Annotated in this window: 29 protein-coding genes; 11 read left to right on the forward strand and 18 right to left on the reverse strand. The window is 46.4% G+C overall.

Annotation, left to right across the window (positions count from 1 at the left end; genetic code table 11):
* Positions 1 to 217: 217 nt before the first annotated feature.
* Positions 218 to 1882: a hypothetical protein gene (locus MHN31_RS22990; protein ID WP_239445414.1), complete on the reverse strand. Its 1665-nt coding sequence runs from the start codon at positions 1880 to 1882 to the stop codon at positions 218 to 220.
* A 65-nt stretch (positions 1883 to 1947) separates the two neighbouring features.
* Entirely contained in the window at positions 1948 to 3825 is a 1878-nt protein-coding gene (locus tag MHN31_RS22995; protein WP_194868901.1) for an alkaline phosphatase PhoX, read from the reverse strand.
* A 243-nt stretch (positions 3826 to 4068) separates the two neighbouring features.
* Between MHN31_RS22995 and MHN31_RS23000 the strand changes: the two genes are divergently transcribed.
* Positions 4069 to 4611, forward strand: coding sequence for a hypothetical protein (locus MHN31_RS23000; protein ID WP_194868902.1), 543 nt, complete (start codon positions 4069 to 4071; stop codon positions 4609 to 4611).
* A 1-nt stretch (position 4612) separates the two neighbouring features.
* Here MHN31_RS23000 and MHN31_RS23005 read toward each other — a convergent pair whose 3' ends face one another.
* From MHN31_RS23005 to MHN31_RS23020, 4 genes are read right to left on the reverse strand one after another with little or no spacing between them, the layout of a single operon-like run.
* Complete coding sequence (locus MHN31_RS23005) at positions 4613 to 5278, reverse strand: class I SAM-dependent methyltransferase (protein WP_194868903.1); 666 nt, start codon at positions 5276 to 5278, stop codon at positions 4613 to 4615.
* A 9-nt stretch (positions 5279 to 5287) separates the two neighbouring features.
* The gene (locus MHN31_RS23010) at positions 5288 to 8944 is read right to left on the reverse strand and encodes an AAA family ATPase (RefSeq protein ID WP_239445415.1); all 3657 of its coding nucleotides are present in this window, start codon (positions 8942 to 8944) and stop codon (positions 5288 to 5290) included.
* The gene (locus MHN31_RS23015; protein WP_239445416.1) at positions 8941 to 10161 is read right to left on the reverse strand and encodes an exonuclease SbcCD subunit D C-terminal domain-containing protein; all 1221 of its coding nucleotides are present in this window, start codon (positions 10159 to 10161) and stop codon (positions 8941 to 8943) included. The genes MHN31_RS23010 and MHN31_RS23015 overlap by 4 nt, the downstream gene beginning before the upstream one ends.
* Before the next feature lie 53 nt (positions 10162 to 10214).
* A complete protein-coding gene (locus tag MHN31_RS23020) occupies positions 10215 to 10445 on the reverse strand; it encodes a hypothetical protein (RefSeq protein ID WP_010381399.1) in 231 nt (76 codons plus the stop codon).
* Positions 10446 to 10880: 435 nt separating this feature from the next.
* Between MHN31_RS23020 and MHN31_RS23025 the strand changes: the two genes are divergently transcribed.
* Positions 10881 to 11375 (forward strand): DUF6702 family protein, encoded by a 495-nt coding sequence (locus tag MHN31_RS23025; RefSeq protein ID WP_125560261.1) that lies wholly within the window; start codon positions 10881 to 10883, stop codon positions 11373 to 11375.
* Positions 11376 to 11524: 149 nt separating this feature from the next.
* On the opposite strand, the gene MHN31_RS23030 is transcribed toward MHN31_RS23025, so the two are convergent.
* Together MHN31_RS23030 and MHN31_RS23035 are read right to left on the reverse strand one after the other, a co-directional pair.
* Complete coding sequence (locus MHN31_RS23030) at positions 11525 to 12976, reverse strand: metallophosphoesterase (protein WP_138536926.1); 1452 nt, start codon at positions 12974 to 12976, stop codon at positions 11525 to 11527.
* Positions 12977 to 13062: 86 nt separating this feature from the next.
* Entirely contained in the window at positions 13063 to 13899 is an 837-nt protein-coding gene (locus tag MHN31_RS23035) for a transporter substrate-binding domain-containing protein (RefSeq protein ID WP_239445417.1), read from the reverse strand.
* A gap of 130 nt (positions 13900 to 14029) precedes the next feature.
* Here MHN31_RS23035 and MHN31_RS23040 point away from each other — a divergent pair, with 130 nt between their 5' ends.
* The 5 genes from MHN31_RS23040 to MHN31_RS23060 all read left to right on the forward strand — a co-directional run bounded on the left by MHN31_RS23040 (position 14030) and on the right by MHN31_RS23060 (position 21747).
* A complete protein-coding gene (locus tag MHN31_RS23040) occupies positions 14030 to 15607 on the forward strand; it encodes an alkaline phosphatase D family protein (protein WP_239445418.1) in 1578 nt (525 codons plus the stop codon).
* Between the two features lie 566 nt (positions 15608 to 16173).
* A complete protein-coding gene (locus tag MHN31_RS23045; protein WP_010381388.1) occupies positions 16174 to 16620 on the forward strand; it encodes an Hsp20 family protein in 447 nt (148 codons plus the stop codon).
* A 546-nt stretch (positions 16621 to 17166) separates the two neighbouring features.
* Complete coding sequence (locus tag MHN31_RS23050) at positions 17167 to 18891, forward strand: cation:proton antiporter (RefSeq protein ID WP_239445419.1); 1725 nt, start codon at positions 17167 to 17169, stop codon at positions 18889 to 18891.
* Positions 18878 to 19855: a universal stress protein gene (locus MHN31_RS23055; protein WP_239445420.1), complete on the forward strand. Its 978-nt coding sequence runs from the start codon at positions 18878 to 18880 to the stop codon at positions 19853 to 19855. The genes MHN31_RS23050 and MHN31_RS23055 overlap by 14 nt, the downstream gene beginning before the upstream one ends.
* 227 nt (positions 19856 to 20082) lie before the next feature.
* Positions 20083 to 21747 carry a tetratricopeptide repeat protein gene (locus MHN31_RS23060; protein WP_239445421.1) on the forward strand — a complete coding sequence of 555 codons (1665 nt, stop codon included), beginning with the start codon at positions 20083 to 20085 and terminating at the stop codon, positions 21745 to 21747.
* Positions 21748 to 21758: 11 nt separating this feature from the next.
* On the opposite strand, the gene MHN31_RS23065 is transcribed toward MHN31_RS23060, so the two are convergent.
* The 3 genes from MHN31_RS23065 to MHN31_RS23075 form a co-directional block, all read right to left on the reverse strand.
* On the reverse strand, positions 21759 to 22649 hold the full coding sequence (locus MHN31_RS23065) for a putative DNA-binding domain-containing protein (RefSeq protein ID WP_239445422.1): 891 nt from the start codon (positions 22647 to 22649) through the stop codon (positions 21759 to 21761).
* A gap of 330 nt (positions 22650 to 22979) precedes the next feature.
* A complete protein-coding gene (locus MHN31_RS23070) occupies positions 22980 to 23366 on the reverse strand; it encodes a hypothetical protein (protein ID WP_239445423.1) in 387 nt (128 codons plus the stop codon).
* Between the two features lie 162 nt (positions 23367 to 23528).
* On the reverse strand, positions 23529 to 25700 hold the full coding sequence (locus MHN31_RS23075) for a malate synthase G (protein ID WP_239445424.1): 2172 nt from the start codon (positions 25698 to 25700) through the stop codon (positions 23529 to 23531).
* A gap of 232 nt (positions 25701 to 25932) precedes the next feature.
* On the opposite strand from MHN31_RS23075, the gene MHN31_RS23080 reads away from it, so the two are divergent.
* The 3 genes from MHN31_RS23080 (at position 25933) to MHN31_RS23090 (ending at position 31325) form a co-directional block, all read left to right on the forward strand.
* The gene (locus tag MHN31_RS23080) at positions 25933 to 27537 is read left to right on the forward strand and encodes an isocitrate lyase (RefSeq protein WP_239445425.1); all 1605 of its coding nucleotides are present in this window, start codon (positions 25933 to 25935) and stop codon (positions 27535 to 27537) included.
* Between the two features lie 548 nt (positions 27538 to 28085).
* On the forward strand, positions 28086 to 30182 hold the full coding sequence (locus MHN31_RS23085; protein ID WP_125564655.1) for a tetratricopeptide repeat protein: 2097 nt from the start codon (positions 28086 to 28088) through the stop codon (positions 30180 to 30182).
* Between the two features lie 663 nt (positions 30183 to 30845).
* Positions 30846 to 31325 carry a hypothetical protein gene (locus MHN31_RS23090; protein WP_239445426.1) on the forward strand — a complete coding sequence of 160 codons (480 nt, stop codon included), beginning with the start codon at positions 30846 to 30848 and terminating at the stop codon, positions 31323 to 31325.
* A 251-nt stretch (positions 31326 to 31576) separates the two neighbouring features.
* Here MHN31_RS23090 and MHN31_RS23095 read toward each other — a convergent pair whose 3' ends face one another.
* The 7 genes from MHN31_RS23095 to MHN31_RS23125 form a co-directional block, all read right to left on the reverse strand.
* Positions 31577 to 31915 (reverse strand): hypothetical protein, encoded by a 339-nt coding sequence (locus MHN31_RS23095; RefSeq protein ID WP_125564651.1) that lies wholly within the window; start codon positions 31913 to 31915, stop codon positions 31577 to 31579.
* 103 nt (positions 31916 to 32018) lie between these two features.
* The gene (gene rmuC / locus MHN31_RS23100) at positions 32019 to 33476 is read right to left on the reverse strand and encodes a DNA recombination protein RmuC (RefSeq protein WP_125564650.1); all 1458 of its coding nucleotides are present in this window, start codon (positions 33474 to 33476) and stop codon (positions 32019 to 32021) included.
* Positions 33477 to 33594: 118 nt separating this feature from the next.
* Positions 33595 to 34287, reverse strand: coding sequence for a response regulator (locus tag MHN31_RS23105; protein WP_125564648.1), 693 nt, complete (start codon positions 34285 to 34287; stop codon positions 33595 to 33597).
* On the reverse strand, positions 34288 to 34494 hold the full coding sequence (locus MHN31_RS23110; RefSeq protein WP_010381356.1) for a hypothetical protein: 207 nt from the start codon (positions 34492 to 34494) through the stop codon (positions 34288 to 34290).
* 238 nt (positions 34495 to 34732) lie between these two features.
* On the reverse strand, positions 34733 to 37828 hold the full coding sequence (locus MHN31_RS23115; RefSeq protein WP_125564647.1) for a DEAD/DEAH box helicase: 3096 nt from the start codon (positions 37826 to 37828) through the stop codon (positions 34733 to 34735).
* 155 nt (positions 37829 to 37983) lie between these two features.
* Positions 37984 to 38946, reverse strand: a complete 963-nt coding sequence (locus MHN31_RS23120) for a transcriptional regulator (RefSeq protein WP_125564645.1) — start codon at positions 38944 to 38946, stop codon at positions 37984 to 37986.
* Between the two features lie 16 nt (positions 38947 to 38962).
* A complete protein-coding gene (locus MHN31_RS23125; protein WP_125564643.1) occupies positions 38963 to 40195 on the reverse strand; it encodes an AAA family ATPase in 1233 nt (410 codons plus the stop codon).
* A gap of 701 nt (positions 40196 to 40896) precedes the next feature.
* On the opposite strand from MHN31_RS23125, the gene MHN31_RS23130 reads away from it, so the two are divergent.
* Positions 40897 to 42111, forward strand: coding sequence for a hypothetical protein (locus MHN31_RS23130; protein ID WP_010381348.1), 1215 nt, complete (start codon positions 40897 to 40899; stop codon positions 42109 to 42111).
* The last annotated feature ends 1410 nt before the right edge of the window (positions 42112 to 43521 follow it).

The following is a 43521-nucleotide window of genomic DNA, read 5'->3' on the forward strand; positions in this document are numbered from 1 at the left end:
GATTAGCGCACAGTGTAAGTCCAGCTAAAACTGCTCATTTCACCTTGCGCAAAGGCCACGCTAAAGCACGACTTTGCACGACACATCCATGAAAAGCGCCAAGTGAGCGGGGACGCCGAGTCTGCGACGATTAACGTACGAGTGGCAATACGTCCCTGTAGGGGGCTCCCGGCTTTTCATCCATGAAAAGCGTTCGCAGCGCTGCGATGATTCTTAATCATCGGTCGCTGCTCACCCAATCAAGTTGCATGTCCCATTGGTGTTGGTTTTCTGCTTTTAGCGGAGCCTGGGAGTCGTCTACTTGTTGCAGTACGTTACTTGCTTCTACCAGCGTTGCGTCGCGGCCGAACAGGTAGCTTTGCTCTTCCACTATGGTTCTGTATGCTTTATTCAGTGCCAGTGCGCGCTCTTTTGACGGGGTGATCAACTCGTACAGGTTATCTGCCGACTCCACTTTTTCTTTGTCGACCGTGCCATCTGCTTTGAACCACTTTTGCAGCATTTCGCGGTTCTGGCGGAATTCGTCGCCACCACCGACCCGGTTCATGTATGTCAGGAACTCGCCGAGTGTTTCGCCTTTGTTGGGGACATCTTTCATTTCTTTAAGGTTGATATAGCCCCAGCCGCGTGCGCCTTCTACTTTGCGGGCAAACGAGAAGGTCTGATCATAGGTTGAGCCGATGGTTTTGTGACAACCGTTACAAAATGCCAGCTCCTGCTTATGCTGTGGTCTCAGGTTACCTTGTTTGTCCTCAATATAACCATTGATGGTCCAGCCAAAGGTGTTGTTGATACCCTGATCGCCCAGATACAGAGTTTGCGGCAGATTTTCGAATTCTTTCTCTTTTTCTTCACGGTGATATGAAGAATTCAGTGACTGGCGAGTCTTAAACCTGTGCTTTTTCATGTAGCGTACTTCTTTCATACGCGGCGCGTTGTAAATACCACCATTTTCGTCTACACCAATGTAACGTACGGTATGCAGGAACTCAGTTTCCTGGGGGTACAGCATATGCGCCAGTGCATCTGTGGCATCACCCACATAATGTGACTGCCTAGTTATCTCGCTGATTTTGGTAAGCTGATTATCGCCATTTAAATCCTGGCCAATGCGTTGTTCTGAGATTGTGGGTGTTGAGATCTTATCTAAGCCTTTTAATGCCAGTTCAACCAGACTCAGGTTTGCCAGGTACACGTCCTGATTGTACACGCCGCCTTTTGAGCGAAACGCTTCGGGCAAACGGATCATCACATCACCCGTGGAGCCGTTGGTGGGCCAAAACGTCGACGGGAAGGGCTTGTAGTTAAACGCCACCCAGCCGCTGCCATCTCTGGCAAAGCCCATCTCATCAAAGGCTTTTTCCGGATAGGCCAGATTTTCCAGCGGAGTTATTTCACCGCGCCATTGCTTGTCTTGTTTCAGCTTTTCGATAAACGGGGTGTAATTATCCTGATTGATCCACGCCATGATCTCTTTATCTGGCACACCTGCGATCAAATCTGTCCGGTCAACAAAGAGGTTTTTCCAGTGGTTTTTCAGGCCCAAGTCAGAGAATTCATACACGCCCTGCAAATGCCCATCGCGCATCGCGTTGGGTCTTTCTGGCTCTTGCTGATAAGACTGATGGCAGGCATAACACGGATTATTTACACCATCGGTTTTAGTGTAACACTGAGGTGGGATCACCGACTCGGGGTTATAGACCTCATCGTGTTCCATGTAAGCGGTTGCCGGAATATCATCACCCGGTTTGTACGGTGCAGCTTTATGCGCTGACTGCGAGGCTATCAGTTCGGCAGCTTGAGTATGATGTTGTGATTCTTCGCAGCCGGTCAATGCCAGGCCAGTGAGTACCGCCAGGCCGATTACTTGGTATTTCATTTTTATGACGCCCATTTTTGGATAAAAAAATGCGGTGCCACGAACGGGCACCGCGAGTCTTACAATTACTTAGAGTTAGGATCGTACAACCACAGGGTGTTGTTTTCCTGGATACCGTCTTCACCAATGATGATGCGGCCGTCCTGCATAACAATCACGTTATCAGGCTGAGATAGCTGATTGACATCACACTCTTGTGCACCAGTCAGGCTAGAGCGGTGCGTACCACCCATAACAACAGGCTCAATACGAGTCAGGTTGTAGTTGTTATCGATGTGGGCACGGTAAACACCACCACAATCTTTAACACGCGCAGACAGTTGAATATCACCTTCCGGATCAGTCATCGTGTTATCAATGTCTGCAACGCCGATATACATGTATGCCTGTTCAACCACTTCGCCAGGAACCATGTCCTGACCAGTTACGGCTTCTACTACGCGATCGTAGTTGATGCTGATCCCTTCCAGCTTACGCCATTCTGCCGTTGCGCCTAATTGTCTTGCCGCCTGACGAGACTCCAGGAATGCTGAACGGTTATCCATTGGCTTGCCCGCCGTAACCAGACCACCACCTTGCGCCAGTGTTGGGTAAGTTTCTGCACCATCTGCCCATGCTTTTACGTCAGCCACAGAAAGATAGCTTGTCTGGCCTTCAACGAAGTCTTCAGTGTCGATCTCATCGTACTCAGCAATCCAGGCTTCAATTTCGGCATTGGTGCCAGATGCAATTTCAACCCACTCAACATCAAAACCAGTCACAGCCGGATCGTTCAGGCCCTTGTCCTGAGTCAACTTCGCACCATAAAGCGTACCTGAGCTCAGGTCTTTAGGTTGATCTGCAACGAACTTAAACAGTACACCGCCGGTATCATCCTGAGAAGAGTACACTGTGCGTTCATCAGGCATAACTAAGGAGTTTTCATGCTCGTAACGACCAATGGTGAAATGCTTCACAACATCTGGTGTATCAGAAAGCGGATTTTGCACTTCAGCAATATAACCGTAGCGGTAAGGGTTAGGGAATTCAGGCGTAACCAACTCTTTCATTCTGTCTATACGCGTGAAGGCCGGGTCATTCCACTCAGCATGTTGAGTAGTGTCGACGTCAGATCTTACAATCCACTCTTCAGACGTTAGCGGTGTGCCCCATGGAGATACTGAGCCAAAACAGTTTGCCGCGGTGCCTTTGACTCCATCAAAGTCGAGCATCATGGCTTCTTCAATGTTCCATGTACCTGCGTCGCTCTTGCTCATTTTAAGACGGCTCATGCCACCTGGGTATGATTCCCAGTTAGTAAACAGGTAACCTGTATTTTCTTCGTCAGCACTTGGAATAAAACCATTGAAGTCCGGGTTATCATTTTCAATGATCTTGTCACCAGAAGTGATACCGTAGTGCACACCTAAGCCACCGGCCAAGCCTTTTTCGCCCAGGTCGGCATACACATCACCGGTCTGACCCAGGATCTGATATTGACCAATCGCAGTCACAACCGTTTGCATCTCAAACTCTGTCGCTGGAACAGGTGAGCTCACAATATTACGTGGTAACTCGTTGAAATTAACACCCGTTAATACACCCACAGTACCACCGTTGTAAGGGCGTTCGTTTCCATCTTCCAATGTATTCGCATCGCTTGGGTGCTGAACATTGAAGAACAAATCACCTTGCTCAGTCAGGAACAAACCTGTGACTTCAGCACCTGCTGGCACAGTGGCGATACGGATTAGGCCTGAACCACCGTTTTGACCATCTTTGCCTGCAACACCATCAGTGCCGTTCGTGCCATTAGTACCGTTAGTGCCTTGCTCTCCCTGAACACCTTGCTCACCCTGAACACCTTGCTCGCCCTGAGGGCCTTGTTTACCATCATCACCATCACAGGCGGTCAATGCCACTGTGACGGCAGCGGCGATCAACGAATATGCTATGCGCTTCATTAGTTACTCCGAGTTAGTTGCTACGATTGCTACAGTTATTGTTATAAAGCGCACAATAGGTTGGAGTGAACCGGTTACAGATACATTGCTTAAATATTAAGGTTTTCAGTCATTTATAAGTCAATCAAAAGACACAAGGAATAAATTATTGCTATCCCTTGATGTAAAGGGGGTTTACACAGGATTGAATAACAAAAACAGGTATAATGCGTTTAGCATTTGCATACACCTTTTTTAGAGATCATGAATTTACCAACTTACGGATTTGGCGCAGAGCAAGGTTTGCTGGCCATTTATGTCGAGCACCCACCAAAACTTTCAGAATTTCAAAAGTTAAATAAAGTCATAGCCTTACAGACTGGAGAAATTGATTACATCAACCAGCAATGTGGTAATGGTTGGCGCAAGGTGTTTAATGTGTATGCCAAATTTATAGCAGAACTCAGTCACCCAGATCACGATTTTACTAACCAGCCAGAACATTACTCAAGCTGGCAAAAATACCGGGATAAGCGACTGTTACAGCAGGGATGTCAGGAGGCTTTGCTGTTTTCTGCGCCAGATCTGGCAGCAAATCGCTATGACTGGCACATCATAGCGGGCCGCACCTATGCAAAGACATTGCTCCGGGATCATATTTTTACTAACTCTTTGCACTGGCTGGATGAGGAGTTTGCCATTGATCCCGTCAATAAGTTGCTGATCTGCCCGTATTTGGATTATCGCCAGCTTAGTAATATTAAGATCTCAAAATTAGTTGAGTTGCTCAATACAGGCCATGCCTGACTTATTGCCTGACGCAAGTTAAGCCACTGAATCCAAGGGCTTTAAAGAACATGTGCGCGGACGAAAAGCCACTTTCATCCAACAGCTCTGCCAGCCGGATCCGGTCGAGTGGGTAAAATTCGTGCTCCAGATTGTAGCGCATACGTTCTTCACCAACCGCAGTCAGCCCCATAGCGCGGCAATGCTTAAGCTGAGACTCGCGCTCAAACTGGGTTTCGGGCTTCATCAAGTCTGCCAGTAGCAGCTGTTCACCAGGTTTGAGATTGCTATGAATTGACGCCAATAGTGCCAGCTTAGCGCCATTATCCGGCACAAAATGCATCACCAGCAGACACAGTGCAACATCAGCCTGATACTGTCCGGGCTCCAATGGTCCCGAATGTATGGTCACGCGCTCCGAGAGCCCGGAGTTAGTAAAATTTTGATCTGCGATGGCCAACATGTCGTCAGAGACATCTTGTACGATGAAAGTCCAGTGTGGATTGCTATGGGCCAGCTGTAATACTTCTTTGCCCGTACCAGCTCCCACGATCAAAATTTGCGCTTCCTGAGGGAGCACAGTCTGTAATTGTGCCTGCACCAATTCATGAAGCAGCTGATAACCGGGCACCAGGCGCTCAATACGGCTGTCGTAATGGGTTGCTTCATCCTGTGTAAAACTGGGCATGGTATGTCCTTATCGTTCACTGATGGTGACCGACGAATACCCGCCAGCCTGTTTCTGTACTTTAATTTGTGTAGCGACTCGCTCCGTCATTTCGGCCACATGAGAAATCACGCCTACTTTGCGCCCTTGTGACTGCAATGCATCGAGCGCGTCCAGTGCCACGCTGAGCGTTTGTGGATCCAAAGTGCCGAATCCTTCGTCGATAAACAACGAATTGATTTGCACCTGATTTGAAGACAGAGACGCCAAACCCAATGCCAGCGCCAGGGAAACCAGGAAGGACTCACCACCGGACAAAGTGTTTACACTGCGCTGTTCATCGGCCATATCACGGTCAATAATGGCGATCTCCAGCGACTGGCCGATGACGGTTAATCGGTAACGGTGACTCAGACTAGCGAGGTGATGATTGGCATATTGCAACAATATCCTGAGCGTTTGTGTTTGAGCCAGGTTACGCATGGTTTTACCCGTGGCATCACCCAACAAGCGATTTAACAGATGCCAGTGTTCGTATTCGGCCTGCTGTGCCTGAAGTGCCTCGTATTGCTCGGCCAGATAAGCCTGGTTGTCTTCATGCTGTTTCAGTACTGCATTTACACTGATCAACTGCGCCTGATTGGCATCACGCGCTTGTTGCAACTGAACCAGTCGCTCACTAAGCTGTGCCTTGGCTCGCTCGGTCACAGGCTTAGCGCGCAAAGATGCCAGCTCTTCTTGCAAGTGAGCGTGCTTGTTCTGCGCACTGTGTAATGCTTTGCTCACAGCCTCATATTCGGCCAACAAGGCTTGCCACTGCAACTTATCCCATTGTAACAGCGCCTCAACATCCGCTTCTGTGAGCGTGTCGAACTGAGTTTGCAGTTCCGCCAGCCAACTCTGGTAACGGCTCTGAACTTTTGCCAGCGACTCTTCTAGTTGCTGTTGTGATTGCTGCTTATGTGCCAGCGTCAGTGCCTGTGATTCCTGCGCCTGACGCAGATCTGAGACTCGTTGTGTTGCCTGAGCCAGCAAACTCTCAGCTTGCTGTTGTTCATCCAGTAAAGACTGATGCCAGTTGTCTGCACTGATCTCAAGTGGCTGGATCGCTGTTCGTTCACGGGTCAGTACTTCCCCTTTTTCAGCCAGAGCGTGGCGGGCTTGCGCCGTTTTATTAAGCTGTGCCTGTTTATCCTGACTTTGCTGACGTAGCAGTTTAGCCTGCTGTTCACCTTCATCAATCTTTTGCTGTAATTCACTGAGCTGTCGCAGTTGCAGCTGCCTGACATGCACTTGCTCGCCCAATTTAGTGATAGCTTGATCCGGTGATTGCTCAAACACCTGCCACCATGCAGAGGTTGAATATAACTGCCGGACCTGCGACAGGGTTTCTTGCTGCTCTGTCGCAAGCTCTGTTTGCCGGGTTTGGGCATAAGCCATTGCCTGTGCGGCACGTTCGAGCTGACTTTGTAACTGTTGGTTTTGTTGTTCCAGTTGCTGTATGTCGCGCTGAGCTGTCTGCTGTTGCTGCCAAAGCTGTTGCTGTGTTTTACTCAGCTGGCTGTAAGTGTGTAGCTTGTGATCCAACTGAGCCAGCAACGCCTGAGGGTCCGCGGTATCGCGCAACTCAACAGGCAACTGCGCCAGTAATTCGGCAATTTGCGCAAGCTTGCTGTTGAGCTGTGCTTCATGTTGCAGTGCTGCCTGTAGCTGACCATTGCACTGTTCAGCCTGGCCAACCAGGTCATGATAACGTTGCTGCGTCTGCGCGCGGGCTTGTTCAGCAGCCTGATATTGCGATTCAAAATCAGCAATCAGAGTTTGCCAGTGACTGTCGATGTGATCCACACCATAAGGGTGCTCCGTCGAGCCACACACCATGCATTCCTGGCCCGCAACCAGTTGAGTTCTCAGTTTGCTAACACTGTCACTGGCCCGAAAACGGACTTGCTGCAAATTTTCCTGAGTCAGCAACACCCGCTGTCTGGTCAGTTCATCTTGCTGCTCAGTGTCTTTAAGTTGCTGTTGCAGGCTGTGATGTTGATGCCGCAGACGATCAATGTGCAGCCGGTGCTCGCCCTGCTCCTGTTTCAGCTGGGCATGCTGTGACTGGTTTTGCTGCGCCTGAATTAACTGGGTACGCTGAAATTGTAATGTCTCATAATCCAGCTCACTCAGCTGCGACTGAGTCGTGCTCAGGTTTTGCTGAATTTCGGCTAATTGTTGATGTAATTCTGTCAGTCTGGGTTGCAGCGCCTGTTGCGTTTGTGTGTCTTTGTCTGCACAGGCTTGTGTGTGTTGTTGCTCATCCGCCAGTTTACCAAGCTGTGCCTGACATGCCTGCCAGTGTTTTAATGCACCGCTGATCTGTGACCACTGCTCACTCACACGCGTCAGATCCGGATCTGTCTGGCAGTCTTGCTGTAATCGGGCAACCTGCTGACCATCCTTTTGTAGCTGAGCCCCCAGCGTTTCACTGCGCTGTTGCAATGCTTCATGCTGCCCACGTTGCTCGTTATATTCTGCACTATTTTGTGCCAGCAGCTGCTTGTTGGCTTCACGCTGCTGGTCCAGATCACGCAATGACTGCAGGGCAGGGGTACTGAGCTGCAACTGCTTTTTTGCCTCACTGAGTCGTGTCTGAGCGGCTTGTAGTTGATCTTGTGCAATCCGGATCTGCGGCGCGTAATCCTGCTGTTGCAACTGGCTGATATCAAGCTCTAATTGCTTAAGCTGGGCAGTCATATCCCGAGCCTGAGCCCGGTTATCTGCGATCACCTCGACAGCTTTGGCGCGCCTCGCTTTGTCAAAGTCATGGGCTTGCATAGTCAGTCGCTGCTGGCAATCAGCCTGTTCCTGCTCAGCCTGATGACATTGCTCGGCCAGCTTGTCACAAGCCTGATGCCATTGAATGCCTTGCTCCAGATGCTTTTCTTCATCACGAGCCGTGGCAATGGCAGCCGTCAAATCCGCTGCGGTTTGCTGATTTTCGGCCAGCGCTTCATCGCTAAGTAAAGTCACATGCTTAAGTGATTGCTTACGTTGTTCCAGCGCATCTTGCTTTGCTTTGTGATGTTCAAATATGGCCTTACCTATCACGCTGAACTTAGCCGTACCGGTAAGCGTTTCAAGTAATTGCGCCCGCTCATCACTGTTGGCCTTCAAAAACGCAGCAAATTCGTGCTGGGCCAGTAACACTGCACGAGAAAACTGTTCAAAGTTCAGACCCAACAACTGCTCCAGGAGCTGCTTGGCCTCGGTGGTTTTGGTTGCCAGTACCGTATCATCAGCAAGGCGCACCACCTGATGCTCAGCTTCTTTAATACGACCATCCAGCTTATTCCGGGCACGACCGACACGCCAGCTGGCACGGTAATAATCGCCATCCTGGCCACAAAAAGTCACTTCGGCGCGGGCGCTGACACAACCACGGCGCAGCAGGTTACGGGGATCATTGAGTTTCAGCTCGTCGCCGTTGAGCATCACTTTGTTTTTTGCATCGGCCTTGAGTCGGGCGGTTTTACCGTACAATGCCAGACATATTGCATCCAGCAGGGTGCTTTTACCCGCGCCAGTATCGCCGGTGATGGCAAACAGGCCGGTGTCTTTTAACGGTGGCTGGGTAAAATCAATGTCGGCATCCGCCAGTGACGCCAGGTTTTGCACCTGGATCCCTAGTAGTTTCATGCTTCCTGCTCCTGTACACTGGCCAGTACCTGCATCAGGCAATCTTGCAAAGCTTGCGGCACGGCTTGTTCACTGTCTATCTGTGCCCGATACGCCAGCTCTAATAAACTCACGGGTTCCAGTTTCTCAACCTGCCCCAGGTCTTCAAAATGCGGCATGTCTGCGCTCTGTTGCGTATTACTCACACGCTCAATGCCACAGAAGTGCACTTGTTTATCCGCCAGTGCCTGTTCAATCTTAGTGCGAAACTGACTATCGGTGTCACTGGCATTGAGCCGCAGCCTCAGGTAGGGCGTTGCTGCGCCCTGGCTCTGGTATTGCGATAAGTCGAGTTCGTTGAGCAAGGCAATGAGCTCATCCAACGTCGCCCCACCGCGCTCGGGCAGTAAAATCACCGGTTTAAGGCGCGGCACGTCAAGGGGCTTTACACTGCTAAGCTTGTTATCAGAAAACTCGACCAACAGTACCTGATGACGATAATTACGCTCAGAAAACGACATCGGCAGGGGTGTACCGCAATAGCGAATAGCCTCACTGCCAGCGACTTTTTGCGCTTTATGTAAGTGTCCAAGTGCAACATAATCGGGACGTTCCCCAAATACACCCGCAGTAATGGCATCAAACCCGCCAATGGTGATATTGCGCTCTGAATCGCCGGAAATACTGCCACCTTTGGCATGTAAATGACCCATAGCCAGCACCGGGAGTTGTGCATCTACCCCCTGGTAAGCGGCCTGGTATGCGCGTTCAACGCCACGTTGATAGGCCAAAGGATCATCGGCTTGAGTATCCAGATCGGCGCTGCGTAAAAACGGCATGGCCACAACCTGCAAAGTGCCAAGGTCAGTATTGAGGGTTTTTACCACATCCTGGGGATTATGCTTATCAAACCGGCCGACAACATGGGTGTCGAATTGACTCAGCAGTGGTTTAGCCGTTTCTATTCGATTCGCTGAATCATGATTACCCGCGGTTATCACAATGTGTAAGTCTGGATTATCGGCTTTTGCACGCCTGATAAAGGCATACAGCTGCTGCTCAGCCACCGCCGAAGGCGTAGAACTGTGATAAATGTCGCCACTGACAATCAGTACATTAATTTGATGAGAAGTGAGTGTATCGCACAGCCAGTCCAGAAAATGCTGATGTTCAGCATGACGGCTGTGCTCGTAAAACTGTTGACCCAGATGCCAGTCGGATGTGTGTAAAACCTTCATGCAGCGTTCCTTAACCTTAATGCCGGTTAATATACACTGCTTAGCTGAATAGGTTAATGGCTGAGTTGACGCCAGGCGAAAATCATCACAGGGATCACAAGTAACCACAGCGCGCGAAGATAACGGTTCTGTCTGCCATTCAGACGTTTCAGTGCCGATTTCTCGTTACACGCAGCCACTTTATCAACATAAAAGTAGCCGTTATCCAGATACTCTTTACAGTTCTGTTCGTCCGCCGGTATGGCAACGAGTTTCTCTTGTTTTTTTAGTATGTAGAAATCCATACTGCTCACCACATTTTTTGCTAAACGGGTACTTTGTACAGAGCAAAACCAACGCCAGTTTTACTCGCCGATTGAAAAGTCCGCGATTTTACTGGGAATTTAGTTCCGATTTCAACCATTGAATTTGGCTTTTTTAATTTATTTGTAAAATAGAGACAATAAATTTGCAAAATGGGAACTTGGCACGAAAATTTATTGTTATTTTGACATCATCACTATACTCATTTTATCACGCCCAAAACACGGGGTGAGTTACGTTTCGTGACAATATAGACGAATGAGGCAAAATGACCATATATGCAAATCACTCAAAAGCAAAACGTACGCACTGCACACCGATTATTTCAATCCAGATAACAAGCTCAGCAGTAAAATAACAATAATTCCGCTCAATTCGCGGTATGATAAGACCCGAACACAACCAAGGGGTACCACATGAGGGATCGGCTGATTGCCGCACTGGCATTAATTTGGGCAAACACAGCAACAGCGCACCAAATAAAGGCTGCAATGACGACTGTACTGGTTGACTCGGGTAACGAGCAGATCGAATTAATGCACCGGTTTTACCTGCACGATACCGAGCATGCGGTGGAAGACTTGTTTGGTGAAGACGCCGACCTGTTTCAAAACCAATCTGACAGAGCCCGCTTTGCAGAATATGTGCATGACACTGTGGAATTAAAGGATGAAGCTGGCCAAGCCATTCCCTTGACGCTATACAATGGCAGTATTGACGGGCAATTTTTCTGGGTTATCCAGCGCGCCCCTATGCCAGCTAAATTGAGCCGCTTACAGATGCGTCATGATGCACTCAGAGATATCTGGCCAACCCAGGTCAATATGGTCAACTTCAAAACTCAGCACGCTGTTCAGACTCTGCATTTTAACGGCGACGATACCTGGCTGTGGGTGAAATTTTCTCAGTAACCCCCAACAACTAACACTTTGCCCCAGTCACTAAATAGCACACCAATCAGTTACACCTTGACACTTACTCTGCAGCGCGTTTAGAGAAGAAGGTAGGCATATGTTAGCCAGGTTATCGCCACCGAATCATCAAGTGGCAACCAGTGCACTCACCGTACAATCTGGCACAGAGCTTTACCTTGTTGTGCCAGCTTACTGCCACAGTCGAGGAATACCTGGCCCTGAGTGTTATAAAACTGCCCCTGCCATTGATCGTCCTCTTCCAGCTTAATGGAGATGTAACCAAACTCTCCCTGAGTATTCCCCTGCGCGCGCTTACCATCAATTTGAGTACTGAACCCGCTGTTTGCACCGGTTGAACTCAGGCTAACACCACTGTTGCCGACCACCAATTGAGGTGGACGATCACTGCCCTTACCAAAAGCCAGCGACTGGTAAATATGCATATGACCAGATAGAGACAAGCTGACCTCAGACGGTAGCTGCTGCGATACAGTCGTCTTCAGCGCCGTTTGCAGCATATCTGTGATTGAAGGAGTGCCAACCGGTCCGCTTTGTCCCCAAATAGGTCTATGCGTCATCATCCATAACGGGGTTTTTACCCGAGAAGCCAGCCGCTGCAATTGAGAATACTGGTCGCGATACTGGCGCGTGAGTGTTTGTGGCGAGCGTGAATCGCAAGCATTGGCAGAATCCATCACCCACAATGCCAGCGACTCCAGTTCAAGCAAATAGGGGTCTAGCATCACAATATGGTCGCTTGCTTCGCTGGGTGGCTGGCTGAATTCACCCTGATAAGGGCATGACTGCTGTGCAACGCCCCCCGGTAAGTCAGAGCCAGGTCCCAGGAAATAAAACCAGCCGGGACCTGCACGGCTACACAGTTCATGATTACCGCGGGCAAATACCCAAGGTGCACTGGCCAGCAAAGACTTAGCCGGTGCAAACAAATCAGCCTGCCAACTCTGCCAGGTATCGGGTTTTGGACTGCCGCTGGCATTTTGCGAGTAATACGTTTCTGTTAGACCACATGACGGACCACCGTAACCACCATCTCCCGCATCGTACGCGTAAATATCTTTACTGATGCTGCCCGACGTACCGCGGTAGTTGAAATCCCCCATATGTAGAATCAACTGTTTGCTTTGCCTGGCACCCAGGTCCGCCAGCTGAGCAAAAGGTTGCGCAGCACTTGCTCCTTCACATACTGAACTCTTACATCCGGAGTCCCCAAATACCTGAATTTGCTCGGGAGCCAGGTTGACGGGAGCCAGTTCAACCCCGCCATAAGAAAGACGATACTGAGTATCTGGACGGATCACGGCTTCACAAACTGTGACTGGAAAATGAACGGGATCCGGATTTAATCGCCTGGCCCGGGTTTTTATCGCCTGTTCACCCGCGTGTATTAGCTGCGGACATTGCTGATCATTAATATGTGCGCCGTCGACAATGGCTCTGGCATAAACTTGCACACCCCCACCCTGTGCGGGGGCCAGCATAGTATAAGCGGCATGAACGAGTGGATCGTGTGCTGCACTGTCGGCAGTGCCCGTGCAACCAGAGAGTAAAACGACGAGAGGAAGCATATATTTGCGCATGGTTATTCCTTGTTTGCGGCTCCATTAGCTTCCTTAGTGTAGACCACAATAAGGCGGTGTTGATATTACCCCTCATTTCACACTACTCAGCGTGGTACGCTGTGATGGGTATAGCGCTTAACCAGCTCATCGATATCTGGCCGAAGGCGCTCTATTGCGCCATTAAAACGCGCCAATTGTGCTGCATCGAACAACCCTTTGCGCAATAAAAAATGCACCTGGTTGTTGTGGACTGGATAGTCCCAAATATAAAAGTTTTTAATGCCCAGCTTACGCGCCATGAAACGCCCGAGTATCTCGTCTTCGATGATGAAATCGACCCGCTTTTTTGCCAACATTTCAATACGCTGAGGGCTGCCAGAAATCCCCACCAACAAATGGCCAAAATTGGGGTTTTCGGCAAGATTTTTGAGCTCATCACCATAATAAGAACCTATGCTCAGGCCGATACGATAGCCCAACCGCAACAAAGCTTTTAAATCAATGGCCATACGGGGCTGACGCAATGAAAAAAGTCGCATTTTTTCCCAACGATAGGGGGCTGAAAACACCCCTAACTCGGCACGTTCCTGTACATAACTGACCATCAATAAGACATCGACTGTCCCCTTACCCAGCTGATCTAAACTTCGGGCAGAGGTAGGCAAGCGCAAAAATCGAGGGCACATGTTCAGCTGTGCAAACACCTTGCGGGCTATTTCCACATCCAACCCGTACGCCCCACGCTCATCGACCGCTGTCAGCGGCGGCCAGTCAGCGACGACGCCAATTTTAACTTCGCTGGTACACAGTTGCTGTGCACTGACTTGTGACCCATAAAAAAAAGCACCGGCAATAAAAAAACACCACATTCTGAGATACAACTTGATACCAACCACTCTCACCTGCTTATTATCTGACCTGTATCTTTTAGTTATAGCCATTATCGCGCCAGTTTTAAATCAAAGATGTCAGATTGGCCACCTCACTGGTTAAATGTAATATTTTTGTTATATAGAATTAACATGAACACGTTTAAATACGGCCCAAAAATGATAATTAGAGTATTTACTTATGAGTTTATCCCGTCGCGATTTCTTTAAAACCGGCCTAATGCTGTCAACTGTTCCCCTTACCTTAGGACTGAGTGGCTGTACTTTTTCTCAGAGCCCGTTCAGCCATGGCGTTGCCAGTGGCGACCCATTGGATGATCGAGTGATCTTATGGACCCGCATTACCATTCCACCTGAAGTGCAGGAGCGGGTGGATATGAATACACTCAGTGTCAAAGTACTCTGGCAGGTTAGTGCAGATCCGCAGTTTTCTCACCTGATTGCTGAGGGCTATGAAATCACCGATAAACAGCGCGACTTTACCGTTAAGGTCGATGCAACCGGGCTGGCACCTGATACTCGCTATTTTTATCGCTTTATCATCGATGAATTGGATGAGCCAGTTATCTCGCCAACAGGCCGGACTAAAACGCTGCCAGCCTACGATGTTAGCCAGGTAAAACTGGCCATGACATCCTGCTCGCACTTCAGCTATGGTTACTTTAACGTGTATGCACGTATCGCCAAAATTGAAGACCTGGATGCGGTGCTGCACCTTGGTGATTACCTGTACGAATACGGCAATAAAGATGTGTACCGCAACCCGTTTTTGTGGAACCGTAAAGTACAACCAGCTCACGAAATGGTCACGCTAGATGACTATCGGGTTCGCCATGCCTGCTATAAAACCGATGAAGACTTACAAACCCTGCATCAGACCCATCCAATGATCTGTATCTGGGATGACCACGAATTCACCAACGATACCTGGTCGGGTGGGGCAGAGAACCACAATGACGGTGAGGGTGATTGGCAAACCCGTAAAGCAGCCGCCATTAAAGCCTATTATGAGTGGATGCCGATCCGTGAACCCGGCGATAACAACCGGGAACGATCTTATCGCCGCTTCCAGTTTGGCTCTTTGCTGGATCTGAATATGCTCGACACCCGTCTGATCGGCCGTGATCAACAAGTAGAGATCAAAGATCCGGCTCGTCTGGATGAATCACGGACTTTGCTGGGCTATGCACAGGAACAATGGTTATACGATAACCTGTTTGAAGCTAAGCAAAATGGCGTGCAGTGGAAGCTATTGGGCCAGCAGGTGCAGATGATGCAAATTCAGATGTTGGGTAAACCCATTAATGGTGATGCCTGGGACGGTTACCCGGCCGCACGTCATCGCCTGTTAGACTTTATCGAACAAAACCAGATAGATAACGTGGTGTTCTTAACCGGTGACGTACACTCTTCCTGGGCCGCCAACATCTGTAAAGACCCTTATGACTGGCACGAATACAACCGCTTCACTCATGAAGGGGCCATCGCAGTAGAGATCGTGACTTCCTCGGTGACATCACCATCTATTCCGGTACCGGGCTTGCAGCAGCTAGTAGGTGATGTTGGTAAAATTTTGATCCCAGAGAATCCTCACATCCGCTATGTCGACCTCGCCAATCGCGGTTTTGTAACCCTGGACATCACTCGGGACGAGCTCAACGCCAGCTGGCACCATGTGCCGTTTGTCGGCTTTAAGAATGACCAATCGCATATTGGCAAACGTTATACCGTTAAGGCAGGCAAAGCCAAACTGGTTTAACCACAACACAAATGGCACGTTGCGTCATTAGGCCGTATCAGTGTCACTTTGCGGGCTTACCTAGTTCGATATCCTGGGCACACTAAAAGTGTGCCCATGCTTCATCATCCGTCTGCTGGTATTGGAGTGTATTCAATCTTAAACCTTTGGCAAATTCATATTTTCACTCCACTTTACTCATAACATCTGTCATCCCGCTCTCTCTTCCGTGACGCCGACCTCGCCTCCATCATCTCGGCTTCATTTCCGTCATCGGCCTTGAGCCGGGAACCACCGACAGCAAAACGGTGGCTGACCTGAGCAAAGATCCATAGCAAACAACAAAAAATAAAAACCATTAAATATCAAGAGGATAAAAACAACCTCACACTTTTTTCAAAAAACTTGCTTGAAAAGTATTTGCCCCGGCCATAGATAGATTTGTGAGGACGCCGACAGGGTCCAAAACCAAACTAAGACTTTGTTTTAAAAGTCTTTATTTAAGTAATTTTAAAGTAAAAACCCGCTGTTTACTGGTTTATTGCAAAGAGTAAATGGCTTAATTATCGCTTTATGAGGATACGATTATGCGTACAGTAGATTTATCACCCCTTTACCGTTCATTCATCGGTTTCGATCACCTTGCATCTATGATGGATGCGGCGCAGCGTAGCAGCGAAAAACAGCCCAGCTACCCGCCATACAACATCGAAGCCTTAGCTGAAGACAAGTACCAAATTACCATGGCGGTGGCCGGCTTTACGGAGCAGGAGTTGTCGCTGGAGTCGGAAAATAACACACTGAGCGTCAAAGGCGAGAAGCAAAATAAAGAAGACAAAACCGACCGTAAATTTATTCACCAGGGCATTGCCGAGCGCAACTTTGAGCGCAAATTCCAGCTGGGCGACCATGTAAAAGTGATTGGTGCTTCGCTTGAAAACGGCCTGTTATTGATTGACCTGGAGCGCGAAGTACCGGAAGCGTTAAAGCCAAGAAAAATTGAAATTGGCACCGGTAAGCTGATTGAAGGCTGATGCCTTAAGAGTAGTAACTACTCACTCCCTTTCCTTGTATTACATTGTTGAATTCCCACCAGCCGTCCGAAAGGGCGGCTTTTTTATGCTTATGACGCCTCGTAACACCAAATCAAATCGCTCAAAGTCAGTCCGACATGCGACTTTTTCAACTCAAAACCCAATCAAGAATAATACCAATTTGCTTAATTAAGTGATCTATTTTGAGGCGAGAAAATAGGGTCGATAACAAGGCAAAAATTTTGCTATTTAGTTGTTCTAAATGAGAAACAATGCAGCCCAGGCCATCATCAAATAAACACCACCACTCATGTGGCTCTTTTGCGGGCCAATCAGATTCATAACACTTCGAGTATAACTGCCTATAAATACGGTAAATTCATACTATAAAACCCATGCCACGGCGCATTTCTGTTGCTATTTTGATGTAGGACATAGTCAGCGAAGATACCCGGAACTTAGATTGATTTTTGCGTAGGGAGTTGTGAAGCTGACGACCACTAAGATCACGCTTGTAAGCCATTGGACGTGAAAAAAGGAGGTGCAATGCCAGATCTGAGTTTTATCCACCTGTCTGCTTTTTATGAACTCACTGCGCTGGTGGTATTAGCCGCAGCACTGGGTTTTATCGGCGTGTTGCTGCGCCAACCTATGATTGTCAGCTTTATTGCCGTAGGGGTGATAGCCGGGCCTTCGGCGTTGAATATTGTTCAATCCCATGCACACATAGAACTGCTTGCCGAACTGGGCATTGCTGTACTGCTATTTCTGGTTGGCCTTAAGCTCGACCTTAAACTCATTCGCACACTCGGGCCGGTCGCACTAGCCACCGGACTGGGACAGGTTGCGTTTACCTCTGCCATTGGCTTTGTACTCGGCAAATTGCTGGGGCTGGATACCGTTACCGCTGTGTATGTGGCCGTCGCGCTGACCTTCTCCAGTACCATTATCATAGTGAAACTGCTGTCAGATAAACGCGAAGTCGACTCCCTGCATGGACGCATAGCTGTGGGCTTTTTGATAGTTCAAGATTTAGTAGTGGTACTGGCCATGATGGTGCTCTCGGCCATGGGCATAGGGGCACAGTCGGGCGGCACGCAATCCGCCCTGGCTCAGGTTGGCAGTGTACTGCTTTATGGGTTGATCATGCTGGCATTTGTCCTGGTGTTTATTCGCTATCTGGCAACGCCACTGGTCAGTCGAATAGCACGCTCTCAGGAGCTACTCATCACCTTTGCTATCGGCTGGGCCACCTTACTGGCGGCGATAGGCAGCCAACTAGGCTTTAGTAAAGAGCTGGGCGGCCTGTTGGCAGGGATCTCTTTGGCATCTACCCCATTCAGAGAAGCCATTGTTGCCCGCTTAGCCTCATTACGCGACTTTCTGTTACTGTTTTTCTTTATCGCCCTGGGCACCCAGCTGGATCTCAGCTTACTTGGCTCACAGGTTTTCCCAGCGCTGATACTCTCTTTATTTGTGTTAATTGGCAATCCGATAATTGTGATGGTGATCATGGGGCTTATGGGCTATCGCAAACGCACCGGCTTTCTGGCTGGATTAACCGTCGCACAGATCAGTGAGTTCTCCCTGATCTTTATGGCCATGGGACTCACCATAGGTCATGTCACAGCCGACTCTTTAGGACTGGTCACGCTGGTGGGTCTGATCACTATCGCGATGTCGGTATATATGATCACCTATTCTCACGGTTTGTATAACAAGCTGGAACGCTGGTTAAGTGTGTTTGAACGCGACCAGCCATTCAGAGAAGCTGCGCTGGAAAAGCAGCCCTCGTCTGAGCAGGCTTACGATGTCATTCTGTTTGGTCTTGGCCGTTACGGTAAGGCGCTGGCTCACTACCTGCAAAAAGAAGGATTCAGTCTGCTGGCTGTGGACTTTAACCCCGACGAAGTCAGACGCTGGCGCAACGATGGCAACCTGGTGATGTATGGCGATGCCAGTGATCCAGCTTTTGTGAACGACCTGCCGCTACAAGGTGTTAAGTGGGTGGTATCAGCCATGCCACAACATGATTTGGGGGTAACACATGAAGACCCCCGCCTGGCGCTACTGGATGGGTTGAAACAACAACATTATAGCGGCGGTATTGCCATTTCAACCCAGCACCAGCATGACCAACCCCTGTTAGAAGAAAGAGGCGCAACCCTGGTACTGATGCCATTTCATGACGCCGCTGAACGGGCGGTAGAGCGGGTAAAAGCAGCGACCCCAGCCAGCACTCATACAGAGGTGAATAATGACACGATTTAACAGAATTTTATGTGTGGTAGACCCAGAAGCAACAATGGACACCGCCGTGGTACAGGCGCTCCGCCTCGCACAAGATAATCAGGCAGACATCACTTTTATTTCAGTACTGAAAGAGGTCAAACACTGGCGCACCTTCTTTACCAGTAAAGCGGAGTATGCCAGTAAGCTTACTGAGCTGCTTGCCAATAAGCGGGCCGCAATCGAAGCGAAAATCAAAACACTGGATAACAACCTAGATCCCGCCATCATAGTGTGTACCGGGATCGGCTTTATTGAGATCATTAAGCGCGCGGTCGATGATCAGTACGACCTGGTGGTCAAATGCGCCGAAGACGCAGACTGGATGGATCGCATGCTGGGCAGTGAAGACATGCACTTACTGCGTAAATGCCCCTGTCCGGTGCTGATGCTCAAACCCGGCCAGCTCGATGCCTTTGGTAAAATTCTGGCCACGGTCGACGTTAACGACAGCTTCAGAGAGCTGGATGATGAACAAGTACAGGACAAGCTCAATCAGGCCGTGATGGGATACAGCGTGTCGTTAAGCCTGCCTGAGCTGTCTGAGCTGCATGTGGGCAGCGCCTGGGATGCCTACGCCGAAGACTGGCTGCGTTACGGCACCTTTGCCCATCAGTCGGACGAACAGGTGGACGACTACGTAGAGCAGGGGCGCAGAGACTGTGCAACTAAGCTGGCCCGGCTGGTGACAAAAATGGACGCACTGTTCGACAAGTCTGCCGTTCAGTACCTGCAACCCAAACTGCATCAGGTCAAAGGCAAAGCCAGCAAAGAGATCCCCCTGCTGGCACAAAAACACCAGATTGACTTAATCGTGATGGGCACAGTCGGCCGTGTCGGCATTCCGGGTTTGATCATAGGCAACACCGCCGAATCTATACTGGAACAAACCCAGTGCTCCGTACTGGCCATCAAACCCAAAGGCTTTCAGACGCCAATCAAATAACCTGGTTAACTCTGTGGTCCACCGACTGACGAGTCGTGGGCCATTTTTCTGGCTTTTCTCACTTCGCCGACGCCAATACTGCTATCGAGCTTTTATCCTCGTACAGTCAAACTGTACTCAATGGGCAAAAGCTATCCCATTGCCAGACATCACAAAATACCGTTTAATAAAGGAATAAAACCCCACACAAGAATCTTTCGGGGTTAAGCAGTTTAAAAGGAATATTGATGTCAGAACACAACCCCGAACTATCCTCAGAGATCCAAGCACTGATTGAGCAAGCCCAAAGTGGCGATGCCGAGGCACAAAATGAGTTGGGCGATGCCTATTATTTTGGTGAGGGAGTCGAGCAAAATTATGAGAGAGCCGCTTATTGGTTTGGACTATCCGCAGAACAGGGATACGCAGATGCCCAGTGCAACTTGGGCTTTATGTACGAACAAGGAAAAAGCGTAACGCAAGATAATGAGAAAGCAGTTGAATACTACCAGCTAGCTGCAGAGCAGGGAAACGCGGACGGCCAGTACAATTTGGGTGTGATGTATGGACAAGGCAAAGGCGCAGCGCAAAGCAATGAAAAAGCGATTGAATACTATCAGCTCGCCGCTGAGCAAGAACATACACATGCTATGAACAATCTGGGGGTGATGTATGAGCAAGGAACAGGCGTAGCGCAAAGCAATGAAAAAGCAGTTGAATACTATCAGCTAGCTGCAGAGCAGGGAAACGCCATAGCCCAATGCAACCTAGGCATTATGTATGAACAAGGAAAAAGCGTAGCGCAAAGTGATGAGAAAGCCGTTGAATACTACCGGTTGGCTGCAAAGCAAGGAACGGCACGAGCTCAGCTCAATCTGGCTTATTGTTACTTTGAAGGGGGATGGGTTGAACAAAGTTTTACAGAGACTAAAGCGCTGTGTGAGCAAGTATTTAAAGACACCGAACTAAGCTTTGAAGCCTATGAGCTACACGATAGAGCGGAGCGTTTTGAGCTCTCAGGGCCGATTGGTAAATTAAGAGAGCAGATACTAGATAGATTAAAGGTCGATAGTAACGCCCCGATGACCCACTACACTTCATTCGATGTGGGCCAAGCTATTTTACTAGAGCAAAGCCCTTTCAGGCTGGGACATATTAACGCAGTGAATGATCCCAATGAAGGCAAACTACTTTGGCATGAACTCGGTTATGAGCCAATAGAAGGGAATCCTGTTTTCATAGGCTGCTTTTTACCCAAGAGCGATAACCTGAACATGTGGCGCTTTTACAGCAAGAATCATTTAAATGATGATGCATGTGGCTGCGCCATTACCTTTAACCCACAAAACTTTTTCAATTATCGTTTATTAGAGGAACAGGGCTCTTTCTCCGAGCAATCAGAAGCAAAAAAAGCATTTTCCAATACCGGTCAATCACCACAGGAAAGTGCGGCATTTTACCGAGTACTCTATGTGCAAGATCAGTTTGAATTTGAAGATGATGAAAACGAAGTAGGGTCACTCTTTGCAAAGCTGAAAAAAGAAGTTACTGGATTTGTTGGCGAAAATCCGACACCCGAAAAACTGCAAATACTTGCCTGGTTGCTCGGCCCGCTGCCTTATCTGCTAAAAGATGCAAACTACAAGGATGAGCAGGAACACAGGGTGATCGTCTCGCACCTGGACTATGGTGCAAAAGAGATCCAAAGTGCAGCTCCTGACTTTGCAAATGGCACTGCCCCGCGTTTATATCTGGAGCTACACAGAGACGATCATCTGGCCCCGATTGAGTATGTCACGCTCGGCCCTAAAGCCCCCAACAAAGAAATGATGGCACCGTACTGGCGCCACCAATTAGCCAGCAGATTTTCTGCAAAACTGGATATTCGCCCCTCGCGCTGCGCTTATAAGTAGTACAAGATCTTCTAGATGGTTGCTGTCGGACGTTTTGCCGTTTCCACCACCAACAGGCCACTGTCGACGGCAGCCGGCAGCCACATGGCCAGGCGCGCTCTGAGTACTGCAGGCTCCACCCCCTGGCGACGGGCGCTGTGTGCCAGCGCCTGTTCAAACGAGGTCGCCTGATTGCAATGACTTAACAGATCTGCCTGCCAGTGAGTCAAAGGTTGGGCGATCAGCTGGCCGTTTTGCTGGGTCAGGGCAATATAACGGGTTTCTCTGGCTGGCATGGCAGGCGATTCGGCGCCTTTCGCTTGACGACTTTCCAGCTGAGATAACAGGGGGAGTATATCGTACTCACTCACCAGTAAACGCACACAATCAGGCACCATAATGTTCAGTGATGCACCGCCGCCCAGCAGTTCGAACTCGTTCAATGCGAACTCTGCTGGTGGCATTTGCTCAAACCCTTTAGCAGCCAGCACTTCGGCTTTGGCACGTTCAAAACGGGCCAGCTCCACATACACCTCAAACAGCGCACTTTGGCTGGCGTTGAATTTGCCTTGCGGCCAGGAATTAGCCAAAAATCGCACAAACGCTTTGCCCAAAGTATGAAAGGTCAAGGCCTGAGATGGTAAAGCCATCACGCATGCCTTGGCGAACACGTCAAAAACATCTTCGCCCATCAAGGCACATAGCAAACTAAATTCATCTTTCAGACACGCCTTCAGCCGCTTTGCATGTGCTGCGGAATACGTTTGCTGTTGATGTTCTGCGGCTAAATGAGATGCTGCTTTAGCGCCTTGTTTTAAAGACAGGCCAGATGTGAGCCACTTTTGTGACACATCACCATGAGAATTTGAAACTTGAGACAACCAGTACTGCAACTGGCTGAGCTCCGGGGTTGAGTACGTCATTTTGCTACCGGTTTTAACTGTGTGCTAGGTCTGAGTGTTGATGCATTTCTCATACCACGAGCGTATAAAATAGCACCAATAATCACTAACCCATAACTATCAAAGGGTTCTGGTCTTGGCGTCTCTTTTTCTTAGAGTTCAAATCAGTCAAACGGCGGGTTATTGGCGCTTGATATCAGACACACCGACACGCCAGACGTCAAAAGTTTTGCCTGCACACAGGCGACCGTCATCCGTCAAAATAAGCTGGTGGCATAAAATGATTAGTCAGTAAGAGTGGTAACGAAAAGGCCATGGCTAAGCCTTCGACAGGAGCAATATAAAACAGGATCAGCGGCGTCGTTCAATCTCACATAAATCAGAGGCATGCTCATCGCACGCTTGTTGCTGCTTAGAATGAGACAGTGAAGTATCAGCACTGAGCTTGCGCTCGGCGTCTATATCGATGCCATTTGCCAGGCAGGCCTCTTTGTAAGCCTGGCGTTCTTGTGCGTTAACCACACCGTTGGACATAGCCAGTGCCAGACCACCAGCCAGTTCGAGTTCGTGAAACACCAGATTACTGGCAGCACGCGGTGCCATTTTGATACTGGTAGATTCTTTATAAACGCCGCAATACTCATCAAAGGTCACCTCTGTATGCGGCACAAAAACACAGCCCGACAAAAACACAGCACTGATACCTGCTAAGGTGTATTTCCCTGATAACATAGTCATTATCATCCGTATTTATCTCTTTCAGGTAAGAGTATGCACTGCACTAAAATAATACAACGGGTTATGACATAAATCTGACGCAATCTTACATCTGCTGACATTTTACCGGGCAACAGAGCGTAATGCCCCTTTACACTCTGTTACCCAAACCCACCAAGTATCCTACTGAGCAAGTTGTTTATATTGACGTCGGTACGCATGCAACAGAGGTTCAGTATAACCATTCGGTTGTGCCTTACCGTCAAGCACTAACGCCAGGGCAGCCGAAAACGCCAGGTTATCCGCCATATTGTCGCCACTCATAGGCACATAGTGAGGATCATGACAATTTTGCTCATCAACAATGGTCGCCATACGGACAAACGTGCGCTTAACCTGCTCTTCGGTGCAAATGCCATGATGTAGCCAGTTAGCAATGTGCTGACTGGAAATACGCAGAGTCGCTCTGTCTTCCATCAGGCCGATGTGATTAATGTCAGGGACTTTAGAACAGCCAATGCCCTGATCAATCCAGCGCACCACATAACCCAGAATGCCCTGCGCATTGTTGTCTAGCTCAGTCTGAATATCCTCTTCGCTTAACTGGCGCTCACCCAGCAATGGCGGCGTTAGCAAGTCATCCAGGCTCGCCACCTGGCGCTGTGCAATTTGCTGTTGTAATGTGGCCACTTTCACATCGTGATAGTGCATCGCATGCAAAGTGGCAGCTGTGGGTGAGGGCACCCAGGCGGTATTCGCGCCGGATTTAGGATGAGCCAGCTTTTGCTCCATCATCAGCGCCATTTTGTCAGGCATCGGCCACATACCTTTGCCTATTTGTGCCTTACCTGCAAACCCTGATGCCAGGCCTATATCTACGTTGCGATCTTCATAGGCCGCTATCCAGGGTTGGGCTTTTATTTCGCCTTTAGGCAATACCGGACCTGCGAGCATCGAAGTGTGAATTTCGTCGCCGGTTCTGTCTAAAAACCCGGTATTGATAAACACCACACGGGATTGTGCTGCATTGATGCAGGCCTGCAAATTAACCGAAGTACGGCGCTCTTCATCCATGATCCCCATTTTCAGGGTATTAACAGGCAAACCCAGCAACTCTTCAACGGCATCGAACAACTCACCGGTGAAGGCAACTTCTTCGGGGCCATGCATTTTGGGTTTAACGATATTAACACTTTGCGCACTGGAGTTTTTCAGAGCGCCATCACCGTGCAGATCGTGCAGTGCCGCTGTTGCGGTGATCACCGCGTCAACAATGCCCTCAAAGACTTCTTCTCCATGCTCGTCTAAAATCGCCGGCGTAGTCATCAGGTGACCCACATTACGCACAAACATCATCGCCCGGCCTTTGAGTGTAAGCGATCCTCCATCAGGCGTCAGATATGTTTTATCTGCGTTGAGCGAGCGCACAACGGATTGACCGCCTTTTACAAACTCCTCTTTTAGGGTGCCTTGCATCAGGCCCAGCCAGTTGCGGTAAACCTGCACTTTATCTTCGGCGTCTACAGCTGCCACGGAATCTTCACAATCCATAATGGTAGTCAGAGCCGATTCCAGAATAATGTCTTTGATCCCAGCCTTGTCAGCCTCTCCGATCGGATCCTGAGGATCAATCAGGATCTCAAAATGCAGATCGTTATGTTTAAACAACAGTGCCGTCGGATTCTGTGGCTGTCCGTTAAATCCGACAAACTGTGCGGGGTCCGTCAACTTAACCTGACTGGAGTCATTGAGCGTGATGATCAGCTCACCCTGAACCACTGCGTAGTTGGTACTTTCAATATGAGAGCCATGCGCAAGCGGCAACATACGATCCAGCAACTGGCGGCCATAAGCCATTACTTTAAAACCGCGTACCGGGTTGTAAGCACTGGCACGCTCCGCGCCATCTTCTTCGGATAGCACGTCGGTACCGTAAAGCGCATCGTATAGAGAGCCCCAGCGGGCATTTGCCGCATTCAATGCAAAGCGCGCATTACTCACAGGCACAACCAGCTGAGGGCCGGCGATACGAGCAATTTCGGGTTCAACCTGCGCAGTGGTAATGCTTTGTGCTTCAACCGCTGGCACCAGATAACCTATGTCGATCAGAAATGTCCGATATTTTTCAGCATCCCAGCCAGGGTTGGCTAAATGGTAGTCATCAATTTGCTTTTGCAATTTATCGCGCTTTTCCAACAGTGCACGGTTTTTGGGGGTGAGCGTACGAATAATATTGGCAAAGCCAGACCAGAAGTCGTCTGCGTTAATTCGGGCGCCAGGCAACAGCGCCTGATCGACAAAGTCAAACAGGCGCGTATCGATACGTAAACCGGCCTGTAAAATATGAGAGCTCATGTGAGTGATCCTTGATCGGGTTTGAACGGGTCACTTTAAAATAAGCCAAATTCGGTAAAAACAAACCCCTTTTACCATTCACAATAAATATACTGGTAATAACAACTATAAATTTAATAAATTCCACTGGTCGGTCTAGTGTTTATTTAAACGCCAGCAAGCACTCTCACACTCGCAACCTGGCGAACATACATAAACCAGTTAGCTTAAACCCGTTCGAAGGAATTTTGTTATGAGCAGTTATACCTCTCAAATTGATCGTCTTACTACACTGTGCCAGTCTCAGGGCAATGCATGGCAGGGCATTAACCCTGAATTTGCAACCCGCATGCATTTACAAAACCGCTTTAAAACGGGTCTGGATATCGCCAAATATACCGCAAAAATCATGCGCGAAGACATGGCAGCTTATGACGCAGACAGCAGCCAATATACGCAGTCTCTGGGCTGCTGGCATGGCTTTACTGCTCAGCAGATGATGATGGCCATCAAACGTCACAATAAAACCACTAAGCGCTCCTATGTATATCTGAGTGGCTGGATGGTTGCTGCGCTTCGTTCTGAATTCGGCCCGCTGCCCGATCAGAGTATGCACGAAAAAACCGCTGTGCCGAAACTGATTGAAGAGATCTACACCTTCTTAAAACAAGCCGACGCACGTGAACTCGACCACCTCTATAAGGCACTGGATGAAGCCAAGGCACAGGGCGGTGATGTACAAGCAATCACAGCGCAAATCGATAATTTTGAAACTCATGTGGTGCCTATCATTGCAGATATCGATGCCGGTTTTGGTAACGAAGAAGCAACTTACCTGCTGGCCAAACAAATGATTGAAGCGGGTGCCTGTGCTATCCAGATTGAAAACCAGGTATCAGATGCCAAACAATGTGGCCACCAGGCAGGTAAAGTCACAGTACCGCATGAAGACTTCCTGGCGAAAATTAATGCGGTACGTTACGCCTTCCTCGAGCTGGGCGTAGAAGAGGGCATTATTGTCGCCCGCACTGACTCTTTAGGTGCCAGCCTGACTCAGAAAATTCCGGTCTCGAAAACACCTGGCGATCTGGCTAGCCAGTACAATGCATTCCTGGATACCAAAGTGATCTCAAGCGCAGCCGACCTGGAAGAAGGAGACATGGTAATTAAACAGGAAGGTGAACTGCGCAAGCCGGTGCGTCTCGACAATGGCCTGTATCAATTCAAAGAAGGTACCGAAAAAGACCGCGTGGTACTCGATTGCGTTACTAGCTTACAATCAGGTGCAGATCTGTTGTGGATTGAAACCGAAAAGCCCAATGTAGAGCAAATTGCTGAGCTGGTATACCGCGTGCGTGAGCAAGTGCCGAACGCCAAACTGGTTTATAACAATTCGCCGTCATTCAACTGGACCCTGAAATTCCGTGAACAGGTTTATGCAGAATGGCAGGCGCAGGGTAAAGACTTGTCTGGTTATCCGGATCCCAACCAAGATCCTAAAGCGTTAATGGCACCAGAGCTGGATCAGTCAGAACTGGCAGCTGAAGCGGATACAAAAGTACGTACCTTCCAGCGTGACGGGGCTGCTCAGGCCGGTATTTTCCATCACTTGATCACTTTACCTACATATCACACCGCGGCACTGAGTACCGACATTCTTGCAGAAGGCTATTTTGGCGACCTGGGTATGCTTGCATATGTCCGCGATGTTCAAAGACAAGAGATCCGCCGCGAACAGGCGTCAGTGAAGCATCAGGATCTGGCAGGCTCTAATATCGGTGATACGCATAAAGAGTACTTCAGCGGTGAGAATGCGCTGAAAGCCGGTGGCGAAGCCAACACCATGAACCAGTTTTAATTGTCATAAAGTTCCTTAATCAAGCAAGGGCCTCCGGGCCCTTTTTTAGATCAAGTTTTTACCAGCTTTGGGGCGTCACGGTTGCCTATGCTCCCAACTCCCCACATCGAGAGTCAATGCTCAGCGAGCTGACTTCTATTATTACCAGCCAGATAAATGACGGATCAACATTTTACCTGCGCGGGCAATCGAGATCAGGATTTTATCAGCAAAGCGTTATTCAGGAGTTTTCCGATAAAAAAGCGAAAAGAAGCAGGTTGTACACCCAGTTTCGGTTTAAAAAGTGGTAAAAACCACGCATTTTTAGCTGAAAAATTCGACTAGACGCAATAATAAATACGTCTCAGGCCACATTTTTACTAACTCTACTGTTCATAAATCAAATTTTTACTAAGTCAGCCTCAAGATAAAACAAAATTTTACTAACTAGACAAACAACAAATCATCTTTTTACCAACTCAGCAAACTGTAAACCCCCTTTACAACTCCATATTTGCCCCACAATTATTTCATACTCTGAATAAAGTCTTATGTGCCATTAAAAAATTATGAAAAAAATACTGCTTCAATCAGCTTTTGCGTTACTCAGTATAGTCTCTGTGAATGCTCAGGCTACTAGCTCAACAATTACCTTGCCGGAAATCAAAAAGCTTGAGCTATCGGGCAACTACGAGCAGGCACTGAGCAGTCTGACCCCATTTTACAATCACTCTGATCAACTGAAGCAATTAAATGCACGCTTTGTTGAAGCGAAAATCTATCGCAAACAGGGCAAACACCAGCAAGCCATTGATGCGCTGGGCAGGCTGTCAGAAAAGTTTCCTCTGGATATCGATAATCAGTTCCAGCTTTATAAAGAGCTGGGGATCAATTACCGACGCATGGGTAAGCTAGATGAAGCTGAAACTAACTACAAACAGGCATTGAATACAGCTAAGACCATGAATAATAGCGACTTAATAGGTCAAAGTTATTCAAACTTAGGCACCTTGTATGACTATAAGAACGAATTGGCAAAGGCCATGCAGTTCCAGCTCAAGGCCAGAGATGCACTCAAAGGCAGCCAGCTCCATGGAGTAGTCGCTAACAACTTTTATAATCTGGGTGATATGGCAATGCGCTTTAACGACTTGGAGCAGGCTGAATTCTTTTTTACCAAGGCCCTGATAGCAGATAAGAAAGCAGGTGAATTGAGCCACATCGCCGGCACAGCACTGCGACTGGCTCAGGTTACATCGAAACGAAAAAACTACTTACAGGCAGTTGAAAAAGCCACCGAAGCAATTGAACTATTGGAACAAATCCCGGCCAATGTCAGCCTGGCTCGTGCCCATCAGCTGATCAGTGGCGCTTATCTGAAGCTGGAAAAAGGCGAGAAAGCCGAAGAGCACGCAAAGTTATCAATGCACTACGCCTCGCAAAGTGATAATCAGAGCCAGAACTTTCACGCACATGTGACTATGGCCAGAGCCTACTTATACCTGAACAAATCTGAACTCGCGCGTCCACACTACGAGTGGCTGACACGCTTTATGGACGAAGAAGATGAGAACTCCTACACATCTCAGCTTTACTACAACCTGAAAGCCAAGTTTGACTTTCAACAAGGTCGCCATCAGGAAGCGTATGAAGCCCTGATTCAGGCAAATACTTTTTTTGCTCAAACGATTGAAAAAGCCAACTCAGAGCAGGCACTTACCCACAAGCGCACCATAGATACAGTGATGCAGCAGCAACGCCTGGATGACTCAGAACATCATCGTAAGCTGACAGAAAGCCAGCTACGCAATGCGCAGCTCATGCAACGTATGTGGTTATTTGTTGCCCTAACCTGCTTATTGCTCGGTATTTTAATCAGTTATATTTTGTACAGTAAAAATAAGACCGCACGCCTGAAAGCAAACCTTTATCAGCAGAACCTCAAACAAAAAGATCAAATGCTGGCCGACATTTCTCACGAACTAAGAACCCCGTTGAGTGTACTCAAACTGCACATTGAGGCTTTGGAATATAACCTGCTTGATGACGATACTCTGGCATACAGCAAAATCAATGAGAAAATATCCCAGCTTAATCACCTGATCTCAGACGTTTATCAACTTTCTCAGGCTGATAACCAGGCCATGGTCGTCAATAACCAACCTTATTGCACCCGAACGCTTGCCGACAGTTACTGTTATGACATTAAGCGGCTGGTGAAAAGCAATGGGTTGCATTTTAGTGCCGATATTTCGATCCCAACAGGTGCCAGTGTATTAATAGACAAACCCAAACTGGACAGAGTCATAGATAACCTGGCAAAAAATGCCTGCCTGTACACCGACAAGCCAGGCCAGGTGCGGGTAAAAATTCGACAAAACTGTGAAGGGTTGATCATTCAATTGGAAGACTCATCTCCTGGCGTATCAGACAATGAGAAACCACGCTTGTTCGAACGGTTATACCGAGTAGAAAGCTCACGAAGTCGCGCAACAGGCGGGTCAGGTCTGGGACTATCTTTATGTAAAAGCCTGGTGGAATCCATGTCAGGCGAAATTGAGCTCAGAGATAGCAGACTAGGGGGCCTATCTGTGCGGGTGACATTGCGACAAGTAGCGTCTGAATTACCAGCCAAAAAGCACAGTAGCAGTCAGGTCAATGCATGATCTAATCATAAATCAGGTCGCCATGTATCTGACGACCTAATCAGTCCGCAGTGAGTCTCAGCTTTGCGTTTACTTTGACAAAAGTCGCACCAGAGTAGCAACCTTGTATTTTTCTGATATTTAATGGCTTGTACGTCACTGCCAAACCTCTAAACATTGCACTACTGACTTACGCACCAGCTGGGCATAATGGCGTTGTAAGTCCCTTCGACAAGTTTTATTTCATGCTGATTCAGAAGGGTGTCAGGCAGCCCGTGACTCGTTCTCATACTAACTTTGCTCACAGTCTGATTGTTAAAGCAACACACCCAAGGCTTGCAGACACAGCAACCTATGCACCAGCCAGTTCAACCAAACGACAAAAACTAACATCATTGTCGCTCATGAGCTCCCTCCGTTAAAGTGTGCAGGCAGGAATCAATCATAAGGTATAGATGATTGTCATTTATTATCTTTGGGTATGACTGGCAGAATTATTTAAGTACCAAAGACACCCTATTGATAATCGTCACCAGAAAAACCATGTCCATTTCTTGCACACCACATAAACAATACAAATTAATCTTTTCTTAACTGCTCCGATCAGAGAGAACAAAAGATGGCCTCCATTTTCTTTCCACAATGATTGGTTTTAATAAGCAATATACACGGGAGGAATAGTCTATGACACAGCGTACTATGAAACACAATGAATGGGTAAAAATTGTTGAATCCAGACATCGTCAAAAAAAGCAAAACACGACAGTAAAAACCACATTACCAATCTGGTCTATGTTACTGGGTGGCTTTATCATTCTTTCTGCTGCATGGTCTTATTTTGTTGATAGCTCATCTGAAGAAGTTCAGATCGCGGCGATTGATTCCAGCGCCCAAAAACGTATTACGCGCTACTTTTCTAAGCAGTTCATGATGGGCAGCTGGAAATTCAATAATATTGATTTTAAAAGCGGCGAGCTAAATGTATTTATTCAGATCCCAACCAAATTGGCGATGTCTAAAAATGAAGTTAAAGAATATATCCGCAACTCATTATGTCCTGCAGCCAACAGTCGAGTGTGGCAAGATGTACAAAATAACGAAATGTATATTTATTTATATACAGACATGCCTCGCAGGGGCGAGTACGCTTTGTGTAATAGCTGATCATACGTAAATAAAAAGGGGCCTGATGGCCCCTTTTTATTGTCTTAAACATCAGGTTAACTTCATTTATCTACTAACATATAAAACCATAACTTAACAGCTACATCGAAAGCTACTCTATATCTGCGGAAGGTGCGCTCCAGACTAGAGCAAGGACCATAAGCGGAAGGGCTGGAAAGTAATAACGCTTAAGACTGGGCGCATTACACAGCTTATTAAATTACCTGATACTAAAAATGCCACCTGCTTATTTATCGATAAACGTTGATAGCCTGAACTTTCGGGTAACTCGTTCCAAAGCCCGAAAAGCAACCATTTCCGAATATCGCAATATTTCTACCAGCCATAAACGCGGCTAGCAACGTAGAATAATGTCTCTTTCCACTTTCTGTATTGGTATCTATCCAGACAATTTGTTTTTGAGCACAGCCTATGCTGTTGGCATCGTTTGCAGTTATATAAACCCTCACACCCATGGGCTCTGAGTTTATAAAGTCGACACGTGCACTTCTATCTTTTGTTACCCAGCCCGAAGAGAGCGCGCTAAAACTTGTTACGGCGAATAAAGCGCCAAAAATTGCTTTTTTCAAAATTGTTCCTTATTTATATTATCGACAAAGATTCGCAGAAAAGAATATCGTAATGATAACAGGTACACAAAATTAAAAGTGGTTGTTGTGACCTGATCGTCTATCACTCCAACTCAAGCTTCGCTTTTTCAGTTAACTCGCTCGGTAATTCGCGAGACACTGAGACACCCAGCTCTTTAAACTCCGAAGCCTGTTTAATCAAGTTCCCTTTTCCGCTGTACAGCTGTGCCATGGCTTTATCGTACCCTTCCCGAGCTTTATCAAGTTGTTTGCCAACGCTTTCTAAGCTATGTAAAAATGCATTCAGTTTGCTGTAAAATTTTTCAGCACGTAGCGCCAGTTCTTTACTGTGTTTACTCTGTTCTTCAAAACGCCATAACTGCTTGACGATATTCAGGCTCGTTAATAATGTTGTCGGCGTAGCAATCAATACTTTGTTCTCAAGTGCATACTGATATAAATCGGGTGCATATTTGATGGCCTCAACAAAAGCAGATTCAACCGGAATAAACATAATCACCACTTCTGGCGAATTCAATCCGGGTAAGCGCTCATAAGATTTATCCCCGAGCTCTTTTACCCTTGCCTTTACCGCTTCGACGTGAGCGACAATCGCCTGATTTGCGTCGCTATCTCGCTCTGCGTTTACGTAACGGGTATAAGCGTTCAGAGAGGTTTTAGCATCAACAACAAGATGACGTTCCTGGGGCAGATAAACAATCACATCGGGGCGATATTTGCCTTCTTCGGTAGAAAAACTCACTTCGCGCTGATAGTCATTACCCGGGCGCAAACCGGCACTATCCAGCACGTTCTCTAACATTAGTTCACCCCAATTACCTTGAGTTTTCTTTTGCCCCTGTAACGCATTGGTAAGTTTGCTGGCCTGCTCGGTGATGGCCTGATTATTTGCCTGTAAGTGCAATAACTCGGTACGTAACGCTGCTCTTTGTTTCAGCTCTTCGCTATGAATAGCCTCCATTTTATCCCGAAAGCCTTTAAGCTCTCCCTGAACGGGCTGTAATAATTGAGAAATTTTATCCTGACTATGGCGAGCAAACTTTTCGCTTTTATCTTCAAAAATCTGTGTGGCCAGGTTTTCGAACTCCTGTTTAAGAACTAACTTAGACTGCTCCAGCTGTGCCAGCTGCGCATCAAAAGACTGCTGCTTTTGTACCAGCGTGGTTTTGACATCGGTTAGTTCAAGCTCAAGGCGATGCGCATAAGCTTGTGTATCCTGCGCCATGTCTTCAGCTTTTTGCCAGCGCGTCTGTAATTCGTTGATCTGGTTTTGCTTTTCAGCCAGTTTTGCTTGAAGCTGTTGGCAGTCTCCGTGTAGTTGCCAGTGTTGAGCCTGTGCCTGTTTTAGCTCATCGCTACGCAGCACGAGCTGCGCCTGTAACTGCTCGCTTTGCATCTCGAGCTGTTGCCGAAATGCCGTACTTCTCTGCCGAAACAAAAAATAGAGCGGAGCAAAAATACATGAAGCAAGTACTGCGCCCGTACCAAGCAAAGTAAAAATATGAGCAGGAGAGAGGGAGACCAAACTAGACCAAAACATAGGCATTCTCTTGATGTGACTATGCTTAGATAATATCAATTACACAGCCTAAATGCCTATTATATTGTGCTTTTCTAGAAATTAGTTTTGACAAGATGCGGCGCATGCGCGCCGTCATTTATGCGTCGAGCTGTTGCTCATTGAAGCGATAACCTGCACCATAGACTGATTCGACTATCTTGGGCGAACAATCGATTTGCTTTATCTTTTTTCGAATATTTTTGATGTGGCTATCGATAACGCGATCGGAGATATCAAAGTTATCGGGCTGAATATGGTCCAGGATTTGTTGACGCGAAAACACTCTGTTTGGAGACTGGTACAACATGGCAAACACATCGAATTCAACCTTAGTCAAAGACAGAGTATTGCCTTTGATAGCCACAATAAGCTGATCAACATCGACTACAATTGCAGCTTCCTGAGAGACGCTAGGAGCGCCCTGACAGCGACGTAGTATCGCTTTGATGCGCATAACTAGTTCAGCGGCACTGAATGGCTTACAGACGTAATCATCGGCACCAAACTCCAACCCCTTCAAACGGTCAGCCTCAGATACCTTAGCGGTCAGCATAACGATAGGGACCATAGAGAACTCACGGATCTGACGCATGCATTCAACACCATCCTGATTTGGCAGCATGATATCCATTAGAATAGCTTCCGGGTTGTTTGCTCTCACCCAGTCGACCACCAGAGCACCATCAGCAATATGAGAAATTTCGAATCCAGAAGCTTTAAAAAACAGCATTACCTGCTCTGCAATATCGTAATCATCCTCAACGATAAGAATATGGTGCTTAGAAGTCATTTAGCCTCTCGATTTAGCCTTAAGTTGTGAAAGCTGCCTTTTAACCTGACCTTTTAATTTATCCGACAGTGTTTCGTCAAACAGCAGCATGGTCAGAATACTCGCCAGATCTTCTGAACTGGCTACCTCATTCAACAGATCATAATCACACTGTGACTGAGGTTCAATAAAGTTTAACTGTGAAATTGAATTTTCGTAGCACAACATAGCTCGCCCCTTGAGTCCATTACGTCCTAATTCGCCAATATGGTCATTAAAGTAAAACAATATGGATCAAATATGGAACAGCTTAAAAATGCGCAAAAAAAAGCCGGTTAACAGTTAACCGGCTCGATACAATACTTGTATTTAATAGGGGGAAATCAACAATATGCTTACTACACACTAGGCGTTAACAACAAGCATAATGATAGACCTCACCGGGTTCTAAAAAGTTCAGAAAAAATTAGTTTTTTATCATTTCGAGCATTTGCGCTTCATTGAACTGGGTCAAATTCACTCCGGCATCGGCAAATAATGCATCGACTAACGCCTGCTTGTCTTTTTGCATTTGATAGACCTTCTGCTCAATCGAGTTGGCAATGATCAGCTTGTAGACGAATACAGGCTTATCCTGGCCAATTCGATAGGCTCTGTCTGTTGCCTGATTCTCAACGGCAGGGTTCCACCAGGGATCAAAATGGATCACAGTATCTGCCTGAGTCAGGTTCAGACCCGTTCCACCCGCTTTTAGGCTGATCAGGAAAACATCGACCTCTCCTTCAGTGAACTTTGCAATCACCTTGTCCCGCTGGCGCGTTTGCCCCGTAAGCATAGTGAACGGGATGTTTAACCCGTCACAATGGCTGGCTATCATATCGAGTACACTGGTGAACTGGCTGAAAATAATCACCTTACGACCTTCTTCGAGGAAAATCGGTAAGTGGCCAGACAACCAATCGAACTTTGCACTGTTAAATGAGCGCGTTTTGTCTACGAGGCTTGGATGACAGCAGATCTGACGAAGCTTTAATAATGCATCCAAAAAAGCCAGTTTGCTGCGCTCGACACCTTGCTCTTTGAACAAATCAAGTAAACTAGACTCAACTTTAGCCTGAACCTGGTGGTACATATCAGCCTGATCACCGCTAAATTCAAGCTTCTTAACCAACTCTGTTTTCGCTGGCAACTCACGCACAACCTCAGACTTCGTCCGACGCAAAATAAAAGGCGCAATCAGAGACTGTAGCTCTTTCGCGCGCCGGGTATCATTTTCTTTCTCAATGGGATGCTGAAAATAATGCTTAAATTGTTGTTTTGTACCCAGTACATCTGGCATCACAAAGTCGAGCAGCGATTTAAGTTCGAGCAAATTATTCTCAACAGGAGTACCACTGAGACACAGCTTAAACTCCGCGGACAGCTGTTTAACACACTTGGAGATTTGCGCCGTCTCATTTTTGATGTACTGCGCTTCGTCGAGCACAATAGAGTCAAACTCCAGCTCTGAATAGTGCGCCAAGTCGCGCTTTAGTAACGGGTAAGTGGTAATGATAAACCGTGCGTTAGCCACCTGGTTGAGTTGTTTGTCGCGCTGAGCCCCATGTACCGTCAACAAGGGAAGATGGGGCGCAAAGCGACGGAATTCGTTTTGCCAGTTACCGACCAAACTGGTTGGACACACTATCAGAGAAGGTTTTGTCACCAGAGTGTTGTGCTGGGAAATGAAATAAGCAATCACCTGGAGGGTTTTGCCCAGACCCATATCGTCGGCAAGGATCCCCCCAAGCTGATGTCGGTTCAGGAACCTTAACCAATCAACGCCCTGAACCTGATAATCACGTAGTGTGAAATATTCACCCGTGCCAGATACTCCTTTAGCGTCAGTCGTCTCAGGTCTACTCAGCTCCTCCAGGTAATCAAGCAGACGCGGATCGTCTGATACACTTTGAACTGCCGTGAGATCAAACAGCTTACTTGCGTAGGAGAGCGGGAACTTGAACTGGGAGCTTGAAAGGTAATAGCTAAACCGGGCTTTAAGCTGTAATAATTCATCGTAAACCGCTTTAGGGATAGCATAAAATTGTTCTGCGATATTGATGTACTGGTAAACATTAGCCAGAGAATTCACTTCATGAGACGGTACTTTGTCCCAATCAAGCGTAACCAGTTTATCATCGAACAGCACACGGCCAATAACATGATGTTTTTTATCCCGTTTAAGCACCAAGGTCACTTTTGGGGTTAATACCGGACGGCCGCCTTGTAGTTCATCAACCTGCCATAGCTTGCTTTGCAGGTAGGGGCGGACTTCGCTATTAAACCAATGATATGTAACATCATCATCATGTGGCAGTACAAAGTGGTTTTGCTGTGCTGAAAACCCAAGCCCATTCAGCATTTTTTCACAACGATTCAGTTGTTTGGCTTTTGAATAACGGCCTTCTTTATCGAGCAGAGACAATGCCAGCTTCAACGGGGCACCAGGCTCAATGCTCAATTTAGCAACCAATTTATCTTTATTTACCAGGTGTTCGTGCCCCTGAGGCGGTGGGACTATGTTATCGGCGAAGACATCCTGAAAGCGTTTTATCACTGCTTCAATCTTTGTCGCGTTGATAAGCGGCATGGTATGCAAATGCGCAATTTCCTGTGCACTTAACTCAGATTCAATTCGCCCCAAAACCATATTCTCAGTATCCAGATAAACAGGCGGATCGGTTTTTATCAGTTGCCACTGTTCTACTCCGGTTAAATGACTGGTGAGGCGATATTCGTCTCGCTCCTGTTCCCAATCAAACTCCAGATGCTGCTTGTGGCCAAATGTCAGAGGCTTACGACTGCTTTGATAGAAACAACGCTTACTCTGCACTAACTGCTGCAACGCAGAAAATCCCCAACTCCCGGAGAGTTCGAAGTGACCGGGTGTATTTTGCGAGCGGATCCAAGAAAATAATCTGAAATCGCTCTCCAATATATCCTTTGGCGGCACCTGGCTGTTTAGTTGATGTTCGGTGAGTGCACGACCGAGCGGATATATTCCATCCGGTTTTTGTGGTGTGGTCTTTGGATTAACCAACAACTCATTTCCACGTGATTCAAGCACAAATAACAATACGTTGGTTACATCAAGATCATTGGCCTGTTGTAGTTGAGCCAGCTCATTAAACCAATCATTGACCAGATAAGACTCACCAAAGCCGCCTGAATGATCAATTTTTAACTTAAGCAATACTGCTGCGATATGACGACACTTCGGATTGTTAGAACACGTACATTGTGCCTCTACGGATGGGGTACCCTTGACTTGTTCAATCTTAATATGCTGAGTGAAGGTGTTGCCAAAATTGCCCATGACCTGAGCGTCAATTTTTGTAAAATCTTCAGAGTGCTCTAAAAAGCAGATCTGCTCGTCGTGCAAATACTGTTTGGCCTTGCTTAACAAGGCAGCATTAAAATACTGTTTGAGGAATCGCTCTGACAATGGAAACTGAGTCGATTGTTCCTGCTTAATTTCCTCAAATAGTGCTAGAAGTTGCTCTTTAGATAACTGCGAAGACATTCGTTTACAATAAAAAAGACGTAAAAGAGCAGTATATGAAATTACGTATTTGAGCTAAAGGGGCAAATGGCGATAAATTGGGAAAAAGTGACTGGTTGGATGACAACTGTATCGGGAAAGTACGAAAAACGGCCGATAAATCCGGCCGTTAGTGACTAATTGAAACTTGCGAGCAATTTCTCTAATTGTTCCAAGCGTTTTTCTGTAATCACGCGATCGTCAATTTTTACAGTAATGGCGCCACTTTTAATGTTTTTTTGCACTTTGACATAGTCATTCTCAAGTAACGCGACGTTTCTGGCTTCAGCCTTGGAAAAGGTTGTCAGATAGTTGGTAAGTAACACAGCACGCTTTTCATCGCTAACCATTTCTGTTGTAAGTTTATCAGAGTCGTATTCAGCCACTTTCTGTTTAAAGGCTTCGTTATGCTCCTGAATCGCCGCAATGAGCTTTTTGGCAGCTTCCCGACCTAAGTGATTTGCTGTTGGATAGAGGCTCACTACATCAACTGGAATTTGCTCATAGGCTTTTAACGAATCTGCAATGGCTGTGTGAGACAACCCTTCAATCGCTGCAATCTCCCGATATGAACCTTTCTTTCCTTGCCGAATTAGCGCCTGTTTAGTCTGTGAAAATGCTTTCCCCTGTTCCCACAAACTAGGTGCGATATATTGATCTGAAGAGACTGAAAGCACTTTTGCATCTTCGTCGGTAAAATCCGCTGAAGTTAAAATTACATAATCAGCACCACCCAATAAGCAGGCTTTTCTGCGTCTGGAGCCCGATAAAACTTCATGCACAGAACCTTTTTCCCAACATAAGGCTGGGTGTAAATTACGCTTATCAGACTCTATAGCTGGCAAAATATCAGCAACTGAACGCTCATTCAGTAATGTTTGGTCACGACGATTATCACCATACACCTTTGTGATCTGATCAATCTCATTGTGTTTGATCACTTTACAGATCAGGGTGATCGTCCTGTTTGGATCGCTAGGAGCCGGCATAGTGATCACATCGCCAACTTTGGCCTGATCTAAAAGATCATCCAGGCTACTTCCTTCAACGGGAGTTGCAAATGGGTCGATGCGTGTGTCGTTTTTACGTTTTCTAGCCATGAAATAGTTTACCTGCTTACTGATCGAGTGATGACTGAGTTGAAGGCCAATTTGAACGGATCAACATCTCAAGTTCATCGACCACGTCTTTAATATTTTCCTGAGATTTGATCAGAGACTCACGACTTGCCAATGAATCTGACGTTTTCTGATCGAATATCGTATTGAACGAAGAGGAACTCGCTGTAATCGCTGAGCTATGGTTGATAGGATAACTCATTACCTGACGGCCAAAGGCACTACGCACATCTTTGACGATGTCTCGCTGAGAATGGTTACCTTTAACATAATTGGTTACCAGGAATTGCATAAAATCCCAGCCTTCATGTCCAAGCGCAGCAACTGTATGGTAAATCTCACCCAATCGTTTTAGATACTTATTATTTGCATCAAAGTCGACGGCTTCTGGATGTACAGGTATCAACATAGCTGTAGACGCCATCAATGCATTGTAGAACATGAAATTAAGAGAAGGAGCAGTATCTATCAGGATAATATCAAATTGCTCTGAAACTGGCTCTATGACTTTCTCCTTCAATTTATGATAGTGACGAGTCTGAGCATAGCTTGATGATTCTTTTAGTTCAGTGGCGGTCTCATGCTCAAAATAAAAATCATCCATGCCTGACGGTAAAACGCGAATATTAGGAATATGTGTTTCTCTAAATGCATCTGACACCAACTGGTCCCATGTTTCACCTTCATCAAGTTCAATACAATCACGCATTAGATCACCTACGGTGATGGGCTCAGGATCTTGTGAAGGAAAAAAGCTTGATGATGATCCTTGGGGATCAAGATCAATGATCCCAATACGGTATCGCTTGATATTTGTTGTCGCTAACGCTGCTGCTATATTGACAAGGCTGGTTGTTTTACCACAACCACCTTTTAAACTATTGATGACGATAACTTGAAGTTTGTCGTCTGATTTTCTGTGATCAGCTTGGATCCCTAAGATTTCAGCCATTGAAAAAATATTAGCCAATGTATAGGCATAATGACCATTCGCCCCTTTTTGAATTGCTAAATGGTCAAAATCGCCTTGATCATGGCGTCTTTTTAGTGTTCTGTTGTTTACACCAAGTAAGTCTGCTGCTGCTTTTTGCGTATAAGTGCGAAGTTCTTTATCTTCACTTTTAAGATGTGCACGATAATGCTGAATTCGGCCTTCAAGGGACTTTTCAGCTACTTCAGCGGTTGCTTTCAGCAGCCGATAGGTTGAGAGCGCATTGCTATTGATAGACATACGTTATTTCCTTCAAATGATGGTTATTATTATAATGTCCATTACTTTTGCAGTAAACATAAAAAAACAAAGACATCTATATTGATAGCTTACTTAAAGAATAAATAAATAAGATTAGAATTGGTTAGATCTATAGGTATTAAAGGCTAGAAGGGTTTAATACGATGGTATCTATTTGTTTTTATTAAATATATTGATATTGGCGTGGATCACAATAATACTTGGTTAAGATCAGATCCTTGTGTACTCATAGATCGTGTTTTTACCAACCTTATTTTCAAAACTTCTCATGCTCACAGTTTATACACAGAGTTACCCACTTTTAATGGTGCGCAGATCTATATTTTACTAAGTAATTTCATGAAGTTATACACTTTTGTTAGATCCTTAGCGGATTTTAATAGGTAAGGATCTGATCTCTACTTGGCATAGATCGGATCCTTACTAGCTGGATTGTGTTTTATCCACAACGACTCAAAGATACGATGATTTTTGGCCGAATTGAACATGAAATCCAGTACGTGTAAGCAGATTTTGAGCAGTAGTTGGTATAATATGGATCCAAAATCATGTCTAAGTTAGTAAAAAAATGATCTCACCTTGGTTTTTTTGTTCAGATCACTTTTTTACTAACTTAAACAATTAACTTTTGATCGTGAATGTGTTGTCATTAACCGTCACAAAATTCTGGAAGTAATAAAATGAGCCGCAAGGTAAACATCTCCGTTGATAATTTACCTGATTCCCTTAGAGGTCAGATCCATGGTGTTGAAAGTGCAACCGATAACGAGAGTTTAGCGTTGTTTACTGATAACAAAGATGTACGCGTTTCGCTGGAAAGTCCTAATCATGGTTTGCGAGCTTACTCAAATACTTTCAATCATTACGACCTTTGGGGGCGATTCGTTCGTTCGGGCTATAAAAAGTTGCCTTTAGAAGAAGCACCAAAGAAAACAATTATTTCCAGACGTATTTCGGAAAAGGTCGATGGCATACTGTACGATGGTGAATTAAAAATCACTCCAGCGGTTGTGAGTAGTAAAAAGGATGGCGAAGAAGCTGAGTTTTTAGTTTGGCCATCAGACAGAGAAGAGAAGGTTGAGCGGGCATTAATTCGTCTTGCTTCAAAAGGCAAGATAGTTAAAATCAATTTTAAGTCCGGTATTCAATATGCGGTAATTTTCTCTATGAATGAGCTGGCTCAAGAGCTAAAAGCTGTTGGTCAATCAATGCCTTATCCACAGATTAAAGAGTCATTGGAAGCCCTTCAAGGGTCGAAACTTTCGTTCAAATATAGGGCTACGGATACTAAAAGTACAGATATCGATGACTCTTTTTACGAGTCAAATATGAACTTTTTGTCCTCATTGCATTTTAGTGGTAAGAAAGGTCAGGGTGGAAACGTTAAATGTGTGGCCTGCCTTAATGCTTTTGTTCATAACATGATCGATAATTTAGAATACAAGGGTTATTACTTCAATAGCGCGCAAGAGCTTAAGCGAGGCCTATCTCGCTGGATGATGCTACGTTTGTATCACTTGTGGCGATATGCAGCTCCTGGTAAAACTTACCATTTTCGGCTTTTATCCATTATGGAAAAGTACGGTTCTATTTACCCAGATGATGAAATAACCGACAATAAACTGAAAGCGTTACGTCGAGATATGACGACAACAATGAAAGATCTGATCGAAAAAGGCGCTATATCGGAGTACCATATTTCAAATGTAAAAGATGATAAAAGTGGTAAAATCATTGATTATGTGTACGAAATGCATCCATCTGCACAGTTCTGTGATGAGATATTAGCACTAAATAAACATAATAAACGCATCGAAATTCAAGGTGGTAAGCGGATCGTTGAAAATGCGGAAGTTATTGATGAAGATACGCTCGAAGAAATAGTGAAAAAGTAGCCGTTTAATAAAATAAACAATGCTTTTTGGTTTTACTCTTAGAACGCTTTATTATGTTAAATAGTCAGGTGTTCTTTAATATTTTACTAATTCCCCTAAAAGATTGCGCATTTTTTCTCTTTGCCTCGTTAAAAATTTTTTTAATAATGTAGGTGGAGTTGTGTTTTTAGTGGAGTATTAAGTTTTATGATGTGTTCTTTTTTGTGCATTGCTTATTCCTTTGGTTGGCCAGGTAAGAATGCTCCTTACTAATTTGTCTCTTCTCACGGGCTCAAAAGAACGATGATTTGGTCAGCCTTTTTAAACTGGCGAAATGATTTATGGTGAATATGCGCCATTTAATTACTAAACTAATGATGTGTTCTTTTTCTCATTGGTTGACGGAAAAGGGTTGGCCTGTGTGAGAATGCCTCTTACTCTTTTCACGGGGTCAAAAGAACAACGATTTGGTATGCTTTTTAAACTAAGAAATTGGTGCATAGTGAGTATCGAATTTGTATTTGTATCTTAATTTAATGATGTGTTCTTTTTCTGTGTTATCTGTTCCTTTGGTTGATGGAATTGGGTTTGCCCGGGTGAGAATGTGCCTCGCTAGTTTGTCCCTGGTCACCGGGTCAAAAGAACGATGATTTGGTATGCTTTTTAAACTAAAGAATTGGTGCATAGTGAGTATCGAATCGGTATTTGTGTCTTAATTTAATGATGTGTTCTTTTTCTGTCTATTATCTATCTCATTGGTTGAAGGAAAAGGGTTGGCTTGTGTGAGAATGCGCCTCACTAGTTTGTCTCTTTTCATAGGTTAAAAGAATAACGATTTGGTATGCTTTTTAAACTAAAGAATTGGTGCATAGTGAGTATCGAATCGGTATTTGTGTCTTAATTAAATGATGTGTTCTTTTTATATGTTATCTGTTCCTTTAGTTGATGGAATTGGGTTGGCCCGGGTGAGAATGCGCCTTACTAGTTTGTCCCTGATTACGGGGTCAAAAGAACGATGATTTGGTCAGCCTTTTTAAACTAAAGAGATGATCTATGGTGAGTATAGAATCGGTATTTGTGTCTTAATTTAATGATGTGTTCTTTTTCTGTCTATTATCTATCTCATTGGTTGAAGGAAAAGGGTTGGGTTGTGTGAGAATGCCGCTTACTAGTTTGTCTCTTTTCACAAGGTTAAAAGAACAACGATTTGGTATGCTTTTTAAACTAAAGAATTGGGCATAGTGAGTATCGAATCTGTATTTGTATCATTAATTTAATGATGTGTTCTTTGTTGTGCGTTGCTTATTCCTTTGGTTGAAGGAAAAGGGTTGGGTTGTGTGAGAATGCCGCTTACTAGTTTGTCTCTTTTACAAGGTCAAAAGAACAACGATTTTGTGTGTTATCTGTTCCTTTGGTTGATGGAATTGGGTT

This window comes from Pseudoalteromonas sp. McH1-42, from assembly GCF_022347845.1.
Classification (GTDB): Bacteria; Pseudomonadota; Gammaproteobacteria; order Enterobacterales; family Alteromonadaceae; genus Pseudoalteromonas; species Pseudoalteromonas rubra_D.

What these genes read in the sequence shown, in the direction of transcription:
- MHN31_RS22990 (WP_239445414.1), bottom strand. Translation starts at nt 1,882, where the DNA reads ATGAAATACCAAGTAATCGGCCTGGCGGTACTCACTGGCCTGGCATTG.
- MHN31_RS22995 (WP_194868901.1), bottom strand. Translation starts at nt 3,825, where the DNA reads ATGAAGCGCATAGCATATTCGTTGATCGCCGCTGCCGTCACAGTGGCA.
- MHN31_RS23000 (WP_194868902.1), top strand. Translation starts at nt 4,069, where the DNA reads ATGAATTTACCAACTTACGGATTTGGCGCAGAGCAAGGTTTGCTGGCC.
- MHN31_RS23005 (WP_194868903.1), bottom strand. Translation starts at nt 5,278, where the DNA reads ATGCCCAGTTTTACACAGGATGAAGCAACCCATTACGACAGCCGTATT.
- MHN31_RS23010 (WP_239445415.1), bottom strand. Translation starts at nt 8,944, where the DNA reads ATGAAACTACTAGGGATCCAGGTGCAAAACCTGGCGTCACTGGCGGAT.
- MHN31_RS23015 (WP_239445416.1), bottom strand. Translation starts at nt 10,161, where the DNA reads ATGAAGGTTTTACACACATCCGACTGGCATCTGGGTCAACAGTTTTAC.
- MHN31_RS23020 (WP_010381399.1), bottom strand. Translation starts at nt 10,445, where the DNA reads ATGGATTTCTACATACTAAAAAAACAAGAGAAACTCGTTGCCATACCG.
- MHN31_RS23025 (WP_125560261.1), top strand. Translation starts at nt 10,881, where the DNA reads ATGAGGGATCGGCTGATTGCCGCACTGGCATTAATTTGGGCAAACACA.
- MHN31_RS23030 (WP_138536926.1), bottom strand. Translation starts at nt 12,976, where the DNA reads ATGCGCAAATATATGCTTCCTCTCGTCGTTTTACTCTCTGGTTGCACG.
- MHN31_RS23035 (WP_239445417.1), bottom strand. Translation starts at nt 13,899, where the DNA reads ATGGCTATAACTAAAAGATACAGGTCAGATAATAAGCAGGTGAGAGTG.
- MHN31_RS23040 (WP_239445418.1), top strand. Translation starts at nt 14,030, where the DNA reads ATGAGTTTATCCCGTCGCGATTTCTTTAAAACCGGCCTAATGCTGTCA.
- MHN31_RS23045 (WP_010381388.1), top strand. Translation starts at nt 16,174, where the DNA reads ATGCGTACAGTAGATTTATCACCCCTTTACCGTTCATTCATCGGTTTC.
- MHN31_RS23050 (WP_239445419.1), top strand. Translation starts at nt 17,167, where the DNA reads ATGCCAGATCTGAGTTTTATCCACCTGTCTGCTTTTTATGAACTCACT.
- MHN31_RS23055 (WP_239445420.1), top strand. Translation starts at nt 18,878, where the DNA reads ATGACACGATTTAACAGAATTTTATGTGTGGTAGACCCAGAAGCAACA.
- MHN31_RS23060 (WP_239445421.1), top strand. Translation starts at nt 20,083, where the DNA reads ATGTCAGAACACAACCCCGAACTATCCTCAGAGATCCAAGCACTGATT.
- MHN31_RS23065 (WP_239445422.1), bottom strand. Translation starts at nt 22,649, where the DNA reads ATGACGTACTCAACCCCGGAGCTCAGCCAGTTGCAGTACTGGTTGTCT.
- MHN31_RS23070 (WP_239445423.1), bottom strand. Translation starts at nt 23,366, where the DNA reads ATGACTATGTTATCAGGGAAATACACCTTAGCAGGTATCAGTGCTGTG.
- MHN31_RS23075 (WP_239445424.1), bottom strand. Translation starts at nt 25,700, where the DNA reads ATGAGCTCTCATATTTTACAGGCCGGTTTACGTATCGATACGCGCCTG.
- MHN31_RS23080 (WP_239445425.1), top strand. Translation starts at nt 25,933, where the DNA reads ATGAGCAGTTATACCTCTCAAATTGATCGTCTTACTACACTGTGCCAG.
- MHN31_RS23085 (WP_125564655.1), top strand. Translation starts at nt 28,086, where the DNA reads ATGAAAAAAATACTGCTTCAATCAGCTTTTGCGTTACTCAGTATAGTC.
- MHN31_RS23090 (WP_239445426.1), top strand. Translation starts at nt 30,846, where the DNA reads ATGACACAGCGTACTATGAAACACAATGAATGGGTAAAAATTGTTGAA.
- rmuC (WP_125564650.1), bottom strand. Translation starts at nt 33,476, where the DNA reads ATGTTTTGGTCTAGTTTGGTCTCCCTCTCTCCTGCTCATATTTTTACT.
- MHN31_RS23105 (WP_125564648.1), bottom strand. Translation starts at nt 34,287, where the DNA reads ATGACTTCTAAGCACCATATTCTTATCGTTGAGGATGATTACGATATT.
- MHN31_RS23110 (WP_010381356.1), bottom strand. Translation starts at nt 34,494, where the DNA reads ATGTTGTGCTACGAAAATTCAATTTCACAGTTAAACTTTATTGAACCT.
- MHN31_RS23115 (WP_125564647.1), bottom strand. Translation starts at nt 37,828, where the DNA reads ATGTCTTCGCAGTTATCTAAAGAGCAACTTCTAGCACTATTTGAGGAA.
- MHN31_RS23120 (WP_125564645.1), bottom strand. Translation starts at nt 38,946, where the DNA reads ATGGCTAGAAAACGTAAAAACGACACACGCATCGACCCATTTGCAACT.
- MHN31_RS23125 (WP_125564643.1), bottom strand. Translation starts at nt 40,195, where the DNA reads ATGTCTATCAATAGCAATGCGCTCTCAACCTATCGGCTGCTGAAAGCA.
- MHN31_RS23130 (WP_010381348.1), top strand. Translation starts at nt 40,897, where the DNA reads ATGAGCCGCAAGGTAAACATCTCCGTTGATAATTTACCTGATTCCCTT.